This is a genomic window from Ferrimonas sp. YIN67 (assembly GCF_057219095.1).
Genome location: NZ_JBXVVJ010000006.1, coordinates 1 through 57,671 on the forward strand (window position 1 = coordinate 1; position 57,671 = coordinate 57,671).

Below are 57,671 nucleotides of genomic sequence, written 5' to 3' on the forward strand. Positions count from 1 at the left end.
AAACGTCATCGACGATATTAATCCCTTCAACTTCCGATTTTTGGGCAACCATTTCGCTATTTTGTCCCGGGTAGAGCACGCGATCGAATCCTGGGGCAGGACGCATGGCATTGAGCTCTTCCATTGTCTGGGCAATGGCCTCCGTGAAGTAACTCTGGGAGGTGAAGAAGGCGGGGTTGATAACGATATGCAACTGGCCCAGCTCGCGTCCCTTGGAGAGATCTTCGTACATGGAGCTGACCCCGCGGCCAAAGGGCAGGCCCAGCATGATGCCGGAGAGGATGTCGACCATCATCATCAGGCCGTAACCCTTAGGACCAGCGATGGGTAACAGTGCACGGACAGCATGAGGATCTGTGGTGGGGTTGCCATCACTGTCAACCGCCCAGGTGTCGGGGATCGCCTTGTTGCGGGAGCGTGCGTCGAGCACCTTCCCCCAGGCCTGCACCGTGGTGGCCATGTCGAAGTTGATGGTTTTGCCGTCGGCACCGGGCGCCGAGAAGGCGATGGGGTTAGTGCCGTAGTAGACATCACTGCCACCAAAGGGGACGACCATGGGATCGGACTGGCAGACGGAGATGGCAACCAGGCCCTGCTCGGCGGCCATCTTGGTAAAGTAGCCCAATGCCCCACTGTGGCTGATCCGCTTGGTGCCGACGACGGCGACACCTTTCTCTTTGGCCATATCGATGGCTTTGTCCATCGACAGTTTGGCGACGACGTGACCGGCACCGTTATCCCCGTCAAACACGGCACTGCAAGGGCCGGTCTCTTCGTAGCTGAATTGTGGGTTGGCATTGATGCCCCCCTTGGCGATCCGCTCGGAATAATATTCGACCCGGACGGCACCGTGGGAATGGACGCCACGGGCATCGGCAAAGGCCAGTACATCCGCAACGATATCGGCATGTTCTTCTGATAGCCCGGCCTGGTTGATCTTGGCTTTAATTAGTTCGTGAAGTTCTTTTTTTGATAGGTTCATATCTACTCCATGACGATGAACGATTTCATCGAACATTTGTTCATAACTGTTCCAAATAAAGCCAATAAGGCTAATATATAACAGTCCTTTCTGAAAAAACACCTCGCCCGGGCATGCAGTACCTTTAAAATGACCGAACTTCCCTCAAAGGGCATATTGTGACTTTAATTTTTAATTCTGAGTCATATTTAAAAATAACCAAATTCCTAACAAAGTGTCGGCGCCCGAGTAATGGCCATGACTCATTAGCTGCCGTGCAGACTCATCGAAGTGTTCAATATTGTTATTGGCCAGGTTCAGCAGAGATAGGGAAAAATATCCCAACCTTGCTTGCTCCAGGTAGCCCTCGCTGACCGAGGTCGTCCAGTAAGCCAGCTGCAGAGAGTCGGGTAATAGTAGCCTGGCCTTTTCTTTTAGCTGCGGGTTGAGGTAGGCACAAAACAGCATGCCAACCAGCATGTCATCGTGGCTGGGTGTCAGGCCCGGTCCTGCCCCGATCAGGCCATCCCAGCAGGGGGATTTGTTATCGAGCCAGCGTTGCAACTGCCGGATCATGGGAAAGAAGGGGGTGAGGTTGTTGCCGGCGACGATGTCACACAGAGGACCATAGAGTCCGGTTTCCTTTTCCTGGTTCAGCAGGAAGCGGGTTAATTGCTCGAAACATAAGGGTTGTGCCTGGTCCACCCGAAGGCTTAGCCCGTTGTTACCTTTGCCGAGCCTCAATGAATCCAGGGCGATCCCATCCTGGTCCAGCTGGATCCGTTTCGCCAGAGGGGCGAGTTCACACAGCAGGCCAAAGATCTGTGACGAGACGGACCAGCCTGACGGTCCCATGCCGCTATCGTTACGGTGCAAAGTCAGCACCTTGCTGTCTTCGGTCAGGAAGTTAATCGCCTTGGAACCACCACCTGCGTAGCGCAAAAGCCCCGGAATGGCCGGAGCGGACAGGCTGTATGCGAGTGCTTCATAGGTCATGGTTTACCCCCTAAAAGATAAAGGGCAGCCCGAAGGCTGCCACTGATGTTACGCGTCGGCTTCCAGGCCCAACTCTGAGGCCAGAGCTTCGAGTGCTTTCTCGAAGCAGGCTAGGGGGGCCCGCACGGTGCCGGCGCCAATCTGGCCAATTCCAGCCTCCTTGTGGGCGATCCCTGTATTGATCACCGGCGTGATCCCGGTTTCCACCACGCTGCGCAGATCCAGGCCGATGCATGCTCCCTGGAAGTTCCAGGAGGGGATCTGCAGCAGGTTGTTGTTGCCGACATAGATCTCGGACATCTCTTCCGATACGTCCAAAGCCACATCAACCCCACCTACGCCGACGAAGCGCGTTACCCCGGGAGCGGCCACCATGGCGGCGCCACCAATGCCATAGGTCTCAGTGATGGCGCTGTCGCCAATATCTGAGTTGGCTTGCTCCTGAGAGTAACCGGTGAAGTACAGGCCTTCCGGTGTGTTGACCGGTGCGGTAAACCACTGATCGCCCAGGCCACTGACGCGGATGCCAAAGTCTTTGCCGTTACGGGTCATGGCGGTAACGATAGAGCCTGCCTTGATGGTGGCACCGGCATCCATGGCACATTTACAGAAGGCCATGGCCAGGTTAAGGAAGAACTGATCCGTGATGCTGAGGAAGCCAAATACCCGAGACATCACTTCCTTGCTGGCATCCACTTCGGCCAGGTACGGCGCCAGGGTACGCAACAGCAGGGAGGAGGTCGCGATGTTGCGCTGGTGGAACTCATCTCCCATGGTGATCCCCTGTGCCATGATGGCACCCACATCGATGCCGCCATCAGTCTTGGCCAGGGCTTCTTTCAGCACAGGCATCAGCTCTTCGCGCATCCAGTGCAGGCGCTGTTGCACCTCGTCACCGTAGGCACCAAAGCGCATCACCTTGCCGATCCCTTCGTTCATGTTGCAGTAGGCAAAGTTACCGCCAGCTTTGTTCTCGACGACGACCACAGGCATGTTGGCCGAGGTGATGCCACCCATGGGGCCCACGGCATTGTGGTGGTGGCAGGGGCTGAATTTCACCTGGCCAGCCTGCAGCATCGCGGTGGCTTCGGTGTCGGTTGCCGCCCAGCCTTCGTACAGACAGGCGCTGATGCAGGCACCTTTCATTGGGCCGGTCATGTCGTCCCACTCGATTTGTGGGCCGGCGTGCAGCAGGTGCTTGCCTTCGGTCAGCCAGGAGACGGCTTCACCGGCGGAGATGACATCAACCCAGAAGGGGCGGGCATCTTTGATTTTTTCCAGTACGGCGGCATTGGCTTCATTGATAGAGGCGTACATAGTCTTTATTCCTTTCGCTTTTTTAATGGCAATTCTTTGTTGTGCGACTTATTGCATCTGTTTGAGCAGGCTGGCCAATTTGGCGTTGCCACCGGCAATGGGGGACCACTGGTAGTGCACGACCGGGGTTTGTGAAGATTGCAGATCTTCGGCGAAGCTGCGCAAACCGGCATTGATCACCTTGATCCCCTCGAGCAGGGTGGCGCGGTCGCCTTCTGCAGCGGAGCGGGCCGGCTGGATCAGCGCATCGGAGAGCAGCACCGCTTCCTCCAGGGTGTTGAGGATGATGATCCCGGCATCGCGCAGGGTGGCGATCTGGCCGGAGCGCTGCTGGGGATCCTGCTCGGTACCCGTAACCGTGGCGATCACGTGCAATGGACTTTGACGCTTGCCCTTGGCACTTTCGACGGCCTCAACCACGGCACTGGCGGGATCGGCGGTGGCGCCGTAGCCAATCACCACATCCAGCAGGAGCACCCCGACCGATTCATCGGCGGCGCGCTTCTCGATCTCTATGGTACGGGTGGTGGGATCGATCATCGGGTGGGGGCGGCCCAGGGTGTAGTGATCGTCGCCCAGATCGATGATCAGGTGGCCGCCGTCATCGAGCATGGTGCCCTGATGATGTGCTTCATCGGTGGCCAAACCCAGCTGATCCGCTAACAGGTTGGCGCACTCCGCCGCCAGGGTCCCACCTGTGTAGAGACCCAGGATCTTCTTGTCAGCGGTGCCGGCATCCTCGCCACAGTGCTGTCGTACGTTGGCCATCATGGCAGCGATGCGTCCCGCTTCGGCCATGCTGCTGGCGAAGAATACATTACCATCGCGAGGCTCGGCACGTTTGGTACCCAGGAACAGGGCGACCACAGGTTTGCTCATCGCTTTCATGGCATCGATCACCGTCCGCTCCACCTCGGGGGCCGGTGGCTTGGAGACAAAGGCCACCACCTGGGTGTCCGGATCGGCTTCCAGCATCGCCAGGGCCTGCAGGGCGCTGGCACCGCCGACGGCGGCAGAGAGATCGCGCCCACCCAGTCCCAGGGCGTGGGTGATCCCCTGGCCCGCCAGGCAGATCTGTGAGGCGACCTCCTGGATCCCGGTGCCGGAAGCGCCGACGATGCTGATGGGCCCCTTGGGCAGGACGTTGGCAAAGGCCAGTGGCGAACCGGCCACCATGGCGGTACCACAGTCCGGTCCCATCACCAGCAGACCTTTCTCCTTGGCCATGGCCTTGAGGCGCACTTCCTGCTCCACCGGGACGTTGTCGGAGAACAGCATCACGTTGAGATCCCGCTCCAGGGCCTCTTCTGCCAATCCAGCGGCGTATTCGCCGGCGACGGAGATCAGCGCCATATTGGCTTCGGGCTGCTTGTCTTGAGCGGTTTGCCAGCGGCGAGCTGTCACGATGCGTTTGCCGCCCCCGGCAGCCTGGGCGATGGAGGTCAGGGCTTCGTCGAGTTGAGCGGCGATCTCTGCGGTCATATCCGCTTCGCCCTCGGCGGTGCGAATGGCGACACAGATATCATTGGGTGTGGCGTCGTCGAACATGGGATGCCACAGACCGGTGGAGTCGAGCATGGTCTTGTTGGCAGGTGTGCCCATCATGACGGACACTTCTTCGACGTTATCTGTGCTGCTCAGTTGCCTGGAGATCAGCATGAGGCTGACTGAGTCCTGGAAACTTCCCTTTTTTATAAAAGCTTGGATCATGAATGACCACCTATTAATTCCCGGAAGTGATTAAATACAATGAACGATTATTACCATTGTGATTTTGGTTTGTTATTTGGTGTTCGGGCTCACAGTGAGGTAAAAACCAGCCTGGAAACTTGAGCCAAATCAACCTGGCAATATTGTGTTAATTCTTTAAAAGATGGGGAGATTATCGATGAATCATTGTTGATAGAAAAATCAAAGTGGCCATTTAAATGATTTTTAAAAAAATTCATTTAAATGGTGGTGCATTGACTAATTTCAGCCCGGGAGCGATGGGCGTATTGCACCTCGGGGGACAAACCTGCAGGGCAGCACGGAGGATTTAGCTGGAGCCTCCGGCAATCTTGAAGCCATGACTGGAAAGGCAGTAGGCAGTAGGCAGGATGGTTGTTTAAGAACCTGGCAAATTGATATTCACTTAGGTTGTGACAGCATTATTAAAGAAAGGGTGCTTCCTTTTCACCTATGCCGGACCGGACACCATACCATTAAATTCTATCCAGTGGACTCTCGTCGGGTGATGTTTTTATGAGAGGAGCGGAAACAAGAACGCCAACCCTGGGGTTGGCGTTCAGAATTATTGTACGGCCAGTTTACGATAGAGGGGGGGCGGGGCCTGTCGCTCATCGAGGATCGAAACGATGGTGTCGTCTTTTTCATGCCACAGACCGTTGAGCCAACGTTGGAATTCGACTCGATAGGCTTTGTCATTATTGTAATCGCCGTGAGGAACGGTACTCATTGGCAATGTCTTGACCGCCACTTCAATGCTGTCGAGGCGACCGGACAGCAGGCCATACATGATGTTGTCTGGTGCATCCGGATAAACGATGGTGACGTCCAGCAGTTGGTTAAACTGCTCGCCCAGGGTGTTCAGGGCGAAGGCGATGCCCGCAGCCTTGGGTTTCATCAGGTAGCGGAATGGGCTGCGCTGGCGTTTGTGTTTAGCTGGGGTCAGCCGGGAGCCTTCCACAAAGTTGATGACGCAGGTGGGCAGATCCTTGAACTTTTCACAGCTGCGCCGGGTGGTTTCGATGTCCTTTCCCTTGAGCTTGGGGTTCTTTGCGATCTGACTCTTGGTGTAGCGGCGCATAAAGGGCATATCCAGCGCCCAGCAGGCCAGTCCCATGATGGGCACGTAGATCAGCTGCCGCTTTAGAAAGAACTTCAGCATGGGGACATGGTTGCGCAATACCACGGTGACCACAAAGATATCGGCCCAGCTCAGGTGGTTGGCCAGCACCAGATACCAGCCCTTTTTATCGAGGTTGGCCTGTTCCAGGCCTCGCACGTTCCAGCGAGTGCCTGTGGTCAGTCGAAGGATCCCATGGTTTACGGCCACCCAGCCTGACATGCAGGCGTTGCAGGCAGCACTGAGTTTTAGCCGGAATGAGGGTATCGGCAGCAGGATTTTGACCAGTGCCAGTAACACGATCAGACTGCCCCAGAACAGGATGTTGCTGGTGGCCAGAATGGCATTGATGGCGGCTTTAAGGGGTCCGGGCAAAAATGACATTATTCTCTTGGGTTCCTATCGGCTGGTGGGTTTATCAGGCAGAGCCCTGTCGTTCCAGATCGGCAAGCTTACCCGCTTTGTGCTGCCAGATCTGGTTTAACCAGCTTTGATAGTCGGCCTTGTGTTCACGTTTTTGGTAATTCCACTGGTTCACTTCGGCCAGGCAGCGCTCCTCGACCGTGAGTTCGACCTGGGGCACCTTGCCACAGAGAAACTGCCAGAAGGAGGGGATCCCATGGGGATAGTAGATGGTGACGTCGAGCAGGGTCTGAAGTTTGCCATCCATGGCGTCCAGCGACAGGGCCACGCCACCCACCTTAGGTTTGAGCAGGCTGGGATAGGGGCTGTTCTGCCGTGCCTGCTTGGCCGAAGTAAAGCGGGTGCCTTCGACGAAGTTCATCACGCTGACGGGTTTATGGTGAAACTTTTCACAGGCTTGGCGGGTGGTTTCCTGATCCTTTCCCTTCAGGTGCGGGTGTTTCTTCAGGAAGCTCTTGCTATAGCGGCGCATAAAGGGAAAGTCCAGTGCCCACCAGGCCAGGCCCAGGATCGGTACATAGATCAGCTCCCATTTGAGGAAGAACTTCAAGAAGGGGATCTTTTTGTTAAAAACCCGCTGCAGCATCAGGATATCGACCCAGGACTGGTGGTTGGCGACCACCAGGTACCACTGTTTGGGGCTTAACGGGGGCAGTTGGTGGACGATCACCCGAGTGCCACTAAGCCATCGCTGATTGGCGTTGTTGATGCTGATCCAGAGGGTGGCGATCCCGTCGATGATGACATTACAGCCTTGGCGTATCGGGGCGATGGGCAGAAGCTTTAGCAGGCCGAACAGCAGGACCAGTGGGGCCAGCAGCAGGGTATTGAGAAGATAGCCGCTGAACGACAGGGCACCACGCAGGGCAGGCAACATGCAAATTCCTTTTACTTTTGGGTGGCCCATTAGAGTAAAGAGTCTGGGCAGTGACAGGCAAGCCTGTTAGCGGAGAAGCGGGAGCGGCAAAAGGGGATTAAAATGCCCAGCCCATGGCCAGTTGGACCCGGGAATCATTGCGTTCGTCCTGGCCGTAGCGGCTGCTTTGCTGGTAGCCAATGCGCAGCAATCCGCCGGATTGTCCCAGCCACTGCCAACCGCCGGCAAATGCCAGGGCCAGGCCGTCATCATGGTCGTCTCGGTACCAGTGGTTGCCACCCTGCAAGTAGATGGAGTGGTTGCCCGCCAGGCGAACGCGTCGTTCGAGCATCAGGGGGTACTCTTCCAGGTAGCCGTCGTTGAGTTCACCGAACTGATAACCGGTGACAATACTCCAGTGTCGATGCAGGCGCAGGTGATACTGGACGCCGGCCAAGGCTCCCTGGTGCTGCAAGTCCGTTTCTTCACTGCTTTGCCAGCTGGTACTGCCACTGAGCAGCAGCCGATGCTCGACGGCGTGGGCATTCGCAGCCAACAGCAGGGCCAATAGCGCCAGTCGCATCCTTTCTCCTTTGATCTTCCCTTGCGATCCAGGGCGACCGAAAGCTGTGCTTAGCTTAAAGTTAGTTTTTCCAGCTGTGACAACAGTCGATCCATTGCTCGATAGCCTAGCGCTTCGCTGATATGGGTTTTCTCGACTTCGTCACAGTTCGCCAGATCGGCGATGGTACGCGCCACTCGCAGGATCCTGTGATAGGCCCGTACCGACAGCCTGAGCCGATGGGTGGCCTGCTCGGTAAAGCCCATCAGCGACTGGCTGATCCCCAATTCCGGGCCCAACCGATGGCCGGGCAGAGCCTGGTTGAGACAGCCTTGACGGTTTTGGGCCTGCTGCCGGGCCTGCTCGATCTGCTGTCGGGCCTGGTCGGTAGAGAGGCCGCCGGGCGTTGCCTGGCTCAGGCTGCCCGCAGGCAGGCGCGGCACCTCGATGCTCAGATCGAAGCGATCCAGCAGAGGGCCGGAGAGGCGGCAGAGGTAACGGCGGATCTGATCCGGGGTGTCCCGGCTGTGAGCTCCCACTTCACCGCTGGGGCTGGGATTCATGGCGGCAATTAGCTGAAAGTTGGCTGGGAAGGTCAGCTTGGCATTGGCCCGGGAGATCACCACCCGACCCGACTCCAGCGGCTCGCGCAGATTATCCAGCACCATGCGGGGAAACTCCGGCAGTTCATCGAGAAACAGCACACCCTGGTGGGCCAGGGAGATCTCCCCGGGCTGGGGGAAGGTTCCCCCGCCGACCAGGGAGGCGGCCGAGCTGGAGTGATGGGGGGCCCGGAACGGCCGCTGGGCCAGCTGGTGCGAGGTGCGCTGCAGTCCGGCCACCGAGTAGATGGAGGCGACCTCCAAAGCCTGCTCCACCGGCAGTGGAGGCAGGAGATCGATCAGGCGACTGGCCAGCATGGTTTTGCCCGTTCCGGGCGGGCCGACCAACAGCAAGTGGTGGCCTCCGGCGGCGGCGATCAGCAGGGCTCGCTTGGCATGATCCTGACCAATGATCTGGTTGAGATCTCGGTCGCTGGCGCGACTGTGGTTCGGTGTGCAAGGTAGGGGGGAGGTGAGCGAGAGTTGGCCATGCAGGGCTGCCGTCAGGGCAGGCAAGGCATCGCCCAGCAGGATCCGGGCCCCAGGTACCAGGCTGGCCTCTTCGGCGTTACCCGCAGGCAGGAAGAGCTGATGCCCCTGCTGGTGGCCGGCGACGATGGCGGGTAGCAGGCCTGGAACAGACCTAAGCTCCCCGGACAGGCCCAGCTCGCCATAAAATTCGCGCTTTGCCAGGGAGGCGGGCGGGATCTGTCCCGACGCCGCGAGGATCCCCAGGGCGATGGGCAGATCGAAGCGACCGCCCTGCTTGGGCAGATCGGCAGGGGCCAGGTTGATGGTGATGCGGCGTTGAGGAAATTCGAAGCCGGCGGTTTGCAGGGCAGCCCGCACCCGCTCCCGCGCTTCCCGTACCGAGGTTTCCGGCAGGCCCACTATGGTAAAGCTGGGTAACCCTCCCCCCAGGTGGGTCTCTACCGTGACCTGGGGGGCTTCAATCCCCAACTGGCCCCGGCTCAATATGCGTGACAGCCCCATGACTCCCCTCCCTGGGATGGTCTTTGCTACAACTATGGCCTATTTACCTCTGCCATGAGGTGATAAAAGGGGCAGGGGGTGGGGGATTGGTAGGACCAGAATATAAATAATATATTGTTACATTTGTTTTTATTGGAAGGTGCAAATAAAACTTTGCAGGCAAAAATTTGTTGTGCTAATTCTATAAATGCTCGATAGAGTGGGCGAAGAATTTCGCATTGTTGCTACATTGAAGTCACGTTTGGATGAGTCTTAGACATGAACCGCTTTGCTGAAACCCTAGTGCTAGTCGTGATTACCGTGGTGATTATCGTCACCGACGGGGGTCGGGCTGTGGCACGGAGCAAAGCGAGACGCTAGCAACGAAGCAACACAGACAAACCCCCCGCACCGTCCCGGTTCGGGGGGTTTTTCGTATTGGAATGATTCCGGTTAATTTGGCAATTCGCGCAGTACTCCAGGGAGAGAGCGGCATGACCCCAAGGTATTGGCACAGGACAGAGGAAGGCAACCGATGAGCAGTGGTGCAGAAGCGGTCGTTCGTGCATTGGTCGATCAGGGAGTACGCACCCTGTTCGGTTACCCGGGAGGGGCGATCATGCCCCTCTACGATGCCCTATACGACAGCCCGGTGGAGCACCTGTTGTGCCGTCATGAGCAGGGGGCTGGCTTCGCCGCCCTCGGATACGCCCGCGCCTCCGGTAAGGTAGGCGTATGCCTGGCTACCTCCGGCCCGGGGGCCACCAACCTGATCACCGCCCTGGCTGATGCCATGATGGATTCCATCCCCGTGGTGGCGATCACAGGTCAGGTACCGACGGCGGCGATCGGCACCGATGCGTTTCAGGAGATCGATCTGCTGGGCATGTCCCTCTCATGCACCAAACACAGCTTCCTGGTGACCCGGCCCGAAGAGCTGTGCAGTACCTTGCACAAAGCGTTCGAATTGGCCAAAGAGGGACGGCCGGGACCGGTCCTGGTGGATATCCCCAAGGATGTCCAGCAGGCGATGGTGGATTACGTACCGCCGTTTCGCGGGCTCGCCGATGCGGCCAACGATACCTTCCCGCTGGAGCAGGCCCACGCCATGCTGCAGCAGGCCAGTAAGCCCCTGCTCTACGTTGGGGGCGGGGTTGGTATGGCCGGTGCCGTCGATGAGTTGCGCCAGTTTATCCAGTGCACCGGCATGCCGTCGGTGGCGACCCTCAAAGCGTTGGGCAGCGTGCTCCAGGGCACACCAGGTTACCTGGGGATGCTGGGGATGCATGGCACCCGGGCCGCCAACCTGGCGGTGCAGTCCTGCGATCTCTTGCTGGTGGTGGGCGCCCGTTTCGACGACCGGGTGACCGGTCGACTCGACAGCTTTGCTCCGGACGCCAAGGTGATCCACCTGGATATCGATCCGGCCGAGCTGGGCAAGCGGCGGGAGGCGATGCTCTCCCACTGTGGTGATCTGCGCACCCTGCTACCAGCCCTGGCTTTACCCCTGGCACTGGATGAATGGCGGGATCATTGTGATGCCATGGTGGCAGAGTATGCCCCCCGTTATGACCATCCGGGGGAGAATATCTATGCCCCGGCCCTGTTGCGTCAGCTGGCTCAGACTTTGCCGCGCAGTGCCATGGTCTCCTGTGATGTGGGTCAGCACCAGATGTGGGTGGCCCAGCACATGTGGTTCGACTCACCGCGTAACCACCTGTCCAGCTCGGGTCTGGGCACCATGGGGTTTGGCCTGCCGGTGGCGATCGGGGCGCAGAAGGCACGGCCCGATGACCTGTCTGTGCTGATCAGTGGTGATGGCTCTTTCATGATGAATGTGCAGGAGCTGACCACCATCAAGCGGGATCGCCTGCCCCTGAAGATCATCATCCTGGACAACCAGCGCCTGGGCATGGTGAAGCAGTGGCAGCAGCTGTTTTTCGAAGAGCGCTACAGCGAAACCACCCTGTCGGACAACCCGGATTTCGTCACCATGGCGTCCGCGTTTGACATACCGGGGCGGCAGATCTGGCGCAAAGATCAGGTAACGGAAGCGATGCGGGAGATGCTCAGTTGCGAGGGGCCTTACCTGCTCCACGTGTCTATCTCCGAGAAGGATAACGTGTGGCCACTGGTCCCGCCTGGGGCCTCCAACGAAGAAATGATGGAGCAAAGACCATGACTCAGCATACCCTGTACATCGAAATGACCCCCAGCGCCGACGTATTGGAGCGGGTGCTGAGGGTCACGCGCCACAGGGGGTTTACCGTGGCCAATATGAACATGCAAAGTTGCGGTGGCAGCTCGCAGATGGAGGTGACCGTGATCAGCGAACGCCCCATCAGTGCGTTGACCCGTCAACTCGATAAGTTATACGACGTCAGTCATTGTCGGCTTGCCCCGGCCATGACCACCAACGCCGCCGCGTTGGCATAAAAAAGTTTAAAGGAGTAAAGCGTGAATCAAGCTGAACAGATCTGGTTTAATGGAAAAATGATGCCCTTTATGGATGCCAAGGTGCACGTGCTCAGTCATGCACTGCACTATGGATCCTCCGTGTTTGAAGGGATCCGGGCCTACAAGACCCATAAGGGCACCGCAGTGTTCCGGTTGCAGGAGCACGTTCAGCGCTTGTACGATTCCGCCAAGATCTACCGTATGCCTATCCCCTATGGGCTGGATGAACTCAAGCAGGCTTGTCGTGACGCCGTGACGGTCAACGGCCTGGAAACCGCTTATATCCGTCCCCTGGCCTTTTACGGCCATGTGGGCCTGGGGGTGAATGTGCCCGAGGGCAGTCAGGCCGAGGTGATCGTCGCCGCTTTCCCCTGGGGTGCTTACCTGGGGGCCGACGCTGCCGAGTCCGGGGTGGATGTGTGCATCTCCACCTGGAATCGGATGGCGCCCAACACCATCCCGACCGCCGCCAAGGCTGGCGGTAACTATCTCTCCTCCCAGCTGATCGGTGGCGAAGCACGTCGTCTTGGCTTTGCCGAGGGGATCGCCCTGGATACCAATGGTCAGATCTCCGAAGGGGCGGGTGAGAACCTGTTTGTGGTCAAGAACGGCGTGCTGATCACCCCGCCGGCCACTGCCGCGATTCTGCCCGGGATCACCCGTGACACCATCATGACCCTGGCCAAAGACGCCGGTTACGAGGTGCGTGAGGAGCCGCTGGCGCGGGAGGCCCTCTACCTGGCCGATGAGATCTTCATGACCGGCACCGCCGCGGAGATCGTGCCGGTTCGCAGTGTCGACAAGATCGAAGTGGGCTGTGGCGGTCGAGGCCCAATCACCAAGGCGCTGCAGGCGCGTTTCTTCGGCCTGTTTGATGGCAGCACCGAAGACAAGTGGGGCTGGCTCGACATCATCGCCGATGCCGATGCCCCCGCAGCGGCCAACGGATAAGGGGATCAGCATGCCGAAGTATCGTAGCGCAACCTCCACAGCCGGCCGCAATATGGCCGGTGCCCGCGCACTGTGGCGCGCCACCGGAATGACCGATGAGGATTTCGGTAAGCCGATCATCGCCATCGCCAACTCCTACACCCAGTTTGTTCCCGGCCATGTCCACCTCAAGGACATGGGGGATCTGGTGGCCGGTGCCATCGCCAAAGCGGGTGGCGTCTCCAAGGAGTTCAACACCATCGCCGTGGACGACGGGATCGCCATGGGCCATGGTGGCATGCTCTATTCCCTGCCCAGCCGTGAGCTGATCGCCGATTCGGTGGAGTACATGGTTAATGCCCACTGTGCCGACGCCATCGTCTGCATCTCCAACTGTGACAAGATCACCCCTGGGATGCTGATGGCCTCGCTGCGCCTCAATATTCCGGTGATCTTTGTCTCCGGTGGGCCGATGGAGGCGGGCAAGACCAAGCTGTCGGATCAGCTGATCAAGCTGGATCTGGTGGATGCCATGGTTCAAGGGGCCGATCCCAAGATCTCCGACGAGCAGGTCGAACAGGTGGAGCGCAGCGCCTGCCCCACCTGTGGCTCCTGCTCCGGCATGTTTACCGCCAACTCCATGAACTGTCTGACCGAGGCACTGGGCCTGTCCCTGCCGGGTAACGGCTCCATGCTGGCAACCCACGCCGACCGCGAGCAGCTGTTCCTGGAAGCGGGTAAGCGCATCGTCGAGATGACCAAGCGCTACTATGAACAGGACGATGCCTCCGTGCTGCCGCGCAGCATCGCCAACCGCCAGGCATTCCAGAACGCCATGTCACTGGATATCGCCATGGGGGGCTCCACCAACACCATCCTGCATCTGCTGGCCGCAGCCCAGGAGGGGGAGGTGGACTTCACCATGGCAGAGATCGATGCCCTCTCCCGAGAGGTGCCGAACCTGTGCAAGGTGGCTCCGGCGACGCCGAAATACCATATGGAAGATGTTCACCGTGCCGGTGGCGTGATGGCGCTGCTGGGCGAGTTGGCCAAGGGCGGTTTGGTGCATACCGATGTACCGCATGTCGCCGGGGACTCCCTGGGCGAGGTGCTGAGCCGCTGGGACATAGGTCGCAGCAGCGAGGCGCATCAGTTTTTCCGCGCCGGTCCCGCGGGCATTCGTACCACCAAGGCATTTTCTCAAGACTGCCGTTGGGACAGTCTGGATCTGGACCGCAGTGAAGGCTGCATCCGCGACATCGAGCATGCCTACAGCACCGATGGGGGCCTGGCCGTACTGTCCGGCAACCTGGCACCGGATGGCTGTGTGGTGAAAACCGCCGGGGTGCCGGACAACTGCCTGCTGTTCCGTGGCCCGGCCCGGGTGTACGACTCCCAGGATGCGGCGGTGGAAGGCATTCTTGGTGGTGAGGTCAAGGCCGGCGATGTGGTGGTGATCCGCTACGAGGGCCCGAAAGGGGGGCCAGGCATGCAGGAGATGCTCTACCCCACCAGTTACCTCAAGTCCATGGGATTGGGGCAGGCCTGTGCCTTGGTTACCGACGGTCGTTTCTCCGGCGGGACCTCCGGCCTTTCTATTGGCCACGTGTCCCCTGAAGCCGCGTCCGGCGGTGACATCGCCCTGATCGAAAACGGTGACATCATCGATATCGATATCCCCGGGCGCAGCATCCGCTTCGAGCTGGATGAGGCCACCCTGGCGGCGCGCAAGGCGACCTGTGGTTACAAGCCAAGCCGTGAGCGTACCGTCTCCCTGGCCCTGAAGGCCTATGCCCACCTGGCCACCAGTGCCGACAAGGGTGCGGTGCGTAACAAAGCGCTGTTGGAGGAGTAACCATGACCGCACTGGCTCCGCTTGAACAAACCCGTCGTTCGGCCTCGGTGGCGCCGGTGTCGGATCCCCTGGTGCAGGACACCCTGCGCCAGATCCTGTTGGCCCCGGTCTACGATGTAGCCAAACACACCGAGCTGTCGCCGCTGAATAAGTTGTCTGCCCGGCTGGGGGCCAATGTTTGGCTGAAGCGGGAAGATCAGCAGCCGGTGCATTCCTTCAAGCTGCGTGGCGCCTTTAACAAGATCCACAGCCTCACGGCCGAGCAGCGAGCGGCGGGTGTGGTGGCGGCCTCGGCCGGCAACCATGCCCAGGGGGTGGCGCTGGCGGCCAAGCGAACCGGCATTCGTGCGGTGATCGTCATGCCCACCACCACGCCCGAGATCAAGGTCCAGGCGGTGCGGGGCCACGGTGGCGAGGTGGTGTTGCACGGCTCCAGCTTCGACGAAGCCTATGCCGAGGCGATGCGTCTGGCCAAGGAGGAGGGGCTGACCCTGGTGGCGCCCTTCGATGATGCCGCGGTGATCGCCGGTCAGGGCACCATAGGCCAGGAGCTGTTGCAGCAACGGCGGGATCTGGACGCGGTGTTTGTGCCCGTGGGCGGCGGCGGTCTGATCGCCGGTGTGGCGGCCTACCTCAAGGCGCTCGCCCCCCATATCAAGGTGATTGGGGTCGAGCCGGAGGACTCCGCCTGTCTCAAGGCGGCGCTGGAGGCTGGCAAGCCGGTGGATCTGCCCCGGGTCGGGCTGTTTGCCGATGGCGTGGCGGTGAAGCGGATCGGTCAGGCCTGCTTCGATCTGGCGCGGCTGTGCGTGGATGAGGTGATCACCGTTAACTCCGATGAGATCTGTGCCGCGGTGCAGGATATCTACGAGGATACCCGGGCGATCGCCGAGCCTGCCGGTGCCCTGTCGCTGGCGGGGCTCAAGCGCTATTGTCAGCGGGAGAATCCGTCGGCCGACACTCAGCTGGCGGCGATCCTCTCCGGGGCCAACATCAACTTCCATACCCTGCGCTACGTCTCCGAACGCTGTGAGCTGGGTGAGGGTAAGGAGGCGGTGTTGGCCGTCACCATTCCGGAGCGCGAAGGGGCGTTTCTGCAGTTCTGCCGGATCCTGGGACAGCGACAGATCACCGAGTTCAACTACCGGCTCAGTGGTCGCAGTCAGGCCAATGTGTTTGTGGGGATCCGGCTGAAGAACCACGATGAGCTGGCGGGGATCCGTGCCGCTCTGGGAGAGGCGGGCTATGCCCACGAAGATCTGTCCGGGGATGAGACCGCCAAACTGCATGTGCGTTACATGGTGGGGGGGATCGCCCCCGAGCCCCTGTCCGAGCGACTCTATCAGCTGGTGTTCCCGGAGCGCCCCGGTGCCCTGGAGCAGTTCCTGACGGATCTGGGGGATCGCTGGAACATCTCCCTGTTCCACTACCGCAACCACGGCGCCGCCAATGGCCGGGTGCTGCTGGGCATGGAGGTGGAGGAGTCCGATCTGGATGCCCTGGAGCAACGGCTGTCCGGGCTCGATATGGACTACCGGGAGGTCACTGACAGCCCCGCCTACCGTTTCTTTTTGCGTGGCTAAAGCGTGGCAATGCGTCAAAGAAAAAACGGTCTCTCCATGGAGAGACCGTTTTTTTGCAGCTGAAGATGGTAAGGGGAGTGTGATAGCGGATCTGAGCCCGCCCACAAGGGGACGAGGGATCATACCGACGGTGAGAGCGGTGTGATCCAGGATGCTTCATTCACTGAAGGGAATGGCGAGGATTGAATGGGGCGGAGGGGGGATCTTGATCAGGGGCTTTAGTCAGCGCCTTCGATATTTGCACTGTGACTGAACTCTTTTCGGAACCCTTTCAGCCAGTGACGACCATTGACCGGGATAGCATAGTCGACCTCGGAGCCATCGGGGACACACCGGACATCGTAAACATGGTGGGTATGCAGCTCCGTGGTAACAACAGATTGCAAGTGCATTTCAGCGCATAGGTCGAGTGCCGCGCGTTGTTGTTCAGCTGACATGGTGCAACCACCGAGCATTGATATGACGATTGCACAGATCAGCAAAATCGAAGAAACCTTTGGATTGGCTTTTGTCGCCGTGGCGGCTTTATATAAGTAGTCGGAGAGTTTTTTAATACTGGAATCAACTTTTTTCATTATAATCGTTTCTTCAAATAAGTTGGTTATAAAGCTACAAGGCAGAGTTAATAAAGCTATAAAGTCAACGACTTTGGTTCTTTTAATTTCTGCCTTTATTCTGAGTGGATTGTCTGATTCCGCCCTAGAGTTAGGTTGATACATCATCCACGGTTGCGAATGTGAGATTTGTTACCTAAGTGTAACTTTGGTTAAATTTGTTGGCCTGTAAGTGTGGATGAAATAATTTCATTTCACTAATAACCTGGAGAGTTGTTTTTCTATTGCTTCGAACCGTTCATTTATATCGGTTATTTCGAGAGCTTTCTCGGATTTATTGTCTTTATTTTTGATACGTTCCAACGCCTCCTGCTCTAGGTCATAGGGGAGCATAAATGGGCCATCTTCTACCGGGATTTTGATAGGGTTTGGTCGAGTGATAGCTCCCATCGCATCAGTCATTTCCTCATCCGACAGTGGCCGGTTTGCTAAATCTCTATTTTCTTCATGGTAGTCTTGAACAATGTCAATGCGCCGGATGAAGCCACTGTTGCCATCCCAGTTTGGAATGTATATCTGAAATTGGTTATAGCTAAGTCTGACAAGTCTTACACACATTCTGAATTTATTTTCATAGCCACGAGGGCGGTATTCGTAGTAGCAGCAGGAAGGTACGGCAAAACCATTAGGGCTATATCTCATCCGGCTATAGAGTGGAAATTTAAATAGATGCCTAAAGGAAGAGTTGCCAGCACTTTCTTGCAACATCACATGGGCCGAAGAGCGTCCTAGTTCCGTTTCTGGGTCGATATTAAATTTGATGGCGGAATATTTTACATGTCCACTATAGGCCCATTCATCAGCGGGGTGACCCCATGCCATTCGGATAACACGTCCGGCCGGGCCGCCACCGCCACCGGAAACGATCTCTTCTGCTTCATCCCTTGCGGCTTCAGCAGCGCTCTTGGCGGCTTCAGCCTTGCTCTGAGCGGACAGGGCTACACTACTGGATGCTTGGGCATTAACGGCCGAGTTTGCCGCTGCACTCGCATGCCCGGAGGCCAGGCTACTGCTGTTATCTGCGGCGACTGCGGAATCTTCAGCTTTGTCGGCTTGAGCAGATGCCTCTGCTTCACAAAGGGCAGCCAAAGCGGCACTGTTTTTCGCTTCGTCCTTATGTTTCGCTGCGTCCCGAGCGGCTGCGGAGGCACGGTCGGCCTCCAGTGATGCATCCCCAGCGGCATCTCCGATGTCGGCGATAGCCTGCTCGACTCTACGAGTCATCTCTGCTGGCGTGTCAACTTCCTGAGTGTTCCCGACGCTGTCGGTGAGCGGACGCTTGCCCGTTTCTCCGCTCTCCGGATCGGCGGCGGGACCGCCCAGCCAGTTGCGTTTTTCATCGAGGAAGGTTTGCCAGCTGGTGATTGTTTCACTGAGGCGTTGGTAAATGTCGTTGGCGGTCTTGAGTGGTGTTTTAAACATATGTGTTTGTTAGCTCTTTGGTGTGTTGTTTGCTGGCCTTTAGACCTGTCTTTTAACTCTAAAATTTTTCCTTGGTGCGGCAGGTTTGTTGGCTGGTGTCGTTGTGAAACTTTTCTACGTTGAGGGCAATGGTGTTCATAAAGGTTTGTGTATAGTCTTTAAGTTTCTTGTGTGAATGCTTGATGCTTCCGGTGGACAACTTTCTCCTTCGTGTTTGTTTTGGGACTTGATACCTGCGCTTTTGCTTGAAGGTGTTCTGCTCCGAGAGCAGAGTCGGTTGGAACATGATTAAGAGCATGGGGTTGGTGAGGCCCATCATGCACTGTGACTGTAGTTAGTAGTGGTACCTGGATAACCAACCCCCCAATTACTGATATCAAAATTGCGATAGCAAACAGTATTGCTAATATTTTATGGTTTGCTCTTGTCGCCAAGGCGATTTTGTATAGGTGCTCAGAGATCTTATTCTTGCTCGGACTTTTTGTTTTCATTAAAGAGGGTTCTCACTTTTGCTAAGGCGTTAAGTGAACAGTGATTGTGAATCACGTTGGCCAGGATGGTGATTTGTTCTTTGCTATAAATGCACTTGGATTTTTTGCTGTTTAATTATGTTTGAGGGCTATATTGAATGTCAGGGCTTGATAAAGATTGTTCTACACCAAACCCACCTATGCGGAACTTGGTGCGGATTTTATTGTGGTAATAGCCTAATGCAAGTATAGAGTATTTAGGATTAAAAATTTCTCAGGCAATCTAGGGGAGCTTGGTTTATGGAATTGGGACGGGGCGAGTCTTTGGAGCTGCGTATTCAGCCACTACGACTCGCCGAAGCATTGGCGAATGCTTCGGCGTGCCCCAGTCCTTGGTTAAATAACCTTCGGATCCATAAGGGTTTATCACCCCGTCCAATTGCCCAAACAGATCATGTAGCGGGCGATCGATAGTGCCTGCTCCGTTAACTGCAAGGATGGCGGTTGGGTTGTCATGGTTCCCTTCAGGTAAAATCAGCCCAGTTGCCCGCTGCATAACTTGCCCGCTACTGTAGTAACCCGGCACCGGGGGGGGAAGCAATCGTGCCTTTGACGGGGTAAGCCCTAACCGCCCCGTAGTCATTGCCCAGCCTGTGCCGGCGTGTCCCATCCAATCGCCATCTGGCGAGTCAAAGATCACATAGGGCCAGCGCCGCAAGACCGCCGGATTGGGGTTGATCAGGCCCGAGCTTGGGCGGCTATTGGTGAATGCCACAAGTTCGGCAGGGATTGGAGTGCCCTGAAACTCCTCGGGTAAGGGGCTGAACGCATAGGCTGATCCATCCTTGCGGCGTATCAGGATCTCAAGGGTGATGTTTGAGCTTGTTAGGGTATTGTAAATAGCGAACGCTTCGATCCATGCAGCGGTGAACAGCTCCGAAATCCCCCCGAGGTTGGCGATCTCGTCTACAATGGGCGGGATCGCTCGGTCCAACTGCTCGGCGCGGTCGGCGCGGAAATTGTCGGCGCGCCACCACTTGGCTCCGGCCTGTCCGTCGTCCGTCCAGTAAAAATACCCGGCGACAAGATAGGCGAACTGCTGCGCGTTGTAGTAGTGCCCGAAGATCCGGCGGTGAACTGTGACGCCCTCGGCTTCCAGCTCTAGATCGTCGTTTTCTCCTGTGTGGTACTCGTGCGAATAAGGGAGCGTGTCCCCATCCGGCCTTGGGTAGCAGGAAGCATTGAAGAAAGACCGTTTCCCGACGATCACCCCTGCGGGACGGCGAGCGGTACCCGGGTGTGTTCCTTGAAAGCCCACAATTTCGTTCGCGGGGATCCCTGTGCTGATTGCTGGCTGCTCTACTGTCACGGGATCGGCGTTGGAAGTTGCTCGCCCTGATGCCCAGTATGCCGGGGCGGTTGGGTCGGATGACTCATATAGGGCGCCAAAGCTGTCGTGATACCAATAACCAGAAGACTTTGCTGCCGTGTGCGTGAATGAAGTAAGGCGATAACCTAAGGGCACCCCAAGGGATGCCGTTGACTTCTTATAATAAAGAGTTGTGCTTGCTGAACGGTTAATACGATAAAAATCCCCATCCTCTGCCGGTACTATTACCGCGAAATTTAGTGATGTAGTTGATGTGCTCGCGGCACCGGCCCAGGCGTATCGCCGATAGCTGCCGCCACTGTCTACGTCGAATAATTTACGGAAGTCCGAGCGTAAGCTATCCACAAACTCGGCCGAAACGGGTAGGCCATTCATGGTAATAAGGGGCAACCCCCCTGTTTCTGTGGGGATCATCTCAGCGTCGGCCTCGATTACCTGCCCAGGGATAAGCCCGGCCATTGGGGCAAACTCGACTCCAGCTTCCTCCGCGTTGACCATTGCCGCCCGTCCTCGTTGCCCAACGTAGGAGTCGGGGGTGTCCATTAGCTCGACAAACTTATTAATGCCTCCCCCGCCCCCTTCGCTTGGGATGCCTTCTTTGTAAAATTGGTCGGTGGTGGCTGAGTAGCTTAGAATGTCGTTCACGCGAAATGGAGTGCCATCGGGAGCTGAGCCCTCGCCTGTAATGCGCCATCGGGCAGACTGAGCACCCATGGGCCCGGTTGGCTTTTCCGGCCACTTGCCCTGTCCCATATCGAACTCGCCTAAATCGAGGATCGCCGCGCTCAACTTCTCGGCGGCGGCCTCTGCACCTGACTGTGCCGTCTCTGCTCCGGTCTGGGCCTGGGCCGCGGCTTGGGCTGCTGCTTCGGCCCTCCGGGCGTTTTCCTCGCCGCCCTCGATCAGGTCTAGCGCCTCTTCGGTACGTGATTGGATATTATATGTGCGGCGGTGCATCTCGGCCGGGGTATCGACAACGACTCTGTTGCCAACGCTGTCAGTTAGTGGGCGCTGGCCGGTTTCCCCTGTCTCAGGATCTGCGGAAGGGCCGCCCAGCCAGTCTCGTTTTTCATCGAGGAAGGTTTGCCAGCTGGTGATTGTTTCACTGAGGCGTTGGTAAATGTCGTTGGCGGTCTTGAGTGGTGTTTTTAGCATATTGACTCCAGATATATTGTGATGTGTTGGTTTCGGGTCGCAATTAGTATGTTCAAACTGTTGTCTGAGGGGGGTGTGGGTGTACGCCTACTCTAGGCGGTAGACTCATCATCAATAATCTCTTCTTGTGGAGTGTTGGGCTGGAACATTGTGATATTAATGGTTTGGCAATGGTTGCAATGGCCTTTTTGTGGCATTGGGATAGGTCTGGTCAGGCTGATTAACTCTTTAGTTGTTAATTTCTGGCATCTTGTTGCTTGTTTTAAGTCAGGTGCTCAGTTTGGGTAGTTAAGCCACTCGGTAGTAACTGAATGACTTAGCGCTAATGAAAGAATGTTTTCATTGTGGCTTAAGATTGCAGTGATAACTTTCTAAGGCGCTCCAGTGTGTCAAGAATTTCCATGAGAAGTATTCTGTCTTCCTGAGTATCGAATTTTTTTGGCGTTCATAGGCGTTGCAGCCGATGTCTTGTGGTTATCTAAAGTTTTACTTTTGATTGATGAGTTTTGTTTGACAACTCTGACTTCATGTTAAGGTTTTTTGATTTGATTGTCGGCTGGGAATTCCTTTGGTGGGATGTTAATATGCCCGTAATCTTGGTATTGCTTGATTTGTGGGGCGTCTAAAGTGATTAAATATTTTTACTTTTTCCGTAGGAAAAGTTTTCTTTTATTACATTGAAGAGTGACTGGTAAGCTAAATCCTGATGCGGACCAAGTTTGCGTGACGTTTATTCCATTATTTGGGCATTGAGACTAAAAAGCCCCCAGCCAGCGCCGGGGGTCTTTTATCTGGGGTCTTTTATCTGGGGTCTTTGTCTGGTCCTGGCGCGGGGTTGGTTCCCTTTGCGTCCCGGTACTCGGCGATCACCGCCCGGCTATGTCCGGGGGAGTATTCGGGGGTGCCGTAGTCCTTAGTGACATAGCCCCCGACTGCGTAAGGGTCGATCACACCATCCAGATCGCGCGGGCTTGTCGCGGGTCGCGTATAAACGGTTGCTCCCGCTGCGGCGGCGAAAAGCTCATGCCCCAGCCCGTCCTCCGTCTCCCTTATGCCTAGAACCCGGTTTCTTGCTGTGTTACTGGTGGCGTAGGCGGGCACCACTGACAGCAGCACACCGCGCTCTGAGGGGCGGAAACCCAAATAGCCGGTGGTCGGTGTAGTGCTGCCGGTCGCCGAGCAAATGTGGCTCCCGAGCGCATCATCAAAAAGGACCATTGGCTGTTTTCGGATAAACACATCGTCGCCCCGGTTTAGGGTTGGTTCACTAGCTTTGCTGTTGCAAAAGTCCAGCCATGCGGCGGGGATCGTGTCGTCGGGTCTTAACCCTGGCTCTAGCGCCAGGCTCTCAAAAGACCCATCGAGTCGGCGGATCATTATTGCCATATTCACAGAGCTGACAGTGGTGTTCAAGTTGATCGCGCACGCCTCGGAGAATCCTCCGGTGTAAACCTCCTGCACTCCTCCGCGCTCAACAATCGAATCTACAAGCAAGGCAAAAGAGGCCGCCATTTGATCCACGCGGAGCGGCCAGTTTGTCGCCTTCACTGTGTGCTTAACCCCTGCGACGATCTGCCCGTTGTAGTCGTTAACCCACCACACATAGCCCGCGTGATAGTTGCTGTGTGTCCCTGCGTCTGGGTTGAACCCGAAAACTCGGCGCATCACCTCGAAGCCCTCGGCCTCGATCTCTGCGTCGTCCTTGGTTGTCCCGTTGATGTAGGTTGTCAGATAGGGCTGAGTGTCGCCGCCGTCCATGCCCTGCCTTACCGATGCGTTAAACCATGAATTCAGGCCCAAAACAAAGCCAGCACCAAGGAGTGAAGATGAATAATCACCACCGCAAAAGCCCACAAGATCCTTTGCGGGGATCCCCGTGCTCACTGGGATTTGTAGGGTGGCAGCCGGATCTGTGTTGTTGCCTGTTACGCGAAATGAGCCCCAGTACGCCGGGGCGCTTTCGTCGCTGGATGTATAAAGAACGCTCGCGATGTTATTGTAAAATGCCCCCCATGCGTTACTTGAGTGGGTGAATGTGATTGCCGAATAACCAGTCGGCGGCAGGTCAATCACGGGCTTTACATAGGTGGTTGTGCCATTTGACACAAGTGTAAAGGCCGCCGGGTCATCCATTAGGTGAATGGTCACACTCGGCGCTGTTGTTGATGACGACCCACTTACATACACTTTTTTGTAGGGGAACCGCCCCTCTAACTGGGGCTTGAATAGGTAGGCAAATTCTGATTTTAGGCTGCTCACAAACTCGGAACTGACTGCCCCCCCGCCCATAGTTACAACCGGCAGGCCGCCGGGGATCTCTGCGGGGATCTGTCCTCGGCGCATTTCAATTACTTGGTGCGGCATCATCCCGGCGGGCGGCTCAGGTTCTGGTGCAAATTCCAGTTTATCGCCGTTTTCGCTCACTCTGACAATGTGACCGGCGGCCCCTGCATAGCTGCCGGGGGTGTCCGTTAGATCAACAAAGGCATAAGCCCCGCCGCCGCCCTCGCCGCTGCCTTCCTTGTAAAAGCTGTCATCTGTGGCTGAGTAGCTAAGAACGTCGCGGATATAAAAGGGGGTATCGTCCGGTGCCACGCCATCGCCGCTAATGCGCCAGCGCGCCGACTGGGTGCCCACACCGTCGGGGCCGGTCGGCTTGTCAGGCCAGTTACCCGGCCCCATGTCCCACTCCCCCAGGTCAAGGATCGCGGCCCCCAGTTTCTCGGCGGCGGCTATGGCGGCGTCCTGTGCGGCCTCTGCGCTGCCTTGGGCTGATTCTGCCCCTGCCAGCGCCGCCTGTGCTGTTGTGGCGGCTGCCTGGGCGTCCTCCACGGCTGTACCGATACCGTCAACGCCTGTCTGGGCTTGCTCTGCTGCGTCCTCGGCTCGGTCGGCGGCTGCCTCTGCCCGGATCGCGTTTTCCTCGCCGCCCTCGATCAGATCTAACGCGTCCTCGGCCCGGCGCTGGATCTCGTCGGCCCTGCGGTAGCCCTCGGCGGGCGTGTCGATCATTTGCGTATTACCCACGCTGTCGGTCAGGGGGCGCTGTCCTGTGCCCTCTGGGTCGTCGTCCTTGTCGGGGCCGCCCGACCAATCGCGCTGCTCGTCGATGAAGGTTTGCCAAGCGGTGATCTTTTGGCTCAAACGCTCGTAAACGTCGGTTGCTGTGCGCTTAATTTGCTCTCTCATTTATCGCCCTTAAAAAGAAAGCCCCGGCGGTTAGGCCGGGGCGGTTGGTTAGTGTGGGGTGATTTGGGTCGATGCCTGGGCAATCATCACGGGCTGCCGCAAGGCGTTAGAGTAAAAAGTCGCGGCCTGCCTGCCGCCGCTAGTTATTCCCAAGCTAAATAGAACTTTGAACCGCACCCATAGGCGCACCGGCTCACTACTTGCGGGGACTGCAAAAGACGGGTAAGGGGTTGGCGTGCTTTCCTCCCACTTGGCAGCCGTTACGGCGATCACCTTGTCCACCAGATCGCTCCCTAGTGGTACGTCCTGCCCGCTTGGGTGCTCCTTGTCGTATACGCTCACCACAAAACGCAATGCAGCATCAATCTCATTTTCCCCACCGCCGCCGTAGTAATGCAGATCGAAGTGCTTGGGGCTGGGGAACGTCACCCATCGATCCACGGGGCTAGGCTCCAAGGTGAACGATGAAACGTTAACCTCCACCCATTCGGAAAAGTCCCCATCCTCCCTGAGGTCAACCCTCACGCGCTCGACGTTTAACACGCCCATACCCGCAACGTCGCCAACGATCTTATCGGCCATTACCTCGCCCTCAAAGCGCCCGGTTTTAGCGAACAAGTCGCCATCCGGTGTCACGCTAAAGTTAGGATTTTCGGCGGTGCCGCCTGCGGTGATCGTGTTCCCGTGTAACTCGGTGCCGGTAATCTCGCCGCCGGTAATTTTGGCGGCGGCTAACTCGTTCGCTAGGATCTCGTCCACAATGACCGAATCCATCACCACGTCCGTCATATAAACGACGCCATCAATCACCGCGAACGGGCAGATCTTGTCGTCGCCCTGCCCTGACCAAACTGAGAAGCGATCCGCGTGTACGGTGAAAGATGTCGTCTTGCCGTCATTCACAAAGCCCACGCCGCCGCGTAGCCCGTTAACGTCGGTTGATACTCCCCACTGGGCCTTGTAGCCGATAACCTCGCCCGTGTCCGGGTCTATGTCGATCGACGCCCCTAGCCCCTCCTGAACACTTACGTTGTGGGTGTTGCCGTCGGCGTCCTCCACCTCTACGGATAGCCTGTCGATTGCCTCGGCAATTGCCCCATCGGTGCCTGCCTTGGTGTAGTAATAGCTTTCAAGATGGGCATAAATTCCGTCCAGCCCCGCGTCAAGATCCCAGCCAATCCCGGCGATCGCCTCGGTGTTGCTCGCGGTCTGTAAGGCCCAATAGTTGATCTGGGAAAACGCGCCGCTCTCCGGGTCGTAAAGCTCCTGGCGCTTAACCTCCGCTTGCTCGTAGTTGTCGAGGATATGGTCGAGCGCGCTCTCGGCCTGTCTGTCCAGTCCGTCCCAAATGCCTCCCAGGTCGGCGTCTTCGATGGCGTCTTGGGCACTGCCGATGCAGTAGACGAAGACATCGGCCTTGCTGGTGCCTTGGGGGGCGCTATGGGGCGCGCTTTCATCCAGACTGACGTGGGTGATCCAGACGGCATAACCGGTCTTGGGGCGGTCCAGTGACAGCATGGCTGGGCCAGCGGCGAAACTGCCGACATAGTGCTGGTCATTACCTGGCTCAAAATGGGGCATCTCCTCCGTGATATTGCCATCGGCGTCGATGGGATTGCCGTCGTCGTCGGTATCGATCTGCTGGCAATACACCCGGGAGTGAGAGTGACCATTATAGTTGGGGTGGTCCCAACTGAGCATGATGGAGCGGCCGATGGGTTGCAGCTTAACGCCGGTGGGGGGCGTGGCATCCTCGACATCGGCGTGATCGCGGGGCCCCGTGGTAGCCACCAGGGCGAATGCCTCTTTTGATTTCCCGAAGGCATTGACGGTGTAGACCCAGAAATAGTAATCGGTCAGCGGCAGCAGGCTGGACTTGCTCAGTGCCTTGGCGATCCCCAGGTTGACTGCCTTGCTTTGGTCGTTGACCGGCGCAAACCAGAACTCAAATTCATCACCATAGGCCCCATCGGCGGCGATGGGCCGCAGGGTGAGGGCATCGCCGCTGGCGTCGACCACGACTTCCTGTGGCGGTTGCAGTGCGCCGACACTGTACGGTTTGCTCCGCATGGCTGAGGTTCGCCCCAGGGTATCGACAGAGGTGATGCGGAAGCTGTAGCTGCCTTCGGCCAGGCGGCAGGCCAGGCGGGTGTCGAACAGCTCCTGCTCCAGCACCAGGGTGCCATTGTCGTGGTTGTCGGCGACCTGGACCCGGAAGCTACGCACCACACTGCGCCCCGGGTGGTTCCAGGACAGTTCGACATTGTTGATGCCATCGTTGTGGGGGCGGATGGTGAGGTCGGTGACTTCGGGCACAGGGGCTGGCCCCGGGGCTTCACTGGGGGGCAGTATCGGTCGGCTTTCATCGTCATAAAACCAGGGCCGCTCTGCCTGCAGCTCCATGGAAACGCCCTTGTTGCCATCGGCTTCCCAGCTGAGGACACGAAACTCCTCCGGCTCCCCCGTCTGCTGACCGTCGGGATCCTCATCCCACCCCAGGCGGGGCAGCCTCAGGGCGATGACATCGCCTACCTTGACCCGGAAGCCTTTGTAGTTGGTTTTGAGCTTGAGTTTACGGCCTTCGCGGGCTTGATACAGGTGCAGGTGCGCCAGGCGCTGGGCCTGGTTACCCGATTGCACGTAGGGTAACGACAGATCGCTGTCCAACTCGTCGCCGTCCTCATCGACATAGTCTTGTTCGTATACCAGAGGGAAGTCGAGTTCTTCGCCGGTATGGGGATCCTGATAGGTGCCGGTGACGGTGTTGAAGCGATCGCGCCGGGGCGTGCTGGATGAGAGTGAGACGGAGCCGAGCAGATCGGACTCGGTGAACTCCAGCTCGGCCGGACCGTTGTAGGTGGCGACGGTGAGGCTGTACTGGCCCCCACTGTAGTGCAGCTGGCCGCCACAGCTGGCCAGTACTTCACTGAGGATGGCGTCGACGGTTTCATCCACATCGAAGGCAAAACCCACCCGATAGCGTGGCTCATCATCGCCCTGGTATTGGCCATTCTGCGCCGGGACGGGGACATCGTGGTCACAGGCATTGGCGGCGATGATGAAGGAGTCGGTGTCCAGCTCGTGCTCTTGTACCCGGGTATAGCGCAGCAGGAAATCCCGGACGATAAGAGCTGGATTGCGGGTGAATTGCCGCAACTCTTTACCCTGGTGATCTCCCCGGACATCGATGATCTCCCGGTTCCCTTTGACCTTGAAGAAGCAGTCAGGCATGCCGCTGGGAAAGGCATTGGCGTCGTAGTGCAGACGCACATGGACGTAGGCCAGGCCACGCCCCACCATAGTGTTGTCCCAGCCTTCGATCCCGGCCAAGGAGTTGGGGCAGTCCGTCGGGTTGTTGTAAAGCCAGCAGGTGCCCAGGATTTTCTCGTTGCTGTCGGTCAGCTGAAATTGCTGGAAGGCATTGCCTTCCGGGCTTGGTTGCTCCTGCCACTCCAGATCACTGATACAGACCCTCTCGATGCCTTCAATTTCATGGCCGGCTAGCGGGATCACCATGTCGAGCTGGGTAGTTTGATCCGAGGTCGCCATGAAGTTGATGGGGCCGGAGACATAGGCCGTGCCATAGATGGCCTGGTGTGGCGGTGAAGATTGGCGATATAGCTCTTTGCGTTCATCCATCCTATTTGATGCTCCATGCTTTGCTGACGACACCAAGCCCTTTGGCGAGGAGTTGGCCGTCGATCAACAGTTGTACGCCTTTGCCCCAGATGATGCCGATGGCGTCGTGTTCGGCGCTATAGATCAGATCGCCGCGTTGAGCGTAGAAGTGTGCTACGGGAGGGAGTTGCAGCGCTTCGAGCTGCTCAAGCAGGGGTTTTGCTTGAAGGGTCGTGTCGTGCGCCTGGGGCAGTGCCTCGCCGGTGAGGCGTTCGATAACGGTGGCGACAAACTGCATAGGAGTGTAGGTGGTACGGCTGTTTTGTTGGTATTTGATGCTCTGGAGGAGCTCCGCCAGATAGATGGACCAGTTCAGTTTACGTTTGGACATTGCTCTTTCTCTAGGTGCCTGTTTACAACTTGTACCATTTACGCTTTTTCTTCTTTTTCGGGGGCGCGGGTGCGGGGCCCCAGACCAATTCCAGATCTGACATCTGCGCCTGATATTGATGGAAACGGTCAGCCGGGAAATCACGGAGGTGGCTCTCTTCGGAATAGCGGCGGCTGCTGCCTTTGTTCCATTCGGTCAGCGCGCTGGCCAGGGTAATGCGGACGCTGTTTTTCTTACCCTGCTCTACATCAGCGGTATCTAGATAGCCCCGAAAGTAGGGGATCACCGATTTACCGGGATTCTCGGTGTCGAGGATGATCTGGTTGTCGTCGTCGACAAAGGCCATGTAGACGGAGGCGTCGCGACCTTGCCACTTGTCGGCCAGGACGCCCTGAATAAACAGTTCGCTGTGGCCATTGAGGCCGATCTGGAAGTAGTGGCCGGAGATATCACTGTCTTCGGAGGCTTTATCGATGGAGGCGATGGCCCCGCTGCCGCGGTAGGTTTGGCCGTTGTAATGGAGCTCGCCGACGCCGGTGTGGAGGCGGATGGGCTGGCCGGGCCAGTCCAGATCAATTAAAAAAACCGGGCGACAGCGCCCGGCTTCGACTTGCTCGATGATGGCAGGGCTGAGATCTCTCATGTCAGCACCTCGGTGAAGTCGATTTTTGTGTTGTAAAAGGCGCCGGGGCGGATGCTCATTTTGCCTTGTTTGTCGTCTTTGGCGCGGACCATGACGGGAACGGCCTGGGTCAGGATGGCGTCGCCATGGGCCGGGTTGCTGCGCAACTCGGGCTCGAACTTGATGGTGGCGTAGCCGGCATCATTGCCGTTGTCGGGCCCACTGATCACATCTTCGACCACCATTAACATCTGGCCATTGATCCCGATGTAGTCCCCGGCTTTGAGGACGCACTGGTTATTGGCCCAGCCGTGGGTTTTCAGGCTGCGACCGGTTTGTCCGGAGCCGTAGACTTTGGGTGTCCCCTGGCCGGTCCCTGCCGGTCCTGGCTGAGCAAAATCGTACAGATGTGTGGCGTTGGCCCCGCCGCGCAGTTGCGCCAGGAAGGCCCGCAGGGTGCGGGCTTTTTCCGGGGTGAGGTTGTCGAATTTGCAGGAGAAGGACCAGAAGGTGCCCGGGAATTCGATGATCTGCTCGGCGTTATTGAATTCGCTTTTAAAGACACGAATGTTGTTGCTGAGGCTGATGTCCATCGAGTTTGGAACCAGTCCTTCAGGCCATTTGATGATTTTCATGATTACATTGCCTTTCTGATTGGGCCGTTGTTTTGGAGATCGTCCAGCACTTTCTGATAGGTCATGGTGACAACGGCGTCGGCCAGATCCATATCGCTTTGGGGATCGCCGGTACTGCCTCCCTCGATGACCACGGTGGGGGAGATGCTGATCTGGCCACTGCCACCGCCGGCCATGACCTGGCCGTACATTTCATCCAGCTGTCGGGCGCTTTCATTGGTGTACACTCGCTCGCCCTTGTCGAGTAACCAGGTGCCTTCGCTGGGGACGCCGTCGATCCCGCTGTGGGCCATACCGGAAACGGTCTGAGCGGCAATCATGCCCAGCGAAATGCCTTGCTGGACGGTAATGGCGGCGATGAGCGGTGCGGCCAGAGGGGCCATGCCGCCGACGCTGGCCAGGGCGGCGACTTTGGCTTGTTCACCACTCATGATGACCTCGCCGGCAGCGGCAACCTGGCTTTGCAGGAACATGGCCTTTTGTGCCATGGCATTTTCGGCCAGCATCGAGCTCATCATGTCGGCAAATCCGGCCATGGCGGTGGTTTGCAGCTTCATGATGCCTTCTTCGGCTTTGGCGCGCGCGAGGGCTTCTGCCTGGGCCTGCAGAGTCATGCCTTCCTGATATTCGCCCCAGGCTTCCCGTTGCAGCTCCCAGGTTTCCAGTGCGGACTCCAGATCGAGATCGCGCAGTTCGTCGATCTCTTCTTGCAGGGTTTGATAGCCTTCGCGGATCATGCCGAAGTACTCTTCAAACTGCTCGACGCCGCCGTCCGGCAGCTCGAAGATCTTATCGAGGATGTCGGTAAGGAGTCCGTCGCCGTCGGCGAAAGAGACAAATTCGGACATAAAGTCCTCGACCATGCCGGCCCCGGCCCTGGAGAGGTTTTGGAAGTATTCTTCGAGGCCATCAACCCGGCCTTCAGGCAGGTCGAAGGCGCGGTCGAGGACGTCGGCCAGCAGGTTGTCGCCTTCGGCAAAGGACTTACACTCAGCCATAAACTCATTCAGCATGTCCGAGCCGGCGCCGGTGAGTCCGGTCAGTTTGCCGATCTGGTCTTGAATGTTGGCGTTGAGTTGGCCGATGCTGCCACTGGTTTGGTTGATGACGTTTTGTAGGGTGTCAAACTTACCGGAGTTGATATCAAGGATATCGGCCAGGTTGCTGTAGTGGGCGACCTGCTCACTGCCAGCTTTGAGGGCGGCTTGGAGGGTTTCCCCCATGGCGGAGGATTTGTCGGAGACATTGGCAGCGCCCTTATTGATCTGATCAAAGCCTTTATTGATCAGGTCGGCGGCTTTTTGTGTTTCCTTCACCATGGCATCGAGTCCGCGTTGATAGATCGCGGAGCTTGCTTCCATATCTAAGCTCATTCGGATATTTCCTATGTTCCACCACCCAGAACACGGGCAATCTGATTGCACTGCGCATCGACGTCGGGGAGATCCACGATCCGATGTTGGTTGCTGGCTGATGATGAGGCGTGTTGTCCACCTTGCTTGTCGCTGTGCCCGGCTTCGATACGATAGAACGCTGCCCAAGAGAGCAGTAATCCGGGCTCCATATCGGCGAGGGATAGGGGGTCTTTTACGCCCATATCGCGTGCCAATTTAAACAATAAAAGTAGGGTTGGGTGGTGCTTTAGTCGTTTCCCGCTTGCTTAACCCCATCGCTGGAGTAGTTGAAGCGCAGGATATCGGCGGCGGCATTTTGCAGGGCACTCGGGGTCATGAGGGCCAACAGTTCCTGACTGGAGAGATCGGCATCGACGAGTGCCTCAATCACCAGTTTGGCGGCGGTATCGATGGCGTTGTTGCCACTGGGCTGAGCGAAGGCCAGTTCGGCTTCCATCAGTTGGGCCGCGCTCAGGCGTTTCACCTGGAATGGTTCTCCCAGGATGGTGATTTCCCCGTGCTCAGGTTGGAGTAGGGCGGCGAGACGTTGTTTAATGCTCATGGTATTCCTTAGGTGTAAAAAACCCCGCATGACGCGGGGTTGGTTCGTTAGCGTGGTGTTCAGGCCGCTGCAGGCGCTTCTTCTTGGAACGACCATGTGACGCTATTTTGTTTGGCGGTCACGACGATGCTCATTGCTTCACTGGCCACCAGATCGGCCATCTTCCAGCCACTCAGTGCCAGTCCCATGGTGGCGATCCGGCCGTTGGGGAGGATCAGGCGCATTTCGACGACAGCTTGTTGCTCGGCCAACTCGAGGAAGCCGGTGAACAATTCACAGTTTGGGTTATCGATGAAGGCCAGTTCTTTTTCCGGACCATCGACGATATCGGCAATGTACTGATGTTGTGTGTCTTTAAGAGTGGTCGTTTGTACAAAGCCACTGGTCTGGCCGGTTTCGCCAACGGCTTTAGCGGACTCCAGTGGAATAAAGTCACCGCCATCGGCGCGGTATTCAACGATGGTGCCGATAGGCAGAGTAGCGTAATGGGTATTTTTATTAGACATAGTATTTTCCTTTTTTACATGAAGAGACTGAATTCAGAAGTGGCATCGTATTCCATTCTGTCTTCGTCCCAGAGGTCGATTTCTTCGTTTTGTTTAATCCATTGAATGGGGTAACCCTCAAGCTCTTTTAGTTGTTGTAGGTCCTCCCTGATCACTTTGGATTGTCGCTTTGCTTCATCATAGTCTTTAGATAAGACCTGAATTTTGAAGTTGATTAAGGATACTTTTCGTATTCTAGATAGGTTGCTTTCCTCGTCTTCTTGCCGGCCAGTGATAGAAAAGACGATTAAGTCACTTTCTTCTTCTGGTAGTGCAATAACGGGGTGTACCGGCAGTCCGGTTAATGTGTTTAGGTAATTGCGCAGTGCGATTTCAATCATCATATTTCTCTGTGTTGGCTCTAGAGGTGTCGCGTGTTCCTGGAGAGTAAGGTCAACGTCAGTGAGAGTGAGGTTGTTACGGAACTATTCGTAATTGCCATTGAGGATGGCCATGACGGGTATTTTTTCATGGGCCAGCGGGTTTTCTGAGATGCAGTACTGATTAATTTTTTTTGCGTTGATGGTGTCAGATACCTTAACGGCTGCTTCGAGTAGTGACTCGGCAGTAATGACAGCACAGGGACAGAGTGCCCCGTTTTTCCAGAGTTGATATTGAGAGTGTTCTGTTTCCATGGCCAATTAGCCTCTATGTTATTTTGTGTTTGTATATTGTTTTAGCTCAATAGCACAAAGCTCAACATTAAAGAGAGGTAAATGAATGCTTGCCATGAAGACAGAGTTATTTATTTACTCTTTTTTCAATGTTATTTAGTCTGGCTTCAGCAACCGCGAGTCGCTCACCGTGATTGACTAACCGGTCTGATAAGGACTTGCGTTCTAATTCACCACGCTCAATTCGAGCGAGCATATTTTCTTGCGCTTGTTGGGTTAGCGCCATTGATTTTGCTGCCATCTCAATGGCATCTCTTTGTTCTTGCCATCCGCCGACAAAGAGAGTGATGCCCATCAGAGCGCTTCCGGAGAGGATGCCTCCGAGAACCGATTTCCATTCTTTTATGGTCATTATTTAGGGTTACTGTAAAAGTGCGACAGCTCGATTTGCGCAGTTGCAGAAGCGCGTGCGCAAATGCCGGGAGAGCACATCAAAACGAAGTGGGTTTTCTGAGCTTGGGTTTACCATACTCCTTGATTGACACCGTGTCAACTGATTAGGGGTCAGATTCTCCGATTGGAGATTTGAAGGTTGTCAAAATAGTCTTGAGCTGCGCTGGTTTGCTCTGCAATCTGTCCTTGGACGGCAGTAATAATGGGGGTCCAGGAGCGAACAAAGGTGCGATAGCTGATCCCGAGTTGGTGGCCACCGATGCGGTATAGTTCAGATAGGTTGATGCGTTTATGTTTGCTGGGGTTTTGGTGGGTTTTAAGTAAGGCAACTAAAGTGGCTTCTGAGACCACGGTGATGGCGCTCATTTTATGTTGGTGGTCGACGTCCTTATCGTGAGCGAGCTTGCCAGATAAAAGATGAGTACTGACTTCAGTCGCTAGGGTTTTCATAAGCCATTTGTACATGATCTTGGCTTCTGTTGATGACAGGTGTGAAGCGCAGATGGCATAGCCAATAGGCTCTGCGATACTAGTGAGGGCGAGAGCGTGTTGAAGCGCATGGAGGCCACTTTCCCCTTGTGAACGTGAGTTTCTGAGTGGCACAAACTCGTGTTGGCACGCCTGTGGGCCGAGACGACAGATAGCTTTTGTTATGTCCATTTAAGTCTCCTTTTTCATAACCATATCAAAGGTCCGTGCCCCCCAAAAGGGGATTGTGCCCATTTGAGATAAAAGGTCGAACTGGTGGCAAATTACCGTTTTAGTTGTTTTTATGGTTGACTCGTGAGTTCAACCGTGAATTCATAGGCGCATTTTAGGGCTGGTACTGGGATAGGCTATGTTGTGGCGGGCCCTAAGGGCTTCCGTTTCTAAGTGACCAGTCGTGCTGGCGGTGCTTATGTTGTGGTCCAATGATCCCGGACACCGCTTTAGGTGGTAAAGTCGCCACCGCAACAAGAGGCGTTCAATGACTAAAAAGCGTTGCTCATTCACTGCGGAGTTCAAACTGGAAGCAGCGTCTCTAGTCCTCGACCAGGGCTACGCAGTCCCAGAGGCAAGTCGTTACATCGATGTCGGAGAGACTGTGCTCCGAAACTGGGTTCGTCAGCTCCAAGCTGAACGTGGCGGGCAAACTCCGAGCAATAAGGCTCTGACCCCGGAGCAACAGAAGATCCAGGAGCTCGAAGCCCGTATCAATCGGCTGAACGAGAAAAGGGCGTTGCGTTGACAGGTTGAATCTACAGCAGCTCTCTTAATGGCGGACGAACTCGAACGTTCGCTCTGATAGACCAGTTGAGAGAGCATGAAGCCACTGAACTGGTCTGTTCCGCCTTCGATATCCCCACATCCTGTTTCTACGAGTACAAGGCCCGGAAGCGCCACGTTTTCCCTGAACGGCTCAAGCTTCGGAGTGAACTACGGCGCCTTTTCAATGAAAGCCGCGGCTCTTCGGGCAGTCGAGCGCTGATGTCGATGATGTGGAAGTTGGGACATAAGGTCGGTCGCTTCAAGGTTCGTAGTCTGATGAAGGAGGCCGGACTGACATCCAAGCAGCCTGGCTCCCATGCATACAAAACGGCTCAGGCAGAATGCCCGGACATCCCTAATCGGCTGGAGAGGGAGTTCGATGTTGTCGAGACCAACCAGGTTTGGTTTGGCGATATTACCTATCTCTGGGCAGGTGGCTGTTGGCATTACTTGGCCGCGGTCATAGACCTTCATACGCGCCGAACTGTTGGTTGGGCCATGTCAGAAAGACCTGATGCAGACTTGGCGGTAAAAGCATTGGATATGGCATACCAGCAGCTAGGTTGCTCAAGTGGCGTGATGTTCCATTCGGACCAGGGCAGCCAGTATGCCAGCCGAAAGTTCAGGCAGCGCCTCTGGCGCTATCGGATGACTCAAAGTATGAGTCGTCGTGGGAACTGTTGGGATAATGCACCCATGGAGCGCTTATTTCGTAGTTTGAAAACAGAATGGATCCCGTCAACTGGGTATTTGACCGCTCGCGAAGCCAAGCGTGATGTCGCAGCCTTCCTGATGGACTACTACAACTGGCAGCGACCCCATCAACACAATGATGGGATACCGCCTGCAGAAGCCGAGAATCGGTCTAAACAGGTGTCCGGATTTTGTTGACCACAACATTTGCGTCCTATGGATACACCCTTTTGTTTCAGCTGAGCATGAACTCGCGGGCTACCATAGCGGCCCTTTGAGGACTCGAATAGCTTCGTGATTTGCGCCCCAAGTACTCTATCTTCCTGACTGCGGGAACTTGGCTCACGTCGCTTCCAGGCATAATAGCCAGAGTGTGAAACACCGAAGAATGAGCACAGTCGAGATAGCGGAAACCGGCCGTGAAACCGGGCTATGAATCGGAACGCTTCAGCTTTTCCTCCGCCTGGAAGCGTTGCCACTTTTTTAGCAGATCGTTCTCCATTTCAAGCTCAGCCAAACGGCGCTTTAACTGAGCGATCTCATCCTCTGGTTTCGCCTTCTTTGCTGGCTTCTTGCTCGCTTTGGCCATACCCCATTGGCCCTCTCGATACTCTTTGCGCCAACGAGACAACATGAAGGGGTGGATGTCCAGGGACTCGGTCACTTCCTTGACCGAGCGGTGCGGCAAGTGTGACCAGGTTACCGCTTTGACCTTGAACTCAACACTGTACTGCTACGTCCGTTTTCCTGTTTTGTAGGCAGGCATCTAACACCTCAATCATTAGTGATTGAGTGTCCACTAAAACGGGTCAACTTCAACTCCAGCGCTACCTATATTGTTATAATGGAGACCAATCATTATTGTTCTCAATTTTGATACTGTTTCTTGATATTTGCCAGATTTTGGCATTTTCTTTCTTGTCGTGCTTTTGTTTGATGGTGATATATTTTTAAGTGGATTTTGCTTTATCGTTATAGGGGTTAGTGAGTATGACGCTTAGGTGTGTAATTGCTGGGAGTGATGTCGACAGATGAACTCCTTAATTACTCTAACTTATTTATGTGGTATCTTATCTGATGCCGATCTACGCTAATGTTGTCTTCTAATCCCCTTATATTGACTGCCATGCCTCTTTTGTAGATAATGTTAGTAATTTAAACTGTGAGGAGTGGGCGCATGCGTGTAGATGGAGAGCAATTAAGAGAAACGAGCAGTGCGAGGCTGAGATCTCTTTTAACTAAACTAGGCTATGCTAAGGAAATAAAAAGGTTCTTTGAAGAACATGATATCGAATCTGTCGCTCAGAAAACGTTCTATCGATATTGTTCAGGTGATTTACAGACTCCCCCTACTTTGGCAATGGAGTTGGAAAAAAAGACAGGAGTCTCGGCAGCATTTTTATTAGGGGTCTCTCATAATGAAAATTTCGAAATGTCTTACATCTCCGGAGACCGTTCGATTGCACTTGCACCTTCACTTTTCGATTTGGCTCAAGTATCTTCGAGTGACTGTAAGACTATACGTCAGGGAAATGAATTTTTCGTCATTCATGTTGATTCATTTATTGGTCAGAAATGGAGGAGAATGTACTATGAAGTTCCGAATGGCTTCATCATTATAGATGTGAGAAAGTCATTGCGTGGAATGGAAGTTAAAGACGGAGGAGAGGTGGTTTCTATCAGTAAAGAGGAGTGGTTGGGAATGATTGATGGATACTCTGAATGTGGTCGGGTGTTGTTTGAAGGCAAGCTGATATTGTAATCATATAATTAAATGACGTACTGAATGCTGGGCGATGCATCCTTTCTCTTAGTCGAGGTTTGCCTCGCCTTTTCTTTTAGTTTAAATATGTGCTAAAAGTATATTTACCTATATGCCCAGCTTTATGTTTCATAACGGGATTAAGTTTGTATGCATGCTGACTTTAGATAGCGGATGATTTCCTTTCGGCTTAGTAAAGGGCTAACTTGAAATACTCCGGTGTATATTTCAGATTCTTTTACTTCAATGCGTTCCCCTTCCGCTAGGCCGATCAAAATATTTTCCTTGTTTCTGGTTTCAATTCTTTCAACCTGTAAAAGTAAAGGTTCTCCACCACTTCCTTCAATAAGCAAGCTTACTCCAATCATTTCCCTTTCCTTAGCGCATCTAACTGTATAGTAAGGTTAGGTTTTTATACGGTCGACGTCAACTTTTTATGGTTTTACATGTTCCTTTTCTTTGTTTGGTGTATTCATATTTATTAAGTGTTTTCGATGTGTGAATTGCGAGGCGCCATTATTTTGAATTGATGATTTACAATTGTTTTTTAATGTTTGAATATAATGTTTTGGGAGTTATACTGCCGTTCGGCAGTATAGTTGTTTTGTTATCTCCGTTTGATGCTGCTGGCACTTGAGTTGATTAACTAATCATTATTAGTAGTCTATCTGTTTGCTGAGTATTAAATGTAATTTGAACTTTGCCGTTGTTAATTCTTGGAAGAATGCTAAGTCTGCGGCACTTTTATACAATGAGGAATGAGTTAAGATGTCATCAATTATATCTGGAGTAATCTAATATAGAGATGTTGAACAGCGTGCAAAAATTGACAGGTATCCGGGTTTTTCAGCGTCGCATTTTGACAACCCCGGGGTGTGTGCAACTATCCATTTTTTTGACCGGAGAACCTGGGGTGTTAACCATGGAAACCGTGCTGAAGAGCCGGTGAATGCATCAGGTGACGGCATGTCCATCAATGCCATCGCCAGAGTTACATGGCTCTCCCGCAAACCATTCGTAAGTAACTATGGCGAGTAACCAGCGAGCCGCTCAAGTACCATGGGCAGCAACCAGCTAAACCCAGGTTCGGGGAGTTTGAACAAATCCTTCTGCAGGTGTTGGAAACCGATAGTAAACGATCTAAATGCCAGCGCCGCTCGGCCAAACGCTGTTTGAAGACCTCCAACGTTTGGACTATCAGGGGGCTTATGACAGCGTTCAGCAGGGGTGGAGAGCCGCGTGGTACCGCTCGCCCTGTCGCCTGAGGATAACTGCCGACGCTATGATGCCCTGATCCTGGGAGGTAACCATGTCAGCCGATGATATATATCAACGCCTGCAGGGCTTGAAGTTGTTTGGCATGGCCTCGCTGTGTGACGATTTGCTGGGGCGGCGCGATCGCCTCCCTGCCGCCACCTGAGCAGTGACTGCGCCGGATGATCGAGGCGGAGGAGTCCGAGCGCAAGCGACGCTCGATCCGCTATCAGATGGGGATCGCCAAGTTCCCACTAACGCGGGATCTTGTAGTGGTCTAATGGTCCCGGACACCGCTTTAGGTGGTAAAGTCGCCACCGCAACACTCTGGAGCTGGCGAGCGCCATTGCGTTGAAACGCGTCCCTAATAGTGGCATTACGCGCCTTGCGACGTTGAGCGGGCTCAGAGCCTCCCCCATCGCCTTTTCACCAGGCATAGTACCCATTTCGAGAGGCCTTGAGCAGCGCTACCATCCGACGCAGCGAAAAACAGTATTGATGCTCAGGATGAACTCAAATCAGCCTTACTTTTGGTTCTTCGCGAAGTAGGTGAACGCCTGTTTTGATATCGTCAAATCGTCTTTATTATCAATAGCTTGCCTTTTCATCTTGGCAATTTTTGCCTGGGGTTCGTTTCGCGCTGGTTATCGCTGGAACATCTCCCTGTTCCACTACCGTAACCACGGCGCAGCCAATGGCCGGGTGCTGCTGGGCATGGAGGTTGATGCCGACGAGGCCCCGGCGCTGGAGCAGTGTCTGGCCAAGCTGGATCGGGATTTCCGGGAAGTGACGGACAGTCCGGCGTATCGCTTCTTCTTGCGTGGCTAGCTCTCGACATTGACGAAAAAAACGGCGCCTCAATCGAGGCGCCGTTTTTATTGCTGAGCCACAAGACTCACAGAACTGCTTGGGGGTTAGCTCGAGGGTTTGCCGAGAACCTCGATCTGGGCGGCGGCGGCATAGGGTTCGCCATCGAGGGAGGAAAGCGCCACTAAGCGGATAAAGCGACCACGATGGGGGCTGAAGTGCACTTCTTGCTGAGTCTTGGTGATATCGAAGCTGCCCAGAGCGACGGGCCCGCCCCAATCGCTGCCATCGACACTGAGGTAGATCTCATAGTCTTCGATGTGACCACTGATCCCGTCTGTGGCCGGGGCTTGGTAGCGTACGCCATCGATCAGGTAGGGCGCACCCAGATCGATTATCAGGCTGTGGGGGTAGTTTGCAACCTCACCCGTTTTTTGGCTGTGCCAGATCGTGCTGGCATTGCCGTCGATGGCATTGCTTGCCGGGTAGGCGGGGCTAGCTAACTCTTCGCTGCTGCTCTGGATCACGGTCCAGTTTAGGGGTGAAATGGGCTGTGACTCGCCGAATGAGAGCGTGGCTCCCTGGCCACAGGCATCGGCAACGGAGGTCCGTTGATGCGCGCCCCGATCCGGTGCACAGTCGCGTGGTACTTGATTGCCCCAAAAATCGAAGCCGCCGTTGTCGGCGATGATCCGCCCGGACTTCAAGGCGGGAGAAGTGGACTGGAGTTGGTAGCCATTGATTGAGCCAATCCCATCGGTGCCTTTGCCCGGGTCCACCATCAAGGGATCGAGTAAGAGGGCATGGGCATCATTCATTTTGTTATGAGGTTGGGCACCGAAGTAGAGATTGGAATCGAACACGGCCTGATGGGGCTTGTCTTTTTTCTCATTAATCTTATAGGACACCTCCGGGTGGGTGGCGTAGAAGATATTGTTGGCGATCAGGACGCCGTTGCCTCTGGTCCCCAACCAGCTGGGATCCAGAAAGATCGCCCGGGCCGGTGTCTGGATGGGGTTATCCAGATAAATGGTGTTGTTATAGAAGTGGGTGCGGGTGGTTTCGTCGCAGCCGATGTGGATCACGTCGTCGCCATCGTTTTGACTGATGTTATAGCGGATCACATTGTCTTCGGAGGTTTCCCAGCCACAGATGAGGATCATGCCGCCCTTGTTGTCGTGGGAGTAGTTGTATTGATAGGTGTTGCGCATGTTGCCACCATCAATGTCCCAGGCCTGGCTGTCCTTGAGGTTGCCATTCCAGCCGCCGTGGTAGGCCTCGTTGTACTGATACAGGGCATCATCACAGTTCCAGCACCAGAGTCCGACGTTGGCTCCCACCGAGCGCATATTGAATTTTGAGATCACATTGTATTCGGCGATGGCGCCGCTGGTGTAGTGGGGTACGATGCCGTCACCGCCCACATCATTGACGGTGTTGTTGCGGATGATGACATTGGTGGAGCCCAGCCAGGGGCCACCGCCATCTTTTAATTCGGGGCGATCGTTCCAGTAGGAACTAAAATGGATCCCGGTACGATCGACCTTGTAGATCTCGTTACCGTCGAGGATCACGTCATTAAATTTGGTGGCTATGGTGCCGCTGCCACTGGGCGAGATCTCAAACATGATCCCACCATTGTGTTTGCACCTTTTGGTTATTACCGCAGTCGGCGTACCATCCCCATCGCATAAGTCCAATCCGTTGACATCGTGTACCGTCAGATTGAGCAGTCGGAAGTAGTTTGCCTGGCCGATATCATGCAGTTCGATCTGTACCCCTTTACGGTAACCGACGGTCGCCCCCGTATTGGTGATCTCTAAGTTTTTCAGCTCGATATACTGATTGTTATAAAGATGAACCGTGGATTCATAGACACCATTGGCGGCGATAAGGGGCTTGCTCCCTTCGCCATAGGCGTCGATGACGATAGGATTTCCCGAGATCCCTTCGCCCCTGGGGGCGAGCTGTTGATCAAAGCAGCTTGTGCCGCGTTTCAAGAGAACCTTTGCTCCTTCACCCAGGATGAGATCATTGATCGGACTCAGTGAGTTCCACGGTGTTTCCAACGAGCCATCGCCATTCGTTTCGGCGCTGCAATCCACATAGAGTTCGCGGTCGGTGATCGGCGGAGTGGGTTCGGTGATGACAGGTGGTGCAGAGACGGGATCATCCGATGAGCAGGCGATTAGGGTGAATGCGGCAAGAGTTGCCGCCAGGGTGAGTTTATTCATTGGATTCACGTCCTTTTGAGAGCGTTGTCATTGTTTTTCCTTGTTGGCTTTCATCCCGCCCAATGGCGGGGGTGTCGCTAATCTGATCTGCCGTGGTTTGCGGTGTTCTTCTGTTCGGGCGCGTATTTGGGTCGTCCCGAGGAGGAGACATTCAGTTGGCGTTGTAGGGGCAACGCCAGCGCTTGTGCCGGTGCCAGTCCGTCCCACCGCTGTAACAGGTCACCATTGGTATCGAGCAGCACAATGCTGGGTAGTGTGTGGATCTCGTATCGCGCGATCAGGGCCGGTGATGTTTGCCGGGGTAGCAGTGCATCGGTGGATAGCCCCCAATCGAAGGGGAAGTTGATCCGCGTTGCCTCCCGGGCTGGACCTTGACCGTTCAGCTCGGTCGCATCGACAAATCGCACCACCAGTTCGCCGCCCGAGGTCCGGCCGTATTGCCGTTGGAGACTCTTGAGGATGGTGATCTGGGAGCGGGAGGGATCGGCCTGGGTCAAGGTAGGATCCTGCGGTGTCAGGCTGACAAAGGCGAGCAATTGGAGCTCTTTGGCCTGCAGTGCGAAGGGGATAAGGGTGCTGGTGGCCCAGAGCAGACCGAACCAGATCGAAGCTAAGGTGAGTTTCATCGCGACCATCCTGGCGGCTAACAAGGGCTAACAAGGGCCAACCATCCGGCCCGATGATTGGCAATCTAATCACGGAGCTGACGCACTGTCTATCCGGTTGTGCATCGTTGCTGTGGTGAATATTCAGACGGCTGGATTTTGAGCGATTAGGTTAATACCAAGAAGGGGTGTTGTTTTGTTCGGGTGGTTGTTGTGTTTGTTTTGTGTTGTTCAGCTTGAGACAGCCTGGCTATGGTTTAATTCGACCCTGTAATGACTGTGTTGTTTATTAAGAGTAAATGGCGGGTTATGCGATATGGTGCGTGATCGTATCGTGAATAAACAGAATCAGACAGGAAGAGAAGCATGTTCAAGCGCAGTGTTGGGGTGATCGGGGGGCTGCTCCTGATCCTGGCGGTCCTAGCCGGCCTCAAATATCAACAGATCAGCGCAGGTATGGCGCAAATGGCCAGTTTTGCTCCCCCTCCGGCCACTGTCTCGGTGATCACGGCGGAGCAGATCCGCTGGCGGCCCCAGATCTCTGCGGTGGGCACCCTGACGGCCCGGGCCGGCACCGAATTGTCCACCGAGGTGGCCGGGATCATCACTCAGATCCCCTTTAAGAGTGGCCAGGTTGTGGCGAAAGGCGATGTGCTGGTCCAGCTCGATGACAGCGTTGAGCAGGCCACCCTGGAGAGCCTGCAGGCCCAGCTGGAGCTGGCCCAGATCAAGCATGATCGCAACCAGACTCTCTATCAACGACGTAACATCTCCGAGACGGAGTTCGATGAGTCCGCCGCCAACCTCAAGGTGGCCAAAGCCTCCGTGACTCAGACCCAGGCCAGCCTCGCCAAGAAAACCCTGCGGGCTCCCTTTGCCGGTACCCTGGGGATCCGCCGGGTGGATCCGGGCCAGTACCTCAAGGCCGGGGATCCCATCGTGACCCTGCAGGACATCAGCCGCCTCTATGCGGACTTCTCCGTGCCTGAGCAGTACCTGCCTCAGCTGTATGTGGGTCAGGAGGTGCTGTTTCGCAACAACGCCTACCCAGATATGGACTTCCACGGCAAGGTGACGGCGCTGGAGGCCAAGGTGGATGAGAGCACCCGTAATATCGCCATTCGTGCCGAAGTGCCCAATGCCGATGGTCGTCTACACCCCGGCATGTATGCCGAGATCCGCCTGTTGATGCGTAACGCCATCGCGCCCGTGGTGGTGCCCTCCACCGCCATCACCTACAGCCCCTTTGGGGATGCGGTCTTTGTGGTTCAGGAAGGAGAGGATGGCGAGCTGCGGGCGTTCCGCCAGTACGTCAAACTGGGTGAGCAGCGTGGGGACCAGGTGGCGATCCTCTCCGGTGTTCAGGCTGGCGATCAGATCGTCAATGCCGGCACCATGAAGCTGGATCACGAAGCCATGGTGCAGCTGGCACCGGCCAGCAAGTTGTAAGGCGGCCCTCATGTTTACCGATATCTTTATTCGCCGGCCCGTGCTGGCGGTGGTACTCAATGTCCTGCTGCTGGTGTTCGGTGTCAGGGCGCTGATGGATCTTCAGGTGCGCCAATACCCGGACATGGAGATCGGCCAGATCAACGTGACCACCGTCTATCCCGGTGCCAACGCCGAGCTGGTCCAGGGTTTTGTCACCACGCCGATCCAGGAGGCGATCGCCTCCACCGAGGGGATCGACTACATCAAGGCCACCTCTCGGGCGGGCCTGAGCCAGCTGGAGGTCTACCTGCAGCTGGGCTATGACGCCAACGCCGCCATGGCCGAGATGCTCACCAAGCTCAACAAGGTGCAGGGTCAGCTGCCCTCCGACATCAATGATCCCATCATTGCCAAGGCCACGGCCGGGGGCGGGGCGATCATGTATCTGGCCTACGTCAATCCGGATATGAGCGGTGTGCAGATCTCCGACTACCTGCGCCGCGTGGTTCAGCCCAAGCTGACCGAGGCGGATGGGGTTGCCGAGGCGGAGCTGCTGGGCGACCAGCAGTTTTCCATGCGGATCTGGCTGGATCCGGTGCGGATGCGCGCCAATGGGATCAGCAGTGAGGAGATCAATCAGGCCCTGGCGGCCAACAACTTCCAATCCGCCGCCGGTGAGGTGCGTGACAGCCTGACCGTGACCTCGGTGCGAGCCTCCACGGCGCTGCAGGATGAGCAGGCCTTTGCCAACATCACGGTGAAGAGTGATGGTCTTAAGGTCGTCAAACTGCGGGACGTGGCCCGCATCGAACTGGCCGCCCAGTCTGACAAGGTCCGGGTGATCTACTCCGGGCAGCAGGCGGTCTACATAGGTATTAAGACCACACCGGATGCCAACCCGCTGGAGGTCTCCAAGGGCGTGCGTGCGGTCCTGCCCCAGATCGAGCGTAACCTGCCGCCGGGCATGAGCCAGGTGCTGGCCCACGACTCCACCGAGTACATCGATGAGTCCATCAATGAGGTCGTCTCCACCCTGATCGAGGCGGTGGTGATCGTGATCCTGGTGGTGTTCCTGTTTCTCGGATCTCTGCGCTCGGTGCTTATTCCCATCATTACCGTGCCCCTCTCCCTGTTGGGGGTCTGCCTCTTTATGCTGGGCCTGGGCTTCTCCCTGAACCTGCTGACCCTGTTGGCCATGGTGATGGCCATCTCACTGGTGGTGGATGACGCCATCGTGGTGGTGGAGAACGTCCACCGTCACCTGGAGGAGGGGCTCTCCCCCGTGCGGGCCGCGGTGGTCGGGGCTCGCGAGATCGCTCTGCCGGTGATCGCCATGACCATCACCCTAGCGGCGGTGTATGCCCCCATCGGCTTTATGGGCGGCCTGACCGGCTCCCTGTTTACCGAGTTTGCCTTCACCCTGGCCGGGGCCGTACTGATCTCCGGCTTTATCGCCCTGACCCTGTCTCCCATGATGTGCGCCAAGCTGCTCAACAAGCAGGCCCTGGAGGGGCGCTTCGTGGTGTGGCTGGAGCACAACTTTGGCCGCCTCAAGGACGCCTACCAGCGGGTGCTGGTGGGGGTGGTTCGGGACTATCGGGGGCCGATCCTGGCCTGTGCCGGGATCCTGCTGGTGGCCATCGCCGCCATGTTTATGCTGACCCGTTCTGAGCTGGCACCCGATGAAGATCAGGGCTTTATCTTCAATATTGCCACGGGTCCAGACAATGCCAACGTCAACTACAGCTTTGAATACGCCAAGCAGTTCCAGGCGATGGCCCAGACTCTGCCGGAATATGAGCAGACCTTCCTGTTCGCCGGCTACCCGGCGGAGAACCAGTTCATGTCCGGCCTGGTGCTCAAGCCCTGGAGTGAGCGCGAGCGCACCCAGATGGAAATACAGCCTCAGCTCCAGGCGATGGTGAAGGGGATCCCCGGGATGGACGTGTTTTCGGTCAACCCGCCAGCCCTGCCCGGCTCACCTTCGGGCTTGCCCGTGGCCTTTGTGGTGACCTCCACGGCGGACCACGCCACCCTGTACGAGGTGGCGGAGCAGTTGACCCAGAAGGCACGGGGATCCGGCCTGTTTCTGGTGGTTAATAACACCCTGAAGATGAACAAACCCCAGGTGCACCTGCAGATCGATCGGGAAAAGGCGGGTCAGCTGGGGGTTTCCATGCAGGCCATCGGTGTGGCCCTGGCCACCCAGCTGGGGGACTTCCGTACCAACTACTTCGATATCCAGGGACGCAGCTATCAGGTGATCCCTCAGGCCGATGCCGGTTTCCGCATGACTCGGGACAGCATTGCCGAGCTCTATGTGCGCACCGCCAGCGGTAACCAGGTGCCTCTGTCGACCCTGGTCACCGTGTCGGAGGAGGTGATCCCCAACGCCCTGACCCAGTTCCAGCAGCTTAACTCGGCCACCATCGAGGCGATGCCGATCCCTGGTGCCGTGACTGTGGCCGATGCCCACGCCTTCCTGCGGGATACCCTGGCCCAGATCGCCCCCCAGGGCTTTGCCTATGACTTCGCCGGGCAGAGTCGTCAGTTTGAGCAGGAGGGTTCGGCGCTGTATGTCACCTTTGCCCTGGCCCTGTTGGTGATCTTCCTGGTGCTGGCGGCTCAGTTTGAAAGCTGGCGGGATCCCGTGGTGGTGCTGGTGACCGTGCCCCTGTCCATTTTTGGTGCGATGATCCCGCTGTTCTTGGGCGTGGCGACCCTCAATATCTACACCCAGGTGGGACTCATTACCCTGGTGGGCCTGATCTCCAAACACGGTATTCTGATCGTGGAGTTCGCCAATCAGCTGCAGCGTCAGGGCCGGGATCGGGCCGAAGCGGTGATCGAATCGGCCGCCCTGCGCTTGCGGCCGATTTTGATGACCACCGCCGCCATGGTACTGGGGGTGATGCCCCTGGTGCTGGCCAGTGGTGCCGGAGCGGTGTCGCGCTTTAATATCGGTTTGGTTATCACCGTGGGTCTGTCCGTGGGCACCCTGTTTACCCTGTTTGTAGTGCCTGTGATGTACAGTCTGTTCGCCAAAACCGTCGACACCCAGGAGGAAGCCTCGTTGCTGGAGGCCACCACGGCATAAACGGGCTTAGACGATTAAGAAACCGGCGTTATGGGGTTTGTCTCTCGCCGGTTTTTTTGATCAGATCTCGCTGCCTTCTGTGGTACCTTTTTCCGCTCATTTTTGATTTCCCTTTCGATCCGCAGGAGCCCCCATGATCGTTGCCGCCTTTAACCCGACGCCCCGTACCTTGATGGGCCCAGGCCCATCCGATGTGCACCCCCAGGTGTTGCAGGCGCTGGGCAAGCCCACCATCGGTCACCTGGATCCCCAGTTCGTGGCCATGATGGATGAGGTCAAGGCCCTGACTCAGTACGCCTTCCAGACCGAGAACCCCTTCACCATTGCTGTCTCTGCGCCGGGCAGTGCGGGCATGGAGACCTGTTTCGTCAACCTGGTGGAGCCGGGGGACAAGGTGATCGTCTGCCGCAATGGGGTATTCGGTGAGCGGATGCGTCAGAACGTGGTCCGCGTCGGTGGCGAAGCGGTGATGGTGGACGACGCCTGGGGCACCCCGGTGTCTGTCGACAAGGTGGAGGCCGCCCTTCAGGCCAACCCGGATGCCAAGTTCCTGGCCTTTGTTCACGCCGAAACCAGTACCGGTGCCCTGTCCGATGCCAAGGCCCTGTGTGCTTTGGCGCAGCAGCACGAGGTGCTCTCCATCGTCGATGCGGTGACCTCCCTGGGTGGGGTTGAACTGCGCGTCGACGAGTGGGGCATTGATGCCATCTACTCCGGCAGTCAGAAGTGCCTCTCCTGTGTGCCGGGCCTGTCGCCGGTCTCCTTTTCGCCCAAGGCGGTGGCCAAGCTGGAAGCGCGCACCACGCCGGTACCCAGCTGGTTCCTGGATCAGACCCTGGTGATGGGCTACTGGGGGGGCGGCAAACGCAGCTACCACCATACCGCGCCGGTCAACAGCCTCTACGCCCTGCACGAGTCTCTGCGTTTGCTTAAGAACGAGGGGCTGGAGAATGCCTGGGCCCGCCACGCCGCTATGCATCAGAAGCTCAAAGCCGGTCTGGAAAAGCTGGGGCTGAGTTTTGTGGTGGATGAAGCCTGCCGTCTGCCGCAGCTCAATGCGGTCTATATCCCGGAGGGGATCGACGATGCCGAGGTGCGCAGTCAGCTGCTCAATCGCTTCAACCTGGAGATCGGTGCCGGCCTGGGCGATCTGGCCGGTAAGGCCTGGCGTATCGGCCTGATGGGCTACGCGGCGCGGGAAGAGAATGTGGCCCTGTGTCTGGCGGCGCTGGACGACGTGCTCAGCTGAGCCTGAGTCGCCTCGGCACACCCATAAAAAACCGGCCATTAGGCCGGTTTTTGTTTAGGTGCAGGGAGAGAAACCTAGCTGATGTACATCTGTCCGGCGTACACCACGAAGTGACGCAGGGCCAGGACACCGAGGATGGTGCTGCAGGACACGCCGATCAAAAAGCTTTTGCTGTGCTTGATCCGTGCCGGGGCAAAGACGCTGCTGAGTACCGGCACCAGCAGGCCCAGCCCCACTACGCCGATCCAGAACACCAGTGCCCAGGCGCCGGTGGTGATCGCTGCGGTGGCGGCCTGGGCGGCCGGGCCGGAGAAGTTCAGGCCGACAAACAGCAGCACCAGACAGAGGGCTTCGTTGAAGGCCACCGGGTATTCGATGCGGTGCACCTGCTCGATGCAGTCCGAGGGCTTCTTGGAGAACCACAGGGTGGCCACCAGGGTGTTACCGGCAGAGCCCACCGACAGGGCGGAGGCCAGAAACAGCGCCGGCAGTACTGCGGTGTTGAGGATCGGGTAGCTGATCAGCGCCGACAACAGGAAGCCGGTGTAGACCGCCACCCCCACCGCCAGCGCGAAGATCAGCTTAAGCAGGGGCTGCTCCAGCTGGCGGGCCACCTTCAGTAGGCCCGTCAGGGCGGGGATCCGGCTCAGCAGTTCCCGCTCAAACACCAGCGCAGCGTAGACAAACACCAGCGGGATGTAGAGCAGCAGGGCGATCACCCCCCAGGCCATCACCGAGCTGAAGTTGTAGTTGAGCAGGATCACGTAGAAGTGGAACGGCTTGGTCAGATCCAGCACCAGGACGGCCATCCCCAGGCAGATCGCCAGGGGGCCGATCAGGGCCGAGGCTTTGATCACCGGCAGGCCTTCGATCGGCAGGCCCCGTCCTTCTTTGTACCAGCGCAGGCCGATGGCCACCAGCAGGCTGCCGGCGGACAGGCCGGCCATAAACAGATAGACGGCGATCAGCCAGTTCCAGACGACCGGATCGTACTGCGCCATGTCACCCCAGATATTGTTCATGCGTTCGTCCCTCCTTTACGTGCCGGGATCCGGTAGGCCCGGGGTTGGGTGCCCAGGTGGGCTTTGTTCTGGACATTGGTCTTGGTGTCCAGCACACGGCACACCTCGCTGTTGATGTCGTTGGCGTCGCCAAAGATCAGGGCGTCGGTGGGGCAGGCGGTGACACAGGCCGGCTGTTCGCCCCGGGCCAGCCGGGTGTCCCGGCAGAAGTTGCACTTGTCCGGCACCCGGGTGTCCGGGTTGATAAAGCGCACCTTGTAGGGGCAGGCGGCGATGCAGTAGAGGCAGCCGACGCACTTGTCCTCCTTGATGGAGACGATGCCGTCGTCGGCGACATAAGCCGCCCCGGTGGGGCAGACCTTGACGCAGGGGGCATTCTCACACTGTTCGCAGGCGACCCGGTTGTATTTGAAATGCAGGTTGGGGAAGTTGCCGTGGGGCCCCTCGATCCGGACCTGCAGGCGGGTGACCCCCTCGGGAACCAGGTTTTCACTGCGGCAGGCGACGTTGCAGGCCTGGCAGCCGATGCATTTGTTTTCGTCGTGCACCATGACGTAACGTTTATTCATTGCAACTCCGATCACAGCTTGCTGATCTTGATCCCGGTGGTATGCAGATTCATACCGGTAACCGGGGAGGTAACGTGGGGCAGCAGGTTGCCGCAATGCACCCCACGGCCGGTGGCGCGGGCCAGCTCCTTGTTCTTGGAGCCAAAGCCCATGTAGGCAAACACGGTGTCCGGGCGGATCCCCGGGGTCAGCAGGGCGTGACCCTCTTCGCTGCCGGTGCCGTTATGGAGCCGAATGGGATCGCCGTTCTGGATCCCCAGCTGATCGGCGGTGAGCGGGTGGATCCACACCGCGTTGTCGGACATCAGGTTGGCCAGCATCGGGATGTTGTGGGTGGCGCCATTGGTGTGGACCGCCACCTTGCCCTGGATGAAGAACAGCTCATCGGCCTGCTTGAGTTGCACCTCGCGGTAGCGGATCACCCCGCGTCCCGGGGCCATCTGTTCGACCCGATCCGAGCTCAGCTCGATCTTGCCGGTGGGGGTGTTGAAGCGCAGGGCGCTGGCGTAGGTGCCATCGGGATCCGTCGGGCGGGCGTTGCCGTACTGATCGGTGAAGGCTTTGAGCAGGCCGGGCTCGCGCAGCAGCAGCGGCTGGCCGTAGTCGATGTACCCTTCGGACTTAAGCTGTGCCAGCAGTTGGGTGTCGCCTTTCACCTGGATCATCTGGCGATCTTCCATGCTCTGCCAGGGGAAGTACTGGCCCAGGCCCAGGGCTTCGCCCAGCTCTTTCCAGATCAGCCAGGAGGGCTTGGTGTCGCCCAAAACCTCGACCACGGGCTGACGCACCGAGTAGGCCGGGCTGGTGCCGGAGCGATCGCTGATCTCCTCCTCCCGCTCCAGGTAGGTGGACTCGGGCAGGATCACGTCGGCATAGGCCGCGGTTTCACTGATGTAGACGTCACAGGCGACGACGAACTCCAGCGCCTGCATCGCCTTTACCACCCGGGCCCGATCCGTCATGGTCTGCATCGGGTTGGAACGGCTGATCACCCAGCCCTTGAGGTGGTAGGGGATCCCGTCGAGGGTGGCATCCAGCACGGTCTGGTAGATCCCCCCGGAGGACCAGAGCAGGGCAAACTGCTCATCGACCTGATCGATCCGCCGGGCGGTCGGCTTGGGCATGCCGTCGACGCCGGGGGAGCCCAGCACCGGAGCCACGGTCTCGCCGGCATACTGGTTGTAGCTGCTGGCTTTTTTATCGAAGTAGAGGCCACCGGCGCGCTCGATGTTGCCGATCAGCACGTTGGCGGCATAGAGGGCGCGGCGCAGCTCGAACTCCTCGGTGGTGAAGCTGGCGCGGTGACCGAAATCCACCAGGGCGTGAGGCGCGGCGGCGGCGTATTCGTGGGCGATGCGGCGGATATCGGCGGCGGGGACGTCGCAGATCCGTTCCGCCCACTCCGGCGTGTACTGCTTCATCTCCTTGGCAAAGGCGTCGAAGCCGGAGACATACTGGCGGACAAAGGCCTTGTCGTAGAGATCGTCTTCGATCAGCACATGACAGAGGGACAGGGCCACGGCGATGTCGGTGCCGGGCTTGATGGCAAACCACTCGTCGGCCTTGTCCGCCACGATGGAGAAGCGGGGCTCGAACACCACCAGCTTGGCCCCTCGCTCCATCTGGGCGTTCATCATGCCGCGGGTCTCGGTCATGTTGATCCCTTCATAGAGGTTGTGGCCAAAGTTGAGGATGTACTTGGCGTTGCCGATATCCCGCTTGAGGCCGCCGCCGAACATGGCGCGCGCGGCCACCTGGTAGCCCGCCGGGCAGGTGCTGGCGTGGGTGAAGGTGTTGGGGCTGCCGAAGGCGGTGGCCAGGTGGAACAGGTGGCCGGACAGGGAGCCGGACTTGGAGGAGAAGGCAACCGCTTCCGGACCGTGTTGCTGTTTGATCTTGCCGAGGTTTTCGGCGATCAGCCGGTACGCCTCATGCCATTCGATCTCCTGCCACTTGCCTTCGCCTCGTTCGCCGACGCGCTTGAGCGGCTTGACCAGACGCTGCTTGTCGTACAGCAAGCTGTGGCCGGCCCCGCCGCGGGCGCAGACCGCGCCACCGTACGACTTGGCTTTGGGGTTGCCGAGGATGGAGACGTTACGCTCATTCAGTACCCGGGCGGAGATGGGACAGCGGGTGGAGCACATCTCACAGACGCTGGCGATCTCTTCGCCCTTGGCTTGCAGAGCACCGGGCTCCATGGCTGCGATGGAGCCGGGCAGGATGCTGGCCAGTGCACACCCTGCGGTGCCGGCACCGGCCCCTTTGATAAAGGTTCGCCGATCGAGTTTCATTTGGGTTTCCCTTAACTCAGCCCGGACACCTTGCCGGGCGATGACGCGTGGACGGTGGCGCACCACCGGTTTCGCTCAGAGATAAAGCAAGGGCGGATCGGGGGCTATTGTGGGAAACCACATGGCGGCTTTTTATCGGACGGGAGTGTGAGCGCCACAGCCCCAGGGCGTGCGGCGCAGAAAACTTTCTCGCGCTCGCTACCGGCGCTGGCGGGGCAGTACCAGCCGGGCCTGGCAGCCTCCTTCAGGGTGATTGTCTAACTGAAACTGGCCCTGATGGGCCTCGGCGATGTCGGCGCAGATCGCCAGTCCCAGGCCTAGGCCATCGGCCTTGGTGGTGTGGAAGGTGGCCATCAGTTGTGCCGCGGGCTGAGACAGGCCCGGGCCGTTATCGCGGATCGCCAGGCTGATTTGCTGGGGATCGAAGTGCAGGTGGATCTGCACCCCGGGATCTGCAGTCCGGGCGTGGGCCAGGGCATCGAAGCTGTTTTTCAGCAGGTTGACCACCAGTTGCTGGAGGCCGACGCCATCGGCCTCCAGCACATAGGGCTCACCGGTGACGCGGGAGCTGAGCCGGATCCCATGGCGATCGCTCTCGCTGCGCAGCAGAGCCAGGCTTTCGTCGATCAGGCTGAGCAGATTGACCTTGCTAAAGACGCTCTCCTGCCGCTTCAGCAGGCCGCGGATCCGGTGGACGATGGCCCCGGCCCGGGAGGATTGGCGGTGGATCTTGTCGAGCAGAGCGAGGATCTCTGGATCGGCCTGGATCTGGCTTTGCAGCCGTCGCATGCCGCCTTCGCTGTAGAGGGTAATGGCGGCGATGGGTTGGTTGATCTCGTGGGCCAGGCCCGCGCCGATCTCGCTGACCATGGCGGCGCTTTGCAATCGCTCCAGCTGTACGGCCTTCTGTTTCAGCGCCCGTTCGGTATGGAGCAGGGTGTCGCTCTTCTGGCGAAACTTGTACTCCAGCCAGAGGTGGTAGACGGTGGCGACGATAAACAGCAGCAGGAGCAGGCCGCCCCAGTGCCGGTTCTGCTCGAGCCAGCTGGTCAGGTGATCCCAGTAGTGGACCTCGTCCGTTTCGCCGTGGAGCTGGCTGTACAGCTGGATCACCTTGAGCTGGCTGATGGGCGGGGCCCAGCCCTGAAACTGGCCCTGGATCGCCGCGGGGTGATCCGCCGGCAGCGCCAGCAGCAGCCGGCTGAGGTGGGCGGTGACCGAGGTGGGCACCGAGCCGGTGGCGGCAAAGGACCAGTTGGGGTAGAGGGCGGTGCTGAGCTGGCAGTCATAGCCGGCGGGGCGGCTGGGGTTGAGCACCCGGTACTCTTCCAGCCGGATCAATCCCCGGGCGGCCATCTCCTCCAGGGTGCACAGGGGGGTGATGGCCGCATCCACCTGGCGATCCCGCAGCTGGTAGATCAGCGGATCTAGGGGGAAGCCGAGGAAGTGGACGTCCCTGAAGAACTGGTCGGGGTGGCTGCCACGCTGGCGCATCAGCCCGACGGCGGCCTGATAACCGCCCAGGGCCTGGGGATCGGAGGCGGCCACGGTGCGGTTGTGCAGATCGTACAGGGTGCGGTAGGGGCTGTCGGCCCGTACCAGGATGGCGGAGCCGATGGCGTCGGTGGTGCCGCCGTGGCGGCGCGAGCGCATGGTGGCCAGCCAGGAGAGCGGGTACTGATTGGAGAGGCTGAGGTACTGGCCCGGATTGGTGATCACAAAGTCGATGTTGCCGGTTTCCAGGGCATGATCCAGCTCAGCGAAGGAGCCGGGAAAGACGCTGAAGCGGTAACCGGGTACGGCCTCAGTGAGGTGATCCATCAGCGGCTGCCAGCGCTGCTGTGCCTGCAGGTAGCCCCAATTGGCCAGCACACCGACGGTCAGTTCGGTGGCGCGAAGGGGCTGCAGCATGAGACAGCCCAGCAGGGGCAGCAAGAAAAGACGGTTCAACTCGGTTCTCCTATGTCGGCCGGTTAGCTTATCCCGAACCCTCTTTGGTGCGATGTGAAGCGGTTCAATCTTATGGCTTCGGGGGTCGCATCCGGGCGGGGGAAATGCGATACATGGCGCATTCGTTCCCGAAATGGAGCCCTACATGGGTGAGTCAGTGCGTATCTATCTGGTTGATGATGATGAGGCCATTCGCGATTCCCTGCCGTTTTTACTGGACAGCTATGATCTGCCGGTCCAGGCGTTTGCCGACGGGGCCAGCTTCCTGGCCCAGGTGGATCTGACCCTGCCCGGCTGCGTGATCCTCGACAGCCGGATGCCGCAAATGAGCGGTCAGGCGGTACATCGACACCTGGTCGAAGCCGATAGCCCCCTGGCGGTGATCTTCCTGACCGGCCACGGCGATGTGCCCATGGCGGTGGAGGCGTTTAAAGGCGGCGCGTTCGATTTCTTCCAGAAACCCATCGATGGACAGGCCCTGGCTCGGGCGCTGGCACTCGGCGTTGCCCACAGTGAGCGGTGTTATCAAGGCCAGCAGCAGCGTCGACGATTGCAGGCATTGACGCCCAGGGAGCGCTCGGTGTTTGAACTGGTGGTCCAGGGCCAGACCAATAAGCAGGTGGCAGAGCAGCTGTTTGTTGCGGTGCGCACCGTCGAAGTGCATCGGGCTCGGGTGATGAAAAAGCTGGGGGTCGAGACCCTGGCGGGCCTGATCCAACTGGCGCATGCATCTCGGGAGGCTCTGTGAGTCGGGCGAGCAGTAAAGCCCCATCTCAGGCATGGCGCGCCGCTGAGCGGGTTGTTACTATCCCTAGCCTCGAATGGCGTCTGGCGCTCCCTGATCAAAATGGAAAACGATCTTTATGCGGCTAATTCGCATCATTTTTTTATGCTTCTTGGCCGGGCTTACGGGCCCGGTCAGTGCCGCGGAGTTGCGGGTGGCGGTGGCGGCCAACTTCCGCTCGGTACTGGTGCCCCTGGTCGAACAGTTTGAGCGGGAGCAGGGGGTTCGGGTTCGGCTCTCGTCGGGCGCTTCCGGTGCCCTCTATACCCAGATCCTTCATGGTGCACCTTATGATCTGTTCCTCTCCGCCGACGATGAGCGGCCCACCCTGCTGCAGCAGCAGGGGCTGAGTCTGGAACCCCCCTTTACCTACGCCATCGGCGTGCTGGCCTTTTGGCGTCCCGGTGCCCAGAACAGTGAGCAGGACTTTATGGCCTGGCAGGGCCGGATCGCGCTGGCCAACCCAAGGATTGCCCCTTACGGCCTGGCGGCAGACCAGGTGATCGCCCAGGCCGGGCGCAGCGCGGATCTTCGTCGCAAACGGGTTCAGGGCAATAGCATCCTGCAGGCTTACCAGTATGTCGACAGTGGCAATGTGCCGGCGGGCTTTGTGGCCCTGTCTCACCTCAAGGCCTTTTCTGTCCCGCCCAGTGAATACTGGGTGGTGCCCGAAGGGCGGCATGAGCCCATCGTACAGCAGGGGGTGATCCTCAAGCGCACCGAGCAGCCAGAGCTGGCCCGGGCATTGGTGGCCTTTATCCAGCAGCAGGGGGCGCAGATCGCGCAAGCGGGGTATCGTCTTGACTGAGTGGTTGATGCCTCAAGATATCGAGGCACTGTGGATCACGATTAAGCTGGCCCTGATCAGCACGGCCTTGCTGCTGCTGGTAACGCCGCCACTGGCCTGGTGGCTGGCGCACAGCCGGGCGCGCTGGCGCCCCCTGGCGGAAGCCCTGGTGGCACTGCCGCTGATCCTGCCACCCACGGTGTTGGGCTTTTACCTGCTGCTGCTGTTCTCGCCCCAGTATTTCCCCGGTCAGACCTATCAGGCTCTGACCGGCTCGACCCTGGCGTTCTCCTTTACCGGTCTGGTGCTGGGCTCCATGCTCTACTCGCTGCCATTTGTGGTACAGCCGCTGCAGGCGGCTTTCACCACCCTGGGCAAGGGGGAGCTGGAGGCGGCGGCGACCCTGGGGATGAATAAGGCACAACGCTTCACCCATGTGGTCTTCCCCATGACCCGGCACAGCTTCGTGCTGGCGGGCATGTTGGGGTTTGCCCATACCCTGGGGGAGTTTGGCGTGGTGCTGATGATCGGCGGCAACATTCCCGGCGAGACCCAGGTGATCGCCATTACTCTGTTTGAGCATGTGGAGGCGCTGGAGTATGTCCGGGCCCATGTGCTGGCGGCGGGTCTGCTGATCACCTCCTTGGTGCTGCTGCTGTTTATCTATGTCGGCATGGATCGACGCAAGCGTCGTTGGGGATACTGGTAATGGCGATACGTCTGGAGTTGGCTCTGGCGGGCAAATTGGGCGAGTTTAAGTTTGATTTGCAGTTGGATCAGCACATTGAGGGCGCACTCGGGGTCTTTGGCCCGTCCGGGGTGGGCAAGACCAGTTTGATCCGCGCCATTTCAGGCCTGGAGCGGGGCTTGCCGGGGCGCATCGTGCTCGGCGGCGAGGTGTTGCAGGACAGTGAGCGAGGGCTGTTTGTGTCACCGGATAAGCGTCGCATTGGCCTGGTGTTTCAGGATAGCCGACTGTTTCCCCACTTGACCGTAAGGCAGAATCTGGCTCTGGCTCGGCGTTACGCCTATCAACCAATATTCTCCATCGAGGAGCTGGCCCGGGAGTGTGATTTCGAGGCTCTGCTGGATCAGCCGGCGCCTTCATTGTCGGCGGGTCAGCGCCAACGGGTGGCCATCGCCCGGGCGTTGATCGCGGCGCCACGTCTGCTGCTGCTGGACGAGCCTTTGGCGGCGCTGGATCTGGCCAGTCGTCAGCATCTGTTGGATTTCCTGCAGCGGGTATCGGCACGGATCCCGCTGCTTTTTATCAGTCATTCGGTGGCGGAAACGCTGCAACTGTGCGATCCCATTGCCGTGATGTCATCGGGCCGGATCGCCCGGATCGGTCCGGGGGAAGCGATGGCACCGAGCCTGCCAAAACGTCGCGGTTTGGGCACTGTGGTGGGGGTGGATCCGGCGTTAGGCCAGGTGACCATCGCCCTGGATGAGTTTGCACCGGATCTCACCCTGGAGCAGATAGTAGGGGTGGTGAGCGAACCAAGCTGGCTAAAAGGGCGCGAGCAATGAAAACGGCGGTGATTAGTTTCGTTCACCCACATGAGGTATAGTGATAACGCTTCTTTAACGGCATTCCTGTTTTTGCCGTTGCCTTAGTGGACCGACCCGGGCGCTTACCCCGGGCCGGTGTGCCTACAATGTGTTGATGCCGTTTCGGCTTCTCTTGTGGCTTTGGCTAAGGCATTACTGCCTCTCTCTTTGGCTGATCCCCCCTTTTTCGCCGACAGGCGGCCCTGCCGAGACGGAATATCGACGCGTTCCTGTTATCTGAGAATCTATGATCTCGTGTTGGAGGATCCATGTCTGATGAGCACCTTAAGCTCAAACTAAAAACAAAAATCAATGCCCCCGTGTTTGCCTGGGCGACGAGCCTGCTGCTGCTACTGGTGGCCTATTCCGGGGCCATGCCGGAACATGCCGCCGCGAACTTTTCGGCGATCCAAACCTGGATCATCACCAATACCGGTTGGTTCTACATCCTGGCGGTAGCCCTGATCCTGCTGTTTGTCTCGTTTCTCGGTCTGTCCCGCTATGGCGATATCAAGCTGGGGCCGGACCACGCCGAACCCGCTTTTAACAACAAGTCCTGGTTTGCCATGCTGTTCTCTGCTGGCATGGGGATCGGCATGATCTTCTTTGGCGTGGCCGAGCCGGTGATGCACTTTATGGCGCCTCCCGAAGGGGACGCTGCCACCATCGAGGCGGCCCAGGAAGCGATGAAGATCACCTTCTTCCACTGGGGCCTGCATGCCTGGGCGATCTATGCCGTCGTGGCACTGATCCTGGCTTTTTTTGCTTACCGTCATGGCCTGCCCTTGACCCTGCGCAGCGCCCTTTATCCTCTGATCGGTGACAGGATCTACGGTCCTATCGGTCATGCGGTGGACGTTTTTGCCATCCTCGGCACCGTGGCCGGGGTAGCCACCTCTCT

At 57.5% G+C, this 57,671-nt stretch carries 45 protein-coding genes and 3 pseudogenes (1 of these 48 running past the window's edge); 16 read left to right on the plus strand and 32 right to left on the minus strand.

Features of this window, described 5'->3' with window-relative positions:
• The 8 genes from allD to AC2D8U_RS13275 all read right to left on the minus strand — a co-directional run.
• A partial coding sequence (allD, locus tag AC2D8U_RS13240) for an ureidoglycolate dehydrogenase (RefSeq protein WP_484619545.1) occupies window positions 1-982 on the minus strand: 982 nt, incomplete at its 3' end.
• A gap of 171 nt (window positions 983-1,153) precedes the next feature.
• Window positions 1,154-1,957, minus strand: coding sequence for an oxamate carbamoyltransferase subunit AllH family protein (locus AC2D8U_RS13245; protein ID WP_484619546.1), 804 nt, complete (start codon window positions 1,955-1,957; stop codon window positions 1,154-1,156).
• 48 nt (window positions 1,958-2,005) lie between these two features.
• The gene (locus tag AC2D8U_RS13250) at window positions 2,006-3,274 is read right to left on the minus strand and encodes a YlbE family protein (protein ID WP_484619547.1); all 1,269 of its coding nucleotides are present in this window, start codon (window positions 3,272-3,274) and stop codon (window positions 2,006-2,008) included.
• A 48-nt stretch (window positions 3,275-3,322) separates the two neighbouring features.
• Window positions 3,323-4,984: an acyl-CoA synthetase FdrA gene (gene fdrA / locus AC2D8U_RS13255; RefSeq protein ID WP_484619548.1), complete on the minus strand. Its 1,662-nt coding sequence runs from the start codon at window positions 4,982-4,984 to the stop codon at window positions 3,323-3,325.
• Window positions 4,985-5,567: 583 nt separating this feature from the next.
• Complete coding sequence (locus AC2D8U_RS13260; RefSeq protein WP_484619794.1) at window positions 5,568-6,509, minus strand: acyltransferase; 942 nt, start codon at window positions 6,507-6,509, stop codon at window positions 5,568-5,570.
• Window positions 6,510-6,540: 31 nt separating this feature from the next.
• A complete protein-coding gene (locus tag AC2D8U_RS13265) occupies window positions 6,541-7,422 on the minus strand; it encodes an acyltransferase (RefSeq protein WP_484619549.1) in 882 nt (293 codons plus the stop codon).
• A gap of 97 nt (window positions 7,423-7,519) precedes the next feature.
• On the minus strand, window positions 7,520-7,984 hold the full coding sequence (locus tag AC2D8U_RS13270; RefSeq protein WP_484619550.1) for a hypothetical protein: 465 nt from the start codon (window positions 7,982-7,984) through the stop codon (window positions 7,520-7,522).
• Between the two features lie 50 nt (window positions 7,985-8,034).
• Entirely contained in the window at window positions 8,035-9,558 is a 1,524-nt protein-coding gene (locus tag AC2D8U_RS13275; RefSeq protein WP_484619551.1) for a YifB family Mg chelatase-like AAA ATPase, read from the minus strand.
• Window positions 9,559-10,072: 514 nt separating this feature from the next.
• Here AC2D8U_RS13275 and ilvG point away from each other — a divergent pair.
• Genes ilvG through ilvA form a run of 5 tightly spaced genes read left to right on the plus strand, consistent with a single transcriptional unit; the run spans window position 10,073 to window position 16,362 of the window.
• Entirely contained in the window at window positions 10,073-11,719 is a 1,647-nt protein-coding gene (gene ilvG / locus AC2D8U_RS13280; protein WP_484619552.1) for an acetolactate synthase 2 catalytic subunit, read from the plus strand.
• Entirely contained in the window at window positions 11,716-11,973 is a 258-nt protein-coding gene (gene ilvM / locus AC2D8U_RS13285; RefSeq protein WP_484619553.1) for an acetolactate synthase 2 small subunit, read from the plus strand. Before ilvG ends, ilvM begins: the two co-directional genes overlap by 4 nt.
• A 21-nt stretch (window positions 11,974-11,994) precedes the next feature.
• Window positions 11,995-12,945, plus strand: coding sequence for a branched-chain amino acid transaminase (locus AC2D8U_RS13290; RefSeq protein WP_484619554.1), 951 nt, complete (start codon window positions 11,995-11,997; stop codon window positions 12,943-12,945).
• Window positions 12,946-12,955: 10 nt separating this feature from the next.
• Window positions 12,956-14,779 carry a dihydroxy-acid dehydratase gene (gene ilvD / locus AC2D8U_RS13295; protein WP_484619555.1) on the plus strand — a complete coding sequence of 608 codons (1,824 nt, stop codon included), beginning with the start codon at window positions 12,956-12,958 and terminating at the stop codon, window positions 14,777-14,779.
• A 2-nt stretch (window positions 14,780-14,781) separates the two neighbouring features.
• A complete protein-coding gene (gene ilvA / locus AC2D8U_RS13300) occupies window positions 14,782-16,362 on the plus strand; it encodes a threonine ammonia-lyase, biosynthetic (protein WP_484619556.1) in 1,581 nt (526 codons plus the stop codon).
• 218 nt (window positions 16,363-16,580) lie between these two features.
• On the opposite strand, the gene AC2D8U_RS13305 is transcribed toward ilvA, so the two are convergent.
• The 15 genes from AC2D8U_RS13305 to AC2D8U_RS13375 all read right to left on the minus strand — a co-directional run bounded on the left by AC2D8U_RS13305 (window position 16,581) and on the right by AC2D8U_RS13375 (window position 34,096).
• On the minus strand, window positions 16,581-16,937 hold the full coding sequence (locus tag AC2D8U_RS13305; protein ID WP_484619557.1) for a hypothetical protein: 357 nt from the start codon (window positions 16,935-16,937) through the stop codon (window positions 16,581-16,583).
• A gap of 228 nt (window positions 16,938-17,165) precedes the next feature.
• Window positions 17,166-18,398, minus strand: coding sequence for a hypothetical protein (locus AC2D8U_RS13310; RefSeq protein ID WP_484619558.1), 1,233 nt, complete (start codon window positions 18,396-18,398; stop codon window positions 17,166-17,168).
• Window positions 18,399-19,166: 768 nt separating this feature from the next.
• On the minus strand, window positions 19,167-21,413 hold the full coding sequence (locus AC2D8U_RS13315; RefSeq protein ID WP_484619559.1) for a hypothetical protein: 2,247 nt from the start codon (window positions 21,411-21,413) through the stop codon (window positions 19,167-19,169).
• An 801-nt stretch (window positions 21,414-22,214) separates the two neighbouring features.
• The gene (locus AC2D8U_RS13320; RefSeq protein WP_484619560.1) at window positions 22,215-24,602 is read right to left on the minus strand and encodes a hypothetical protein; all 2,388 of its coding nucleotides are present in this window, start codon (window positions 24,600-24,602) and stop codon (window positions 22,215-22,217) included.
• Between the two features lie 48 nt (window positions 24,603-24,650).
• The gene (locus tag AC2D8U_RS13325) at window positions 24,651-28,241 is read right to left on the minus strand and encodes a phage tail tip fiber protein (protein WP_484619561.1); all 3,591 of its coding nucleotides are present in this window, start codon (window positions 28,239-28,241) and stop codon (window positions 24,651-24,653) included.
• A gap of 1 nt (window position 28,242) precedes the next feature.
• Window positions 28,243-28,611, minus strand: coding sequence for a hypothetical protein (locus AC2D8U_RS13330; RefSeq protein ID WP_484619562.1), 369 nt, complete (start codon window positions 28,609-28,611; stop codon window positions 28,243-28,245).
• 22 nt (window positions 28,612-28,633) lie between these two features.
• On the minus strand, window positions 28,634-29,254 hold the full coding sequence (locus AC2D8U_RS13335; RefSeq protein WP_484619563.1) for a hypothetical protein: 621 nt from the start codon (window positions 29,252-29,254) through the stop codon (window positions 28,634-28,636).
• Entirely contained in the window at window positions 29,251-29,868 is a 618-nt protein-coding gene (locus AC2D8U_RS13340) for a hypothetical protein (protein WP_484619564.1), read from the minus strand. Before AC2D8U_RS13340 ends, AC2D8U_RS13335 begins: the two co-directional genes overlap by 4 nt.
• Window positions 29,869-29,870: 2 nt before the next feature.
• On the minus strand, window positions 29,871-31,229 hold the full coding sequence (locus AC2D8U_RS13345) for a hypothetical protein (protein ID WP_484619565.1): 1,359 nt from the start codon (window positions 31,227-31,229) through the stop codon (window positions 29,871-29,873).
• A 280-nt stretch (window positions 31,230-31,509) separates the two neighbouring features.
• Entirely contained in the window at window positions 31,510-31,824 is a 315-nt protein-coding gene (locus AC2D8U_RS13350; RefSeq protein WP_484619566.1) for a hypothetical protein, read from the minus strand.
• A gap of 59 nt (window positions 31,825-31,883) precedes the next feature.
• Window positions 31,884-32,330, minus strand: coding sequence for a hypothetical protein (locus AC2D8U_RS13355; RefSeq protein ID WP_484619567.1), 447 nt, complete (start codon window positions 32,328-32,330; stop codon window positions 31,884-31,886).
• Between the two features lie 14 nt (window positions 32,331-32,344).
• Entirely contained in the window at window positions 32,345-32,713 is a 369-nt protein-coding gene (locus AC2D8U_RS13360; RefSeq protein ID WP_484619568.1) for a hypothetical protein, read from the minus strand.
• A gap of 81 nt (window positions 32,714-32,794) precedes the next feature.
• On the minus strand, window positions 32,795-33,004 hold the full coding sequence (locus AC2D8U_RS13365) for a hypothetical protein (RefSeq protein ID WP_484619569.1): 210 nt from the start codon (window positions 33,002-33,004) through the stop codon (window positions 32,795-32,797).
• Window positions 33,005-33,110: 106 nt separating this feature from the next.
• Window positions 33,111-33,395 (minus strand): hypothetical protein, encoded by a 285-nt coding sequence (locus tag AC2D8U_RS13370; protein WP_484619570.1) that lies wholly within the window; start codon window positions 33,393-33,395, stop codon window positions 33,111-33,113.
• Between the two features lie 152 nt (window positions 33,396-33,547).
• Entirely contained in the window at window positions 33,548-34,096 is a 549-nt protein-coding gene (locus AC2D8U_RS13375; RefSeq protein WP_484619571.1) for a hypothetical protein, read from the minus strand.
• A gap of 307 nt (window positions 34,097-34,403) precedes the next feature.
• On the opposite strand from AC2D8U_RS13375, the pseudogene AC2D8U_RS13380 reads away from it, so the two are divergent.
• Window positions 34,404-35,575, plus strand: a pseudogene (locus AC2D8U_RS13380) (IS3 family transposase).
• Here AC2D8U_RS13380 and AC2D8U_RS13385 read toward each other — a convergent pair.
• Window positions 35,506-35,856: an IS3 family transposase gene (locus tag AC2D8U_RS13385; protein ID WP_484619572.1), complete on the minus strand. Its 351-nt coding sequence runs from the start codon at window positions 35,854-35,856 to the stop codon at window positions 35,506-35,508. The pseudogene AC2D8U_RS13380 and the gene AC2D8U_RS13385 sit on opposite strands and share 70 nt — an antisense overlap.
• Window positions 35,808-36,095: pseudogene (locus tag AC2D8U_RS13390) on the minus strand (transposase); the annotation flags it as partial. The gene AC2D8U_RS13385 and the pseudogene AC2D8U_RS13390, both read right to left, overlap by 49 nt.
• Window positions 36,096-36,554: 459 nt before the next feature.
• Between AC2D8U_RS13390 and AC2D8U_RS13395 the strand changes: the two are divergent.
• On the plus strand, window positions 36,555-37,139 hold the full coding sequence (locus tag AC2D8U_RS13395; protein ID WP_484619573.1) for a hypothetical protein: 585 nt from the start codon (window positions 36,555-36,557) through the stop codon (window positions 37,137-37,139).
• A 140-nt stretch (window positions 37,140-37,279) separates the two neighbouring features.
• Here the strand turns inward: AC2D8U_RS13395 and AC2D8U_RS13400 are convergent, their stop codons facing one another.
• On the minus strand, window positions 37,280-37,507 hold the full coding sequence (locus AC2D8U_RS13400) for a hypothetical protein (RefSeq protein ID WP_484619574.1): 228 nt from the start codon (window positions 37,505-37,507) through the stop codon (window positions 37,280-37,282).
• A 1,528-nt stretch (window positions 37,508-39,035) separates the two neighbouring features.
• Between AC2D8U_RS13400 and AC2D8U_RS13405 the strand changes: the two are divergent.
• Window positions 39,036-39,221 (plus strand): annotated as a pseudogene (locus tag AC2D8U_RS13405) (threonine ammonia-lyase, biosynthetic); the annotation flags it as partial.
• 86 nt (window positions 39,222-39,307) lie between these two features.
• On the opposite strand, the gene AC2D8U_RS13410 reads toward AC2D8U_RS13405, so the two are convergent.
• A complete protein-coding gene (locus AC2D8U_RS13410) occupies window positions 39,308-41,434 on the minus strand; it encodes a discoidin domain-containing protein (protein WP_484619575.1) in 2,127 nt (708 codons plus the stop codon).
• A 77-nt stretch (window positions 41,435-41,511) separates the two neighbouring features.
• Entirely contained in the window at window positions 41,512-42,060 is a 549-nt protein-coding gene (locus AC2D8U_RS13415; RefSeq protein ID WP_484619576.1) for a hypothetical protein, read from the minus strand.
• Between the two features lie 345 nt (window positions 42,061-42,405).
• On the opposite strand from AC2D8U_RS13415, the gene AC2D8U_RS13420 reads away from it, so the two are divergent.
• The 3 genes from AC2D8U_RS13420 (at window position 42,406) to AC2D8U_RS13430 (ending at window position 47,816) form a co-directional block, all read left to right on the plus strand.
• Window positions 42,406-43,488, plus strand: coding sequence for an efflux RND transporter periplasmic adaptor subunit (locus AC2D8U_RS13420; RefSeq protein WP_484619577.1), 1,083 nt, complete (start codon window positions 42,406-42,408; stop codon window positions 43,486-43,488).
• Between the two features lie 10 nt (window positions 43,489-43,498).
• On the plus strand, window positions 43,499-46,567 hold the full coding sequence (locus tag AC2D8U_RS13425) for an efflux RND transporter permease subunit (RefSeq protein WP_484619578.1): 3,069 nt from the start codon (window positions 43,499-43,501) through the stop codon (window positions 46,565-46,567).
• A 133-nt stretch (window positions 46,568-46,700) separates the two neighbouring features.
• On the plus strand, window positions 46,701-47,816 hold the full coding sequence (locus AC2D8U_RS13430) for a pyridoxal-phosphate-dependent aminotransferase family protein (RefSeq protein ID WP_484619579.1): 1,116 nt from the start codon (window positions 46,701-46,703) through the stop codon (window positions 47,814-47,816).
• 74 nt (window positions 47,817-47,890) lie between these two features.
• On the opposite strand, the gene nrfD is transcribed toward AC2D8U_RS13430, so the two are convergent.
• From nrfD to AC2D8U_RS13450, 4 genes are all read right to left on the minus strand, one after another.
• Window positions 47,891-48,838: an NrfD/PsrC family molybdoenzyme membrane anchor subunit gene (nrfD, locus tag AC2D8U_RS13435; RefSeq protein WP_484619580.1), complete on the minus strand. Its 948-nt coding sequence runs from the start codon at window positions 48,836-48,838 to the stop codon at window positions 47,891-47,893.
• Window positions 48,835-49,407 (minus strand): 4Fe-4S dicluster domain-containing protein, encoded by a 573-nt coding sequence (locus AC2D8U_RS13440; protein WP_484619581.1) that lies wholly within the window; start codon window positions 49,405-49,407, stop codon window positions 48,835-48,837. The genes nrfD and AC2D8U_RS13440 overlap by 4 nt, the downstream gene beginning before the upstream one ends.
• Before the next feature lie 11 nt (window positions 49,408-49,418).
• Window positions 49,419-51,698 carry a thiosulfate reductase PhsA gene (gene phsA / locus AC2D8U_RS13445; protein ID WP_484619582.1) on the minus strand — a complete coding sequence of 760 codons (2,280 nt, stop codon included), beginning with the start codon at window positions 51,696-51,698 and terminating at the stop codon, window positions 49,419-49,421.
• Between the two features lie 198 nt (window positions 51,699-51,896).
• On the minus strand, window positions 51,897-53,648 hold the full coding sequence (locus AC2D8U_RS13450) for a sensor histidine kinase (RefSeq protein ID WP_484619583.1): 1,752 nt from the start codon (window positions 53,646-53,648) through the stop codon (window positions 51,897-51,899).
• A 145-nt stretch (window positions 53,649-53,793) separates the two neighbouring features.
• Between AC2D8U_RS13450 and AC2D8U_RS13455 the strand changes: the two genes are divergently transcribed.
• From AC2D8U_RS13455 to AC2D8U_RS13475, 5 genes are all read left to right on the plus strand, one after another.
• The gene (locus tag AC2D8U_RS13455) at window positions 53,794-54,396 is read left to right on the plus strand and encodes a response regulator transcription factor (protein WP_484619584.1); all 603 of its coding nucleotides are present in this window, start codon (window positions 53,794-53,796) and stop codon (window positions 54,394-54,396) included.
• 115 nt (window positions 54,397-54,511) lie between these two features.
• Window positions 54,512-55,240, plus strand: coding sequence for a molybdate ABC transporter substrate-binding protein (gene modA / locus AC2D8U_RS13460; RefSeq protein ID WP_484619585.1), 729 nt, complete (start codon window positions 54,512-54,514; stop codon window positions 55,238-55,240).
• A gap of 7 nt (window positions 55,241-55,247) precedes the next feature.
• Window positions 55,248-55,928: a molybdate ABC transporter permease subunit gene (gene modB / locus AC2D8U_RS13465; RefSeq protein ID WP_484619586.1), complete on the plus strand. Its 681-nt coding sequence runs from the start codon at window positions 55,248-55,250 to the stop codon at window positions 55,926-55,928.
• Complete coding sequence (locus AC2D8U_RS13470; protein WP_484619587.1) at window positions 55,928-56,749, plus strand: ATP-binding cassette domain-containing protein; 822 nt, start codon at window positions 55,928-55,930, stop codon at window positions 56,747-56,749. Before modB ends, AC2D8U_RS13470 begins: the two co-directional genes overlap by 1 nt.
• Before the next feature lie 290 nt (window positions 56,750-57,039).
• Window positions 57,040-57,671: the 5' portion of a BCCT family transporter gene (locus AC2D8U_RS13475; RefSeq protein ID WP_484619588.1), read on the plus strand. Its footprint extends 1,357 nt past the window's final position; only the first 632 of its 1,989 coding nucleotides appear in the window; the start codon lies at window positions 57,040-57,042; its stop codon lies beyond the right edge, outside the window.

Coding starts and splice junctions, on each gene's coding strand:
- AC2D8U_RS13245 (WP_484619546.1), bottom strand. CDS start 1,957: ATGACCTATGAAGCACTCGCATACAGCCTGTCCGCTCCGGCCATTCCG.
- AC2D8U_RS13250 (WP_484619547.1), bottom strand. CDS start 3,274: ATGTACGCCTCTATCAATGAAGCCAATGCCGCCGTACTGGAAAAAATC.
- fdrA (WP_484619548.1), bottom strand. CDS start 4,984: ATGATCCAAGCTTTTATAAAAAAGGGAAGTTTCCAGGACTCAGTCAGC.
- AC2D8U_RS13265 (WP_484619549.1), bottom strand. CDS start 7,422: ATGTTGCCTGCCCTGCGTGGTGCCCTGTCGTTCAGCGGCTATCTTCTC.
- AC2D8U_RS13270 (WP_484619550.1), bottom strand. CDS start 7,984: ATGCGACTGGCGCTATTGGCCCTGCTGTTGGCTGCGAATGCCCACGCC.
- AC2D8U_RS13275 (WP_484619551.1), bottom strand. CDS start 9,558: ATGGGGCTGTCACGCATATTGAGCCGGGGCCAGTTGGGGATTGAAGCC.
- ilvG (WP_484619552.1), top strand. CDS start 10,073: ATGAGCAGTGGTGCAGAAGCGGTCGTTCGTGCATTGGTCGATCAGGGA.
- ilvM (WP_484619553.1), top strand. CDS start 11,716: ATGACTCAGCATACCCTGTACATCGAAATGACCCCCAGCGCCGACGTA.
- ilvD (WP_484619555.1), top strand. CDS start 12,956: ATGCCGAAGTATCGTAGCGCAACCTCCACAGCCGGCCGCAATATGGCC.
- ilvA (WP_484619556.1), top strand. CDS start 14,782: ATGACCGCACTGGCTCCGCTTGAACAAACCCGTCGTTCGGCCTCGGTG.
- AC2D8U_RS13305 (WP_484619557.1), bottom strand. CDS start 16,937: ATGAAAAAAGTTGATTCCAGTATTAAAAAACTCTCCGACTACTTATAT.
- AC2D8U_RS13310 (WP_484619558.1), bottom strand. CDS start 18,398: ATGTTTAAAACACCACTCAAGACCGCCAACGACATTTACCAACGCCTC.
- AC2D8U_RS13315 (WP_484619559.1), bottom strand. CDS start 21,413: ATGCTAAAAACACCACTCAAGACCGCCAACGACATTTACCAACGCCTC.
- AC2D8U_RS13320 (WP_484619560.1), bottom strand. CDS start 24,602: ATGAGAGAGCAAATTAAGCGCACAGCAACCGACGTTTACGAGCGTTTG.
- AC2D8U_RS13325 (WP_484619561.1), bottom strand. CDS start 28,241: ATGGATGAACGCAAAGAGCTATATCGCCAATCTTCACCGCCACACCAG.
- AC2D8U_RS13330 (WP_484619562.1), bottom strand. CDS start 28,611: ATGTCCAAACGTAAACTGAACTGGTCCATCTATCTGGCGGAGCTCCTC.
- AC2D8U_RS13335 (WP_484619563.1), bottom strand. CDS start 29,254: ATGAGAGATCTCAGCCCTGCCATCATCGAGCAAGTCGAAGCCGGGCGC.
- AC2D8U_RS13340 (WP_484619564.1), bottom strand. CDS start 29,868: ATGAAAATCATCAAATGGCCTGAAGGACTGGTTCCAAACTCGATGGAC.
- AC2D8U_RS13345 (WP_484619565.1), bottom strand. CDS start 31,229: ATGGAAGCAAGCTCCGCGATCTATCAACGCGGACTCGATGCCATGGTG.
- AC2D8U_RS13350 (WP_484619566.1), bottom strand. CDS start 31,824: ATGAGCATTAAACAACGTCTCGCCGCCCTACTCCAACCTGAGCACGGG.
- AC2D8U_RS13355 (WP_484619567.1), bottom strand. CDS start 32,330: ATGTCTAATAAAAATACCCATTACGCTACTCTGCCTATCGGCACCATC.
- AC2D8U_RS13360 (WP_484619568.1), bottom strand. CDS start 32,713: ATGATGATTGAAATCGCACTGCGCAATTACCTAAACACATTAACCGGA.
- AC2D8U_RS13365 (WP_484619569.1), bottom strand. CDS start 33,004: ATGGAAACAGAACACTCTCAATATCAACTCTGGAAAAACGGGGCACTC.
- AC2D8U_RS13370 (WP_484619570.1), bottom strand. CDS start 33,395: ATGACCATAAAAGAATGGAAATCGGTTCTCGGAGGCATCCTCTCCGGA.
- AC2D8U_RS13375 (WP_484619571.1), bottom strand. CDS start 34,096: ATGGACATAACAAAAGCTATCTGTCGTCTCGGCCCACAGGCGTGCCAA.
- AC2D8U_RS13395 (WP_484619573.1), top strand. CDS start 36,555: ATGCGTGTAGATGGAGAGCAATTAAGAGAAACGAGCAGTGCGAGGCTG.
- AC2D8U_RS13400 (WP_484619574.1), bottom strand. CDS start 37,507: ATGATTGGAGTAAGCTTGCTTATTGAAGGAAGTGGTGGAGAACCTTTA.
- AC2D8U_RS13410 (WP_484619575.1), bottom strand. CDS start 41,434: ATGAATAAACTCACCCTGGCGGCAACTCTTGCCGCATTCACCCTAATC.
- AC2D8U_RS13415 (WP_484619576.1), bottom strand. CDS start 42,060: ATGAAACTCACCTTAGCTTCGATCTGGTTCGGTCTGCTCTGGGCCACC.
- AC2D8U_RS13420 (WP_484619577.1), top strand. CDS start 42,406: ATGTTCAAGCGCAGTGTTGGGGTGATCGGGGGGCTGCTCCTGATCCTG.
- AC2D8U_RS13425 (WP_484619578.1), top strand. CDS start 43,499: ATGTTTACCGATATCTTTATTCGCCGGCCCGTGCTGGCGGTGGTACTC.
- AC2D8U_RS13430 (WP_484619579.1), top strand. CDS start 46,701: ATGATCGTTGCCGCCTTTAACCCGACGCCCCGTACCTTGATGGGCCCA.
- nrfD (WP_484619580.1), bottom strand. CDS start 48,838: ATGAACAATATCTGGGGTGACATGGCGCAGTACGATCCGGTCGTCTGG.
- AC2D8U_RS13440 (WP_484619581.1), bottom strand. CDS start 49,407: ATGAATAAACGTTACGTCATGGTGCACGACGAAAACAAATGCATCGGC.
- phsA (WP_484619582.1), bottom strand. CDS start 51,698: ATGAAACTCGATCGGCGAACCTTTATCAAAGGGGCCGGTGCCGGCACC.
- AC2D8U_RS13455 (WP_484619584.1), top strand. CDS start 53,794: ATGGGTGAGTCAGTGCGTATCTATCTGGTTGATGATGATGAGGCCATT.
- modA (WP_484619585.1), top strand. CDS start 54,512: ATGCGGCTAATTCGCATCATTTTTTTATGCTTCTTGGCCGGGCTTACG.
- modB (WP_484619586.1), top strand. CDS start 55,248: ATGCCTCAAGATATCGAGGCACTGTGGATCACGATTAAGCTGGCCCTG.
- AC2D8U_RS13470 (WP_484619587.1), top strand. CDS start 55,928: ATGGCGATACGTCTGGAGTTGGCTCTGGCGGGCAAATTGGGCGAGTTT.